The sequence below is a fragment of the Bradyrhizobium sp. Kon69 genome (genome assembly GCF_055807515.1).
Window position 1 is genome coordinate 386,348 of sequence record NZ_JBVVOS010000001.1, and the last position, 57,671, is coordinate 444,018.

The window sequence follows — 57,671 nt, forward strand, 5'->3', positions numbered from 1 at the left end:
AGCGCGCGTCCTCTATTACGTCTGAGGACGTGATGGTTGGTGCGGCCGTGATGCTCTCGGTATTCGTGCGCGAGCCCGAATTCCAGGGCCAGACCAAGGACCGTCTCGCCACCGCCGAAGCGCAGCGCATCGTCGAACAGGCGATGAAGGATCCGTTCGACCATTGGCTGTCGGGCAATCCGAACCAGGCCAACAGGCTGCTCGACTTCGTGGTCGACCGCGCCGAGGAGCGGCTGCGCCGCCGGCAAGAGAAGGAGACCGCGCGCAAGACCGCCGGCAAGAAACTGCGCCTGCCGGGGAAGCTCGCCGATTGCAGCGATGCGGGTTTGGACGGCTCAGAACTCTTCATCGTCGAGGGAGACTCGGCCGGCGGCAGTGCCAAGCAGGCGCGCGACCGCAAGACCCAGGCCGTGCTGCCGCTGCGCGGCAAGATCCTCAACGTCGCGTCCGCCGGCAAGGACAAGCTGACGGCGAACACGCAGCTCGCCGACCTCGTACAGGCGATCGGCTGCGGGATGCTGGCGCAGTATCGCGAGGAGGATCTGCGCTATCAGCGCATCATCATCATGACCGACGCCGATGTCGACGGTGCCCACATCGCTTCGCTGCTGATCACCTTCTTCTATCGCCAGATGCCGCGGCTGATCGACGAAGGCCATCTCTTCCTCGCCGTGCCGCCGCTCTACAAGCTGACCAACGGCACGAAGTCCGTCTACGCCCGTGATGACGCGCACAAGGCAGCGCTGATCAAGAGCGAGTTCAACGCCAACGCCAAGGTCGAGGTCAATCGCTTCAAAGGCCTCGGCGAAATGATGCCGGCGCAGCTCAAGGAAACCACCATGGATCCGGCCAAGCGGACCATGCTGAAAGTGGTTCTCCTCGCCGACGACCGCGACACCACGGCGGATTCGGTGGAGCGGCTGATGGGCACCAAGGCCGAAGCGCGCTTCGCGTTCATCTCGGACAAGGCCGAATTCGCCAATGACGACCTGCTGGACGTCTGATCCGCAGGCGCTGCCCGGTCGCATCCCATCAAGAGCCCCGGCATGAATCCCGGGGCTCTTTTGTGTTTGGGGACGACAACCGCCATTTCCCGACGACCCTGCCCGCCGATCCTGCCAACGGTTCGCCTCGACTTCGGTGATTCCCTGCCTCGTCGCATCGCGACTCGGCCAACGACTCACCCAGCCGGGCTGATGCAGGATTGCCTCCGTTTCGGACAAAGCCGGATTCACTAACGAGAAGTTACCAAAATACAAATCGCAAAATTCGACGTAATGCATTGATAATACGCGCTTATTTTACATTCCGACGACGGCACTCAGATTCCCTGCCGTGCGGCGTTTCCCGGCGACTGTGCCTGCTCTGCAACAGCATTTCGGAGAGAAGCAGGTATAGTCCGGGACATCAGATCACACGGACTTCAGTGCGCTCGCGCCTTCCAGACAGACCAAAGCTTGGGGATTTTAAGATGAAGAAGATTTTGCTCGCACTGACCGCGGTTGCCGCGATGACGGGTTCGGCCTCGGCCGCTGACCTTGGCGCCCGTCCCTACGTGAAGGCGCCGATGGCGGCTCCCGTCGCCAACTGGACCGGCTTCTACATCTTCGGCGGCGCCGGCGGCGGCCTCTCGGCCTCTGACCAGCGCGTGCAGACCACGGTCGGCGCAGTTCCCCTGACGATCGATCAGCGCCAGGGTGGCTCGGGCTGGTTCGGCACCGTCGGTCTTGGCTACGACTGGCAGTTCAGCGGCACCTGGGTCGCTGGCGTGTTCGCTGACGGTCAGTTCGGCAGCATCCGTGCTACCATTCAGGACCCGATCGCTGGCATCACGGGCAACCAGAAGCTGGAAGATTCCTGGGCCGCTGGTGTCCGCCTCGGCTGGCTGGTCGCTCCGAACGTTCTCTCCTACGTCAACGGCGGTTACTCGGGCGCTCACTTCGGCCAGACCAACTTCATGACCCTGGCCGGCGTGCCCGCCGGTATCCATCTCAACAGCTACAACCGCAATGGCTGGTTCATCGGCGGCGGCGTCGAGAACAACCTGAACATCTTCGGCATCCAGTCGCCCGGCTGGTTCATGAAGACCGAATATCGCTCGGCCTTCTACAACGCCAAGACCCAGAACGAACTGTTCGATGCTGGCAACGTCGTCGTCGGCCGCGACATCCGCGCCAACAGCTGGAACCAGACGATTTCCACCTCGCTGGTCTACCGCTTCAACTGGACCGGTCCGGTCGTCGCGAAGTACTGATCCGAACGCAAGTTCAGACGTCAAAGCCCCGGCATCGTCCGGGGCTTTTTCGTTGTACGGTGCTTCAGCGGACCTTGCGTATGGACATGCATCCGCCCTGCGGCCTGCATCAGCGGCCATTGTATCCGAACCACGGCTACGGCTAGTCTCCCGCCAAGTTTTCGGGCCGCGGCAATGGTCATGCCGCGTCACGACAGAAGCGGACCCATGGGGAGGAATGCATGCGCAGATTTCTGCTGATCGCAGGCCTGTTTGCCCTTGCCGTCGGGCTGCTCTGGATCGGACAGGGCACGGGTACCGTCGCGTGGCCGCGATCGAGCTTCATGGTCAACCAGTTGCAATGGGCCGGCTATGGCGCAGCCATGGCCGGCTTTGGGCTGGTGTTGATCTGGCAGAGCAACCAATAGAAGAAACCAGGGTATAGCAGCATGACATCCAGTCGGTTCGATCTCCGCGGCAAGGTCGCGATCGTCACGGGAGGCAATGGCGGCATCGGGCTCGGCATGGCCCGTGGCCTCGCCGATGCCGGCGCCAACATCGCCGTGGTCGGACGCAACGAAACCAAATCCGCCGCGGCCGTCGCCGATCTCAGTCAACGCGGCGTGAAGGCGATCAGTGTTCCCACCGACGTCACCGACAAGGCGGCCATCGCCGCGATGGTCGAGCGTGTCGTCAGGGATCTCGGCCGCATCGACATCCTCATCAACAATGCCGGCATGAGCATCCGCAAGCCGCCGCACGAGCTCGAGCTCGACGAGTGGAATACGGTGATCAACACCAACCTCACCAGCGCCTTCCTGTGCTCGAAGCTGGCCTATCCCGCGCTGAAGGCGTCCGGCAACGGCAAGGTGATCAACATCGGCTCGATGATGTCGATCTTCGGCGCGAGCTTCGCAACGGCCTATGCGGCGAGCAAGGGCGGTATCGTTCAGTACACGCGCGCCTGCGCCAATGCGTGGGCGCCCGACAACATCCAGGTCAATGCCATCCTTCCCGGCTGGATCGACACCGACCTGACCCGCGGTGCGCGGCAGCAGGTATCGGGATTGCACGAGCGGGTGCTGGCACGCACGCCGGCGGGGCGGTGGGGCGACATCGACGACTTCGCCGGCATCACCGTGTTTCTTGCCTCGCCCGCGTCTAACTTCGTCACCGGCACCGCGATCCCCGTCGATGGCGGGTTCTCGGTGATGGCGTAGGCCGTACGCCAGAAACCTGCACACAAAAAAGAAGCCCCGGACAATGCCGGGGCTTTTAAATTTGGGCAGTGATCGTCTTTTATGGCTGCTTGGTCGTTCGTTGCCCCTTAGTAGCGGGCGATGACCGGCGCGTCGAACTTGTAGCTGGCGCGCACGACGGCCCACTGGAGGTCGCGCGGCTTGGCATCGAAGCTGTAATTGCCCGACGTGCCGCCAAGTTGATAGGTCTGGCTGGTGAAGGCTGCGTAGTTGTACTCGAGGCCGACGATCCAGTTGCGGGTGATGCCGTATTCCCAGCCGGCACCGACGGTCCAGCCGTTGGCCCAATGGGTCTGACCGCCAGAACCGGTGAACGGACCGACCGTGTCGGTGACCGAGAGACGGTTGTTCACGCCGGCATAGCCGCCCTTGATGTAGAACAGGTTGTTCTGCACGGCGAAGCCCGCGCGACCGACGACGGTGGCAAGCACATTGGCGCGCCAGGAGAACACGTCGTCACCGGCGCCAAACGCGGTGTTCAAGAACGAGCCCTTGTTGTCGAGGCCCGAGATCGTGCCTTCCATACCGAACACGTAGTTGTTGGCCTGCCAATTGTAGCCGATCTGGGCGCCGCCCAGGATGCCGGAGTTGCGCTGACGGTAGCCCTGCCCCGGGGTCAGATCGCCAAATGGCGCGCCGGTCCCGTTGTTGATGAACTGCTCGTTGGTCCATGCGCCGCCGATGTGGCCGCCGACATAAAAGCCGGTCCAGTTGAACAGCGGCTCCGCATAGGCGGGCGCCTTCGTGTAACGCGCACCGAGATCGGCGGCGGAAGCGGCGCCGGTCGAAACCAGAGCGGTCGTGCAGGCGAAGGCGGCAATCAACTTGTTACGCATGGTACACCCCGTGTCCTTTGATGGATGCACGCTCACACGCAGTTCTTACTCAAATTTGAATCAAGACAGTTAAGACGCCGGATTGGCAAGCAGCGCGCCTTCAATGCATCTCAACTGTTGTACGCAGGCAACGCGCCGAGCGCGATTTAACGCCGCGTTATCCCTACCGAGTCCTTGCGCTACCGTGCCGGCGCAGCCTTCGACTGCACGTGCTCGGGCCGGACGCCAAGCGCGAGCAGGCGCGCCGGAATACCCTGGAGCCACGGCACCGCGGTGATGAGACGCACGATCAGCGGCACTTTCAGCGGCCGGTCGCCGCCCTGCAAGGCGCCGCTGATGATGTTGTTCTGCACGATCATCTGCATTCGCTGCGTCATCTTCACCGGGAATTCGCGGCGACGGCGCACGGCATCGAGCTCCTCCTCCGACGGGCAGCCGTTTTGCAGCTTGTCCGCCAGCAAATTTGCGGTCGCGACCGCATCCTGCACGGCGAGATTGACGCCGACGCCGCCGACCGGCGACATCGCATGGGCGGCGTCGCCGATGAGAAGCAGGCCCGGCCGCGTCCAGCGCTTCAGGCGGTTGATCGCGACGGTGAGCAGCTTGAAATCGTCGAAGCTCTTCACATCGGCAATGCCGCTCTTTAGGACCGGCGCCATGCGAACGACATCGTCGAGCAGCGCCTGCAATCCCCTCGCCTTCACCGCGTCGTATTGCCCCTTGGCGATGACATAGGCGCATTGCCAATAGTCGCCGCGGTCGAAGGTGATCATCATCTTGCCGGGCTCGACGCGCGCGAACACGTTGTCGGTCTCGTTCGCCTTGCGGCCGACGCGGAACCACAGCACGTCCATTGGCGCGCCGATCTCCTCGACCTCGAGGCCGGAACGCTGGCGCACGGTCGAATGCCGGCCGTCACAGGCGATGGTGAGATCGGCTTCGATGTCCACGATGCCATCAGGCGTATTCGCCCGCACGCCGGCGATGGTCTCACCGCGGCGGATCAGATCGACCGCTTCCGTGTTCATCATCACCTTCAGCGAGGCGAAGCGCTGGCCGGCCTCGCGCAGGAAGTTCAGGAAATCCCATTGCGGCATGAAGGCGATGAAGGGGTACTTGGTGCGGAGGCGGCTGAGATCGGCGATGCGAACGGGGGTACCGCCGAACAGGCCGTCCATTTTTTGCAAGCGCTGATGCGGCAACTTCAGGAATCCGTCGATCAGGCCGAGCTCGTCCATCACCTGGAGCGTCGAGGGATGCACGGTGTCGCCGCGGAAGTCGCGGAAGAAATCCGCATGCTTCTCCAGCACCGCGACATCGATGCCGGCGCGCCCAAGGAGATAGCCGAGCATCATGCCGGCCGGTCCGCCGCCAACGATGCAACAGCGGACCTTCACCGAGGAGCCATGGGGATGCGGCGACGTATTGGGTTTCACGGCCGGGTCCTCATTACGGGTCGAGGTTTGCGTGCACTGCAGCAAGCAAGATTCATTTGCCGCAGTTGTGAATGGCCGTTAGCCTTGCTGTCAATTCCGACTCATTCAGGAAATTGCAGTGCAGACAATCCTCATACTGCTCGGCGTCTGGATCCTGATCAACGTGCTTTTCGTCTTGATCATGATCGCACCGCGCAGGCCGCCGCTTGCGCCGGTGCGCATCGAACACAACGGTTATCCTTACGAGGAGTAGGACAAGCTCAAGCGCTTCATCAGGAAGCGGGTGGCAAAAGCGTGCGCGACGCCTTCGCTCGCGTCATCAATTGTTGCTGCGGTTCGCGCTGCGGAAGCTCTTGATCTCCGACACGCTGCCGTCGCGGTAGGTCAGCTCCACCGAGATGAACTGCGTTGCCGGCGCGAGCTTCATGTAGAGCGGCATGCCGGCGCTGATCGCGCTGGGGTCGCGCATGTCGCAGCCCGGCATCTTCAAGACTTGGTTCGGAACGGCGGTGTCGATGCCGATGCGCACCTCGCGGATGGCGCAGCGGTAGGACACGAGGTGCGTGTAGTAGACCAGCAGCCCGTTGAACTCGCGGAATGACAGCCAGCTCGTCGCGGTCATGTCGAGGATCTTGCGCTGGTCGCGGATCAGCGCGGCTTCGGGATCGAACCTGATCGGGAACGGGCCCTGCATGTCACCGGACTGGTCAACATAGCGGACCTCGATGGTGCCGGCCTGCGCGTCCGGCGGCAATTCGATCGACGGGTTCGGCATTCTCTTGCGCGTGCGCGGGTCGAGCGTATCGATGAAGCCGGTTTCGCGGAAGTCGCCATTGCCGGCCATGCGCCAGGAAACGCCGAGGGTCGGATCTGCAAAGGAGAACACCACGCTCCACCCGCCATTGTGGCGCGAGAAGCTCGCGATCGGCGCGTTGGTGGTCTCTTCCTTTGGCACGCGCGGCACCGAGACCGGTGGTAGCGCCGCGAGCTTCTGCGCCGGCGGATCGGCCGGGCGCACGGCGGCATCCTTGGCGATGCCGCTGAGGAAGACGTCGTCGACCATCTGATCAAAATAGACCGGCACTTGCCTGTGCTTGACGGTGTCGGCCATCTCGCTGACGAGACGGCGCGTACGCTGCGCCACCTGCACCAGGTTCTCGCCGGACTGGAGCAGCTCCTTGGCGAAGGTGCGCGTGAACACCGAATTGGGATTGGCGTCGTCGTTGGAGAGGCGGTCGAGCGCGGTCTGGCGCGGGCCCGCGGAGAAGACCGAGAACACGCCTTCGGGCAGCTGCACCATCGGGGCAAGCCCGCCACCACCGGAGACGGCGCGGGTACCTTTGCGTTCGAACGGGTTGTTGCGGCAGGCGTCGAACACCAGGATCGAGGTTCGCGCCTTCTTGTTCTGGAGGCGCTCGACGATGCGATCGGCCAGGATGGAGGCGTCACGCACCAGCTCTTCCTGCCCTTCCGTCGCCGCCGGCACGTCCGTCGGCAGCAGATAGTTCTGGCCGGCGATTTCGAAGCCGTGGCCGGCATAGAAGAAGAACGCGGTGTCGCCGGGCTCGATCGTCCGATCGAACGCGAGCAGCGTCTCCGAAAATTGCTGCCGGCTCTGGTTTTCGGCGACCATCACCGAGAAGCCGAGCTGCTTCAGCGTATCGCCCATGGTGCGGGCGTCGTTGACCGCCTTGAGCAGCTTCGGAACGTTCCTATAGTCGTTGTTGCCGACCACGAGCGCGACGCGCTTCTCGGCACAGGCGGGAAGCGCGAAACCGCTGAGGCCGGCCGCGAGGCCAAGCGCTGCCAGTACTCTGAAAAGCCGACGTGTCATCGAAAATCCCTCAAGAACGGCCCACGCCGGTTCCTTCGAACAGCGGTTCATGGGAACCGCGTCGTTGATGTGATAGTCGGCCCAGCCATAGCGCTGGTTCAACAGCCCTGAGGACTCAGGTCTGTCGTCTAGCCTATGGTAGGTGCCACCGGAATTTGCTTTTTCTCGGTCAATTCTTGTGGGCAATTCCGCTGGAAGCGAGGGGACGCCGTGTATCGCTGGTGCACCGACGAGGTCGAGCCGCACGATCGCTTCGAGTTTTGGCGCGAGGTGCGCGCCAAGGGCCTGTTCGGCGTCACCGCCGAACTCGAGCGCGAACGCCGCGCGGACTTCTTCGGCGAATTCTCGCTGTGTCAGCTTGGCGGAGCCGGCCTCGTCGAGCTGAAGGCTTCGCATTACACGGTCGAGCGCAGCATGACCGACATCGCTGACGCGCCGGGCGACAGCCTCTGCGTCTATCAGCAGCTCGGTAGCGGCGCCTGGTTCGGCGGCATGCGCGGCAGCGACTTCACGATCGCCAATGGCAGCTTCGCCACCAGCCATACCGACCAGCCCTATCGCGCGGCGCCGCTGGGCGCGGGAGGCTTCCACCTGCGGATCCTGAAGATTCCCGTGAGCGGCCTCTCCACGCAGGACAAGCGCATGCGCGAGCTTGCGCCCCGGACGTTCGATGATCCCACCCTAGCGCCCCTGCTCGACGCCTGCTTTGCCGATCTCGGTACGGTTGCCGCGGGTGATGACGGCGCCGCCGATGCCGCCCCCCTCGTCCAGGCTTTAGCCCATCTGGCACTGATCGAGCGCGGCATCCTGCGGCCCGGCAGCCGCCTCGGGCAGGCCGCGCTGCGGATCGCCCGGCTCTCGCTGGCACGACGCCTGATCGCGCGTCACCTGCAAGACCCGGATATGGCGCCAACGATGGTGGCCGACCGTCTCGGCGTGTCGGTCCGTCACCTGCACATGCTGTTCGAAGGCGCAGCCAAGAGTTTTTCGCAAACCGTGACGGAGGAACGCCTGAACCAGAGCCGCCGCCTGATGCGCGAAGCCCCGGACCGGCTGATCGCCGACATCGCGACCGCCTGCGGCTTCGACAGCCTCGCGACCTATTACAGGGTCTTCAACGCCGCCTATGGGATGGCCCCCGGCGACTTCCGCGCCCAGGGTCCGGAAGGGCGTTAGCCGACGTTTGGGCAGCTCCGGCCGACCGCTGGATTGGCCCGAAAACCGCAGCCTCGCCCGCTATTTGAGCGAAAACCTCAGGTTTTTTAGGGTCTTCCCGCGGCTGCTCCATTGACTTTGGCCGATTCCCGCCTATGTTCCGGGTCGACGCGGCTCGGTATCGAAGAGCGATTCCTGAGCTTGGCGCTTTGTTCGCGTGAGTCAGCACCCCCAGCTTCTTTGAGAGCGCGCCGTTTTGGGGTGGAACGCGACAGCCTTATTACCCTCGAATCCGAACGGCGGTTTCGACCAGAGGCTCAATGTCTTTTACCCATCTCGGACTATCCGAAAAAGTCCTCGCCGCAGTGGCGGCCACCGGTTACACCACCCCCACCCCCATTCAGGAACAGGCGATCCCTCACGTCCTCGCTCGCAAGGACGTTCTCGGCATCGCCCAGACCGGCACCGGCAAGACCGCGGCCTTCGTGCTGCCGATGCTCACCATTCTCGAAAAGGGCCGCGCCCGGGCGCGCATGCCGCGCACGCTGATCCTTGAGCCGACCCGCGAACTCGCGGCGCAGGTGAAGGAAAACTTCGACCGTTACGGCGTGGGCCAGAAACTCAACGTCGCCCTCCTGATCGGCGGCGTTTCCTTCGGCGACCAGGATGCCAAGCTGACGCGCGGTGTCGATGTGCTGATCGCCACTCCCGGCCGCCTGCTCGACCACACGGAGCGCGGCGGCCTGCTGCTCACCGGCGTCGAGCTGCTCGTCATCGACGAAGCCGACCGCATGCTGGACATGGGCTTCATTCCCGACATCGAGCGCGTCTGCAAGCTCGTCCCGTTCACGCGGCAAACCCTGTTCTTCACCGCGACCATGCCGCCGGAGATCCGGCGCATCACCGAGACCTTCCTGCACAATCCGCAGAAGATCGAGGTATCGAAGCCCGCCACCACCGCTGTCACCGTTACGCAGTGTCAGGTCCCGGCCGGGCGCGAGGCGCACGAGAAGCGCGAGCTGCTTCGCCGACTGCTCCGCGAGGCCAAGGATCTCCAGAACGCGATCATCTTCTGCAATCGCAAGCGCGATGTCGCCGTCGTTCACAAATCGCTGCAAAAGCACGGCTTCAGCGTCGGCGCGCTGCACGGCGACATGGATCAGTCGGCCCGCACGGCGGCGCTCGAACAGTTCCGCAAGGGCGAGCTGCCGCTGCTGGTCGCGTCCGACGTCGCCGCCCGCGGCCTCGACATCCCCGAGGTCAGCCACGTCTTCAATTTCGACGTTCCCCACCATCCCGACGACTATGTCCACCGCGTCGGCCGCACCGGTCGCGCAGGCCGGTCCGGCATGGCGATCTCGCTCGTCACGCCGCCCGACCAGAAGTCGATGGTGGCGATCGAGAAGCTGATCGGCCAGAGCATTCCGCGCGCCGAAGGCGATTTCGAAGTCCGCACCGATGCTTCCGATGCGAGCGAGCGTCCGCGCGAGCAGCGCGGCCGTGAACGTTCACGCGGCGGACGCGGCAAGCCGCAACGCGGTCGCGATCGTGAGCGCAGCCAGGAGCCGCGCGAAGCGCGTGGCGAGGCACAGCCTTCAGCCGAAGCACGGTCCGCTCCCGAGGCAAGGTTGGCTTCCGAAGCAAGGCCCGCGCGCGAGGCAAGGCCTCCACGCGAAGCCAGATCTTCGCGTGAAGCCAGATCTTCGCGTGAAGCCAGACCTTCGCGTGAAGCCAGGCCTCCGCGCGAAGCCAAGCCATCATCCGAGCCGCGTGACGGTGCGCGCCAGCAGGCCAATCCGTCCCATGTGCCGTCGATCGGCCGTCCCGAGCCGCGCCGCCAACGCGAGGCCGACAGCGAGCCGGGCGACCACTCGCATCTGCCGGCCTTTCTGCTGCGTCCGGTTCGCTCCCCAGCCGGCGCCTGAAGCCCGATGTGCGCCCGGCTTTGGTTGAAATAAAGCTGGCGCGCACTTTTTTGGACGTATTCGTGGACGTATATTTACGGGGCGTTCACGATCGTCCGTTAGCCTACGAACATAATTTAAGTATTGCTGCGGTCGACGGCACGCCGATCGCTGTGGGGTATGTTCCGTGGTCAAGGTGCTCGACGAACACGAACGCACGATGGCGTTCGCCGAGGTAGCGCTCGGTCAGATCCGATCGCTACGACAGACGGCAATTCCCCGCAATTACGAGATCTGGTTCGTCTACGCCACCGGCTACAACGCCCCGCTCAACAAGATCATCAACGAGACACTGGCGCGGAGCGGCAAGCTGACCGACGCCGAGCTCGATCAGATCTACGAGACCTACCTCTCCCACATCAAGACCACCGACCGCATCGACAAGGTCGGCGCGCGCGTCATCGGCGAGATCGACGACGTGATGAAGGTACTCGGTGACGCGCTCGGGATGACCGGCTCCTACGATGCCAGCCTGTCGGCTGCGACCGAAAAGCTCTCATCGGCCGAGAACCGCGAGCAGCTCAAGTCGATCGTCGAGACGTTGCTGCATTCGACCAGCGAGATGCGCGAGACCAACAAGGCCCTGGAAGACCGGCTGACGCTGTCGAAGAGCGAGATCAGCAACCTCCAGCAGAGCCTGGAGGCGATCCGCGCCGAGAGCCTGACCGATCCGCTGACGGGGCTCGGCAACCGCAAATATTTCGATCGCATGATCGACATGGCCGTGCAAGGCGCGCTCGCCTCCGGCGAGCCGCTGTCGCTGCTGCTGCTCGACATCGATCATTTCAAGTCGTTCAACGATTCCTACGGCCATCTCACCGGCGACCAGGTGCTGCGGCTGGTCGGCCTGTCGCTGAAGCAGACCATCAAGGGCCAGGACATCACCGCGCGCTATGGCGGCGAGGAATTCGCGGTCGTGCTGCCCAATACCGCGCTGCGCCAGGCCCTTACTGTGGCCGATCACATCCGCCGCGCGGTGATGGCCAAGGAATTGAAAAAGAAGTCCACCGGCGAAATTCTCGGCCGCGTCACCATCTCCGTCGGCGTCTCCATGCTCAAGCAGGGCGACGACACCGACGCGCTGATCGAACGCGCGGATGCCTGCCTCTACGCCGCCAAACGCAACGGCCGCAACCGCGTGATCTGCGAGGCCGATCCGGAATTCGCGGTCGAGACGCACAACCGGGTGGCGTGACGCCGAAGCTACGCACCGCCACCTGCGCTTGACATTCTGGCCTGACGAACGACATCTCCCTCGCCGTCTTGAGGCGTCCGACTGCGCGCATCCGGAGGACTTGTCGTCTTGCCCAACCCGCATGATTTTCACACGCCGCAACCGTCCTACACCAGGGACGACCTGCTGAGATCGAGCGAGGGCGGCTATTTCGGCCCGGGCAATGCGCAATTGCCGGCGCCGCCGATGCTGATGATGGATCGCATCACGGAGATCAGCCTGGACGGCGGCGAGTTCGGCAAGGGCCACATCGTCGGCGAGCTCGACATCGCGCCGGGCCATTGGTTCTTCGATTGCCACTATCGCGGCGATGCCACGATGCCAGCGTCTCTGGGGCTGGATGCCATGTGGCAGATGGTCGGCTACTGGCTGGGATGGTCGGGCTCGCCGGGCAAGGGCCGCGCGATCGGCGTCGGCGAGGTGGAGTTCACGGGCTCCATCACACCGGACACACGATGCGTGCGCTACGAGGTCGTCATGCGCCAGGTGAGGCGCGGCAGGCTGGTCCTGGGATTTGCCGACGGCCGCGTGCTGGCTGACGGTGTCTGCGTTTACATCGCCAAAGACATGAGGGTTGGCCTGACAAAGGCCGTGGACTTGAGCTTAGCCCACTCGCCTGGCGCGCTTCCCAAGCGAGCTCTTTTTGCTCGCCTTCTTCGACGGTTTCGCAGGCTTGGCGACCTTCTTGGCCGGCTTGTTCGCCGCCTTCTTCGGTGTCTTCTTGGCCTTGGGCCGCTTCTTCACCTTGGCGCGCTGGGCGGCGGCGAGCGCGGCCCTCGCCCATTGCGCGAGTTCCGCGGAATCGTCGAACAGGCGGGCCGGCAGCTCCCAGTAGGAGTTCACCACCACGGTCTTGGCGCGGGTCGAGTATTGGAACGGCTTCGAGCTTTCCGCTTCAAAGTCCGGGATGGTCATCTCGTCGGCGCGAAAGAACAAGCCGGCACGCAGAGACAGCGCGAAATTGACGCCGTCGGCGGAGATACCGTAGCCGGAGAACATTTTCCGGATGGCGACAGGGCCGAAATCGGCGAACAGGTCGATCAGGAATTCGCGGTCCATGGCAGGCTTCCCGGGGCGAGCAGCCCAGCGTTCATACCACCGCCGTCATTGCGAGCGAAGCGAAGCAATCCAGATTGTCGCCGCAGAGACAGTCTGGATTGCTTCGTCGCAAGTGCTCCTCGCAATGACGGAAAAACTACCCGTCGATCTGCGCCGGGCGCAGCTCGACCGACTCGCCGCAGCCGCAGGCGGAGATCTGGTTGGGGTTGTTGAAGACGAACTGGGCCTGCATCTTGTCGGCCTTGTAGTCCATCTCGGTGCCGAGCAGGAACAGCACGGCCTTCGGATCGACCAGGATCTTGACGCCCTTGTCCTCGACGACCTCGTCGGTCGGGCGGACATCATGGGCGTATTCGACGGTGTAGGACTGACCGGCACAGCCGCCGTTCTTGACGCCGACGCGCAGGCCCACGATCTCGGAATCGGCCCGTTGGGTCAGCTCGCTGATGCGCTGGGCAGCGGCGTCCGTCAGCCGCATTACCTGCGGGCGGGGCCGCCGCGGCTTCGGAGTGGATGCTGGTGTCGAGCCCGACGATATCTGTGTCATGTCAGTGATGTGGTCCGTTGCCGAGCGAATTCAATGCCAAGGATCCAACAAGGATCTAAAGCCGAGGTTACGCGTCACCACATGTTGAGCACGAGGCGGGCCTCGTCGCTCATGCGTTCCGGCGTCCAGGCCGGCTCCCAGACCACCTTGACGTCGACCACGCCGACGCCGGGAACGCTGGCGACCGCGTTCTCGACCATGGTGGGCAACTCGCCGGCGGCCGGGCAGTTCGGCGTCGTCAGGGTCATTTGCACGTCGACCGAGCGATCGTCCTTGATCTCGACCTTGTAGATCAGGCCGAGCTCATAGATGTCAGCCGGGATTTCCGGGTCGAACACGGTCTTGAGCCCGGCGATGATCTCGGTGGTGAGACGCTCGGTCTCCTCAGGCGGCAGCGCCGACTGGGTTTCCATCGGATTGGCTTTGATTTCTGCCGTGTCACTCATGCGAACAAATCCCGCGCCTTCAACAGCGCCTGTGCCAGATGATCGACTTCTTCCCGCGTATTATACATGCCGAACGACGCCCGGCAGGTGGCTGTGACGTTGAACCGCTCTAAAAGCGGCATCACGCAATGGGTGCCGGCGCGCACCGCGATGCCCTGGCGGTCGATCACGGTGGCGACGTCATGGGCGTGGGCGCCTTTGAGCTCGAACGAGATCACCGGGCCCTTGCCCCGTGCCGTGCCGATCAGCCGCAGCGAGTTGATCTCGCGCAGCTTGTCCTGGGCGTAGGTGACGAGATCGTGCTCGTGCGCGGCGATGCGCTCCTTGCCGATCGAATTGACGTAGTCGATGGCGGCGCCAAGCCCGACGGCCTCGACGATCGCCGGCGTGCCGGCCTCGAATTTGTGCGGGGGATCGCCATAGGTGACGATGTCGCGCGAGACTTCGCGGATCATCTCGCCGCCGCCGTTGAACGGACGCATCGCGACGAGGTGGTCGTACTTGGCCCAGAGCACGCCGATGCCGGTCGGACCGTAGACCTTGTGGCCGGTGAAGACGTAGAAGTCGCAGCCGAGGTCCTGGACATCGACGGGCAGATGCACGGCGCCCTGGCTGCCGTCGACCAGCACGGGGATGCCGCGGGCGTGGGCGATCTTCACGACGTCCTTGACCGGAACGATGGTGCCGAGCGCATTCGACATCTGCGTGATCGCGACCAGCTTGGTCTTCGATGTCAGGAGCTTCTCGAATTCGTCGATGAGGAAATTGCCCTCATCGTCGATCGGCGCCCATTTGATCACGGCACCATGGCGTTCCCTGAGGAAATGCCAGGGCACGATGTTGGAGTGGTGCTCCATGATCGAGATGACGATCTCGTCGCCCTCTCTGATGTTCGGTTCACCCCAGGACGAGGCGACGAGGTTGATTGCCTCGGTCGCATTGCGGGTGAAGATCACTTCCTCGGTCCGGGCAGCGTTGATGAACTGCGCCACCTTGGTGCGACCGCCCTCATAGGCTTCGGTCGCGGCGTTGGCGAGATAATGCAGGCCGCGGTGCACGTTGGCGTATTCGGAGGTGTAGGCCTGCGTCATGCGATCGAGCACGGCACTCGGCTTCTGCGCGGAAGCCGCGTTATCGAGATAGACCAGCGGCTTGCCATAGATCTGCATGGCCAGCGCCGGAAAATCCTGGCGCACGCGCGCGACGTCGTAAGAGCCGTTCTTGACTGCGGGATGCGTGCTCATTGGCGCCGCTCCAGCCAGCGCTCGGCAATGCCGATCACGTGCTCGCGCAGATCATCGTCGGCGATCTGCTCGATCGCCTCGCCGACGAAAGCCTGGATCAGCAGCGCCTGGGCCTGCTTCTCGGGCAGGCCGCGGGCCTTCAGATAGAACAGCAGACTGTCGTCGAGCGCGCCGGCGGTAGCGCCATGACCGCAGGAGACATCGTCAGCGAAGATCTCGAGCTCGGGCTTGTTGTCGGCCTCGGCTTCGTCCGAGAGCAGCAGCGCACGGATCATCATCTTGCCGTCGGTCTTCTGTGCGTCGGGACGAACGATGATGCGGCCCTGGAACACCGAATGCGCGCGATCGTCGATCACGGCGCGGAAGACTTCGCGGCTCACGCAATTCGGCACCGCGTGATCGACGACCAGCGTGGTGTCGCCATGTTCGGTCTTCTGCAACAGGTTCACGCCGTTGACCGAGAGCTCGCTGCCCTCGCCCGCCAGCGTGATGAAGCCCTGCAGGCGGCTGACCGCAGCGCCGGTGGTCATGTTGAAGAAATTCAGCTTCGTGTTCGCACCAACCCTGACGAACTGCGAGGTGATGTTCACCGCATCCGGCGAATCATCCATCAAGCGGATATGCGCGACGTCTGCGTTGTCGCCGACCGAGAGGATGACGGCATCGCTGACCTGGTAAGCCTTGGCGCCGGCCGCGACGAAGCTCTCGATGATGGTGGCACGAGCGCCCTTCCCGATCGCGATCTGCGAGCGGGTGAACGTCGACGCGGAAGACGTGATCGCGATGTGGATGATCTGGATCGGCGCGGAGAGCTGCGCGCCATCGGCGATATCAAGCACGACACCGTCGGTCGCCATCGCCGCGTTCAGCGCGATCACCGCATCGGTGGCCGCGGTCTTCAACAGACTGGAATCCTTCTCCAGCGTCTCCCGCAAGGTCTTAAAGCCCGCCTCGGAGGCCAGCGCCTTGACGTCGGACAGATCGGCAGCGAACACGCCGTCCACCAGAACCAGCTTGCGGGCGCCTGCGATCGCGTGCGCCTTCACCGCCTCCGCAGCGCGCTTCAACGCAGCCGCATCGGGCGCAGCCGCCAGCGGCAACACCTCGCCGACCAGCGCGCGCAGATCGGTGTATTTCCATTCCTCGATCCGGCGGTGCGGCAGGCCGAGACGCTCATAGGTCTCGAACGCCTCGCGGCGCACAGCGATCACGGAAGGCGAACCCGGCAGACGGCCTTCGGCGCTGGCGAACAGATCGCTCACCGCGCGGCCGTTTCCGGTCTTTGCCACAGCAACGTTCATCGCAAAATTCCTTACGCGTCCTCGTACTGGGCGTAGCCGGACGACTCCAGCTCCAGCGCCAGGTCCTTGGCACCGCTCTTCACGACACGGCCTTTTGACATCACGTGCACGACGTCAGGCACGATGTAGTTCAGCAGCCGCTGATAGTGGGTGATGACAACCATCGCGCGCTTGGGCGAATGCAGCGCGTTGACGCCGTCGGCTGCGATGCGCAGCGCGTCGATGTCGAGGCCGGAATCCATCTCGTCGAGGATGCACAGGCTGGGTTCGAACAGCGCCATCTGCAGCACCTCATTGCGCTTCTTCTCGCCGCCGGAGAAGCCGACATTGACGCCGCGCTTGAGCATGTCCTGCGGGATGTTCAACGATTTCGAGACGTCGCGGACTTTCTTCAAAAAGTCCGGCGTCGAATATTCGCTCTCGCCGCGCGCCTTGCGCTGCGCGTTCAGCGCGGTGCGCAAGAAATTCATGGTGGAGACGCCGGGAATCTCGACCGGATACTGGAACGCCAGGAACACGCCCTTGGCCGCGCGCTCGTTCGGGGCCATCGCGAGCAGGTCTTCGCCCTTGAACAGGATCTCGCCGTCAGTGACCTCGTAACCCGGCTTGCCGGCGATGACGTGGGACAGCGTCGACTTGCCGGAGCCGTTCGGCCCCATGATCGCGTGGATCTCGCCCTCGTTCACGGTCAGCGTCAGCCCGTGGAGGATCTCACGCTCCTCGACACGAACCTTGAGGTCTTTCACTTCAAGCAAAGCCATCTTGGTGTCCAGTTTATTCAAATGATGCATGGGGCGCGCAACGCGCGCCGCGAGGGCCGGCGCTAGCCGACCGATCCTTCCAGCGAGATCGAAATCAGCTTCTGCGCTTCCACCGCGAACTCCATCGGCAGTTGCTGCAGCACGTCCTTGACGAAGCCGTTGACGACGAGGCCGACCGCCTCCTCCTGCGTGAGGCCGCGCTGGATGCAGTAGAACAGCACGTCTTCGGAGATCTTCGACGTGGTGGCCTCGTGCTCGAACGTCGCCGACGAGTTCTTGGCTTCGATGTAGGGCACGGTGTGCGCGCCGCATTTGTCGCCGATCAACAGCGAATCGCAGGCGGTGAAGTTGCGGGCGCCGGTCGCCTTGCGATGCGCCGTGACGAGCCCGCGATAGGTGTTCTGCGACCTGCCGGCCGCAATGCCCTTGGAGATGATGCGGCTCGACGTGTTCTTGCCGAGATGGATCATCTTGGTGCCCGAGTCGACCTGCTGATAGCCGTTCGAGATCGCGATCGAGTAGAATTCACCACGCGAATTGTCGCCGCGCAGGATGCAGCTCGGATACTTCCAGGTGATCGCCGAACCGGTCTCGACCTGGGTCCAGGAGATCTTGGAATTGTTGCCGCGGCAGTCACCACGCTTGGTGACGAAATTGTAGATGCCGCCCTTGCCTTCCGAATTGCCCGGGTACCAGTTCTGCACCGTCGAATATTTGATCTCGGCGTCGTCGTGCGTGACGAGCTCGACCACGGCCGCGTGCAGCTGGTTCTCGTCGCGCTGCGGCGCGGTGCAGCCTTCGAGGTACGAGACGTAGGAGCCCTTGTCCGCGATGATCAGCGTGCGCTCGAACTGGCCGGTGTTGCGCTCGTTGATGCGGAAGTAGGTGGACAGCTCCATCGGGCAGCGCACGCCCGGCGGCACGTAGACGAACGAGCCGTCCGAGAACACCGCCGAGTTCAGCGTCGCATAGAAATTGTCCGACGTCGGCACCACGGATCCCAGATATTTCTGCACCAGTTCGGGATGCTCGCGGATCGCTTCCGAGATCGGCATGAAGATCACGCCGGCCTTCTTCAGCTCTGCCTGGAAGGTGGTCGCAACCGAGACCGAATCGAAGACAGCGTCGACCGCGATCTTGCGCCTGTTGGGATCCTGCTCGCCGGGCTTGGGCTCGACGCCTTCGAGCATGGCGACTTCCCGCAAGGGGATGCCGAGCTTTTCGTAGGTCTTGAGGATCTCCGGATCGATCTCGTCGAGCGAGGTGATCGTCTTCTTCGGCTTCGGCGCCGAATAGTAATAGAGGTCCTGGAAGTCGATCTTGGGATAGTCGACGCGGGCCCAGGTCGGCTCGGTCATGGTCAGCCAACGCCGATAGGCTTCGAGCCGCCACTGGAGCATCCAGGCGGGTTCGTTCTTCTTCTCGGAGATGAACTTGACGGTCTCTTCCGACAGCCCCTTGGGGGCCTTGTCGGACTCGATCAGGGTCTCAAACCCATAACGATACTGATCGACGTCGATGCGCTTCACGCGCTCGACCGTCTCTTGCACGGCTGGCATTCTATCCTCCGCTCGCGGTTTCAAGGACCGCGGTGGATCATCAAACTCGGACGACTATTACGATGTTTCTTGGCGGGACGCACGCGCTTAGAACCGTTCAAGCCGTGTTTCATCGCTTATCCCTTAAGTAGGGTATTACCGAGCTTTCGCCAAGCCTCTAACGCCCTGTTGATGTCATCCGGCTCCGTGGACCAGCCCAGACTGAGACGCACCGCTCCCTGCGCGACGGTGGGATCATACCCCATCGCCGACAGCACGTGGGACGGCTGCACCTTACCCGAGGAACAGGCGGAGCCTGAAGACACGGCGACGCCTTCGAGGTCGAAGCCGATCACGGCGGTCTCGGCTTTCAAGCCAGGAGCCGTGAAAAGAACGGTATTAGGCAACCGCCTGACGTCACCTGAGAAGACCGTTGCGCCGGCCATGGAGCAAATGCCATTTTCCAAGCGATATCTGAGGGTTACTATCCGTTCCGCATCCTCCGGCAAAGCCTGAAGGGCAACCCGCACGGATGCCCCGAAGCCGGCAATGCCGGCGACATTCTCGGTTCCGGCGCGCCGGTTCAGCTCCTGCCCGCCGCCCCGCAGCACCGGCTCAAGTCCGGCCACGCCCTCGGCCACGACCAGTGCGCCGATCCCCTTGGGGCCGCCGATCTTGTGCGCAGAAAAGGTCGCAAGGTCCGCGCCGATCACCCTGATATCGAAGGGGATTTTTCCAAGCGCCTGGATTGCATCGACGTGCAGGAGGCCGCCGGCCCCGTGAACGATTCCCGCGACGTCAGTGACCGGCTGCAGTGCGCCCGTCTCGTTGTTGGCGGCCATGACGGAGACCAACGCCGGCGGCCCCTCGCTGAGCAGCGCCTTCAAATGATCGAGGTCGATCACACCGGAACGCGTGACCCTGATCTGACCGATCTCATCTGCCGGGAACCGACCGCCTGCCAGTACCGAAGCATGCTCGACGGCCGAGACCAGAAGCCGCTCGACAGGCCCCCCAGACGGCCCCCGAAGCCCCGGTGACAGCGCCAGCGCGTTGGCTTCGGTTCCCGTGGAGGTGAAGACGACGTTCCGCGGCAGCGCTCCCACAGCCATCGCAAGCGTGGTCCGTGCCTCCTCAATAAGCCGACGCGCCTCGCGCCCCTCGGCGTGAACCGAGGACGGATTGCCGATCAGCTCGTAGGCTGCGAGCATTGCGCTTCGCGCCTCAGGGCGAAGCGGCGTGGTCGCGTTCCAGTCGAGATAAACACGGCTCGGCATGACGTATTATATTACCATCCGGATCAGGCTGCTTCTTACGCACTGGTACCCGACATGGGCCCCCGGGCAGCGCTTGGCAATCTCGATTCCCAATCGCCTTCGCGCGATGACGGCCATGACACGCTAAGGTCTTGAGCCGATTGCGGGATGTTCAAGATGCTTGCTTTTTGACCCTCGCCTCATGTTAGAACGCGCGCGTCAGTTCGCCGCGCGCCGCTCGCGCATCATCCGAGGGCGCCGCTCCACCCTTCCATTCGCGGCTTGATCGGCCCAGCAGCCGATGAAATCCGCACAATCGGTTGATTGTTGAAGAGCGTCTTCAAGGGATCAATCAAGAGATCATCATGCCTGAAGTTATTTTCACCGGCCCCGCCGGCCGTCTCGAAGGCCGCTACCATCCGGCCAAGCAGAAGAACGCGCCGATCGCGATGGTCCTGCATCCGCATCCGCAGTTCCACGGCACGATGAATCACCAGATCATCTACCAGTGCTACTATGCGTTCGCGCACCGTGGCTTCTCGGTGCTGCGATTCAATTTCCGCGGCGTCGGCCGCAGCCAGGGCTCGTTCGACCACGGCACCGGCGAATTGTCGGACGCGGCCGCGGCGCTCGACTGGGCGCAGACCATCAATCCCGAAGCGCGCGCCTGCTGGGTTGCCGGCTTCTCCTTCGGCGCCTGGATCGGCATGCAGCTGCTGATGCGCCGTCCGGAGGTCGAGGGCTTCATCTCGATCGCGCCGCCCGCCAACCTCTACGACTTCTCGTTCCTCGCGCCCTGCCCGTCCTCCGGCCTGATCGTGCATGGCGAGAAGGATGCGGTAGTGCCGCCCAAGGACGTGAACACGCTGGTCGAGAAGCTGAAGACGCAAAAGGGAATCGTGATCGACCAGCAGGTCATCCCTGGCGCCAATCATTTCTTCGACGCCAAGCTCGAGCCGCTGATGGAAACCATCACCGCCTATCTCGACATGCGCCTCGCCAACGTGCGCTAAAGGGGCACCGCTCAAGCCAGCTTGAGCGCGACGATTCCCATCAAGACGAGCGCGATGCCCGCAAGCTTCATCGCGCTCAAGGTCTCGCCGAACAGCACGACGCCCATGATGAAGGTGCCGGCGGCGCCAATCCCGGTCCACACCGAATAGGCGACGCCGACCTCGAGCACCTTCAAGGCACGCCCGAGCAGGACAACGAAGGCTACGAGCAGCACGAGCGAAACGACGCTCCAGCCGGCGCGCGTATAGCCTTCCGCATATTTCATCGAGATCGCCCAACCGACATCAAGTGCGCCGGCGATCACCAGCATCAGCCAGGCCATGGATTGCGACATCGGCTTGGGCTCAGGCCGCAAGCTTGAGCAGATGCGCGTCGTGGCGCACGAGGAAGGCGCGGAGTAATTCCGGATAATTTGAGTCGACCGCCGAGCGCACACTGGGGCGCTTCGCCAGTTCGGCCCGCCACGCCTGCACCTTTGGCAAATCCCTGAAGATTCCATGCTCGGTCAGTTCATCGAACAGATCGAAATAGCGGAACACTGGCGCGAACACCGCGTCGACCAGGCTGAACGCCTCGCCTGAGAAATAAGGCCCCGCCACGAGCGCTGCTTCGACACGCGCGAATTTCGCCGCAAGCGCCTGACGCTTGCTCTCGAAGGTCGCCGGGTCGGTCGTGGTCTCCAGCCCCCAGAGATCGCCGAGAATCGCTGAGCCGAACTCCATCCAGGCGCGATGCTCGGCACGCTCGAGCGCATCAGTCGGATGCAGTTTTCGGCCGCCTTGCGTCTCCTCGATGTATTCGCAGATCACGTTGCTCTCGAACAATGCGACCTCGCCCTTGTCGGTCGAGACGATCAGCACCGGCACCTTGCCGAGCGGAGACAGTTTGAGAAACCAGTCGGGCTTGTTCGCGAGATCGATGTCGACCCGCTCGAACGAAACGCCCTTCTCCTTGAGCGCGATCACCGCGCGTTGCACGTATGGGCAGAGCTTGTGGCTAATCAGTTTGAGGGAAGCGGTCATGGCAACGATCCCGGCGGTTGGATGCAACTGCATCCAATATAGATGCATTTGCATGCACTCGTCAAGTTCGATGCATTTGCATCGACCGGTATCGCTGTAGGATCACCTCACGGTCGCGCGATCACCCCGCCCGTCATTGGCATTGGCACGCCCGTGGTAGCGGGATACGACAGCGGCAGGCCCTTTAGGCCGCGGGCAGCCAAGAAGCCAAAGGCCTGCGCCTCGATGGCGTCGGAGGCCCAGCCGACCGTCTCGGCGGCCTCGACAGTGGCGGACCCCACGCGCTCCCGCAGCATCTGGAGCATGGTCCGGTTGCGGGCGCCGCCGCCGCAGACGATCCAGCTTCGCGGCCTGCGTGGCAGCAGCGGGATGATGCGGGCGATGGCCGCCGCGGTGAAGGCGGTGAGCGTCGCGGCGCCGTCGGCCGGCGCGATATCGCCCAGCTTGAGGGCAGCAAAGTCGTTGCGGTCGAGCGATTTCGGCGGCGGGTTTGCGAAGAACGGCAACTCCAGCGCCCGTGCGATCCAGGCTTCGTCCGCCTTGCCGAGGGCCGCGAACTTTCCGTCCGCGTCGAACGCCTGGTTCATGGTGCGATACATGAAATCGTCGAGCAGCGCGTTGCCAGGGCCTGTGTCGCAGGCAATCAGCGTGTCGTTGCCGTCGATATAGGTGATGTTGGAGACGCCGCCGATATTGACCACAACGATCGGCCCTTCGCGCTCCAGCGAATGGACGAGCGCGCGGTGATAAACCGGCACGAATGGCGCGCCCTGCCCGCCGGCCTCGACGTCGGCGGCGCGGAAATCATACATCACCGGGATATGGATCGCCTTGGCCAGCGCCGGCGCATCGCCGATCTGCACGGTCAGTCGCTTCTCGGGGCGGTGCAGCACGGTCTGGCCGTGAAAGCCGACGATGTCGATGTCTTCCGGTTTCATCCGGTTCTGGGCGATGAAGGCGGCCACCGCCTCAGCATGCGCCTGGGTCACCGCGCGCTCGGCCTCGGCCAAGATCCCCGGCCGGGCGTCGCGCTGCGGCAGGTGCACCGCCTCGCTCAGCGCCTGCCGCAGCAGGTTGCGCTCCGCCGGGCTATAGGGCCGGTAGCCGGACGGCCCGAATGCCTTCACCTGCTTTCCGTCGGTTTCGATCAGCGCGACATCCACCCCGTCCAGCGAGGTGCCGCTCATCAAACCGAGTGCCGTCAACATCATGGATCAGCGTCCTCAAGAGACCCTTCCGGCATGCCGATCTTGTGCCAGAGGGACACATCTTATAATGCCACAGGCCAAAGTGGCGGGCAGCAATCGAGTTCCCATAGAAGACCCTTAAATTGCTCCCAAAACAGTAAACCAAGAATTGTCAGGCGCGCCGACAAATGACTGCATTCAAATCGGATTTCCTCAACACGCTGCAGGAACGTGGATTCGTCCATCAGTGCTCCGATTTCGAGGGGCTGGACGCACTCGCCGCCAAGGGCGAGGTGACCGGTTATGTCGGCTACGATTGCACCGCCCGCTCGCTGCACATCGGCAATTACCTGACCATGATGATGCTGCACTGGCTGCAGCAGTCCGGCAACAAGCCGATCACCCTGATGGGCGGCGGCACCACCATGGTCGGCGACCCCTCCGGCAAGGACGAGACGCGTGCGATCCGCTCCGTCGCCGAGATCGAGGCCAACAAGGAATCTATCCGTGGTGTGTTCGCAAAAGTGCTGCGCTATGGCGAGGGCAAGAGCGACGCCATCATGCTCGACAATGCCGAGTGGCTGACAAAGCTCAACTACATCGAGATGCTGCGCGACGTCGGCCGGCACTTCTCGGTCAACCGCATGCTGACCATGGACTCGGTGCGGCTCCGCCTCGAGCGCGAGCAGGAGATGAGCTTCATCGAGTTCAACTACATGATCTGCCAGGCCTACGACTATGTCGAGCTCGCCAGGCGGACCGGCTGCAACTTGCAGATGGGCGGCTCCGACCAGTGGGGCAACATCATCATGGGCGTCGATCTCGGCCGTCGCATGGGCACCCATCAACTGTACGCGCTGACGACGCCGCTGCTGACGACCGCGTCGGGCGCCAAGATGGGCAAGACCGCGCAAGGCGCGGTCTGGCTCAACGCCGACCAGTTCTCGCCGTATGATTTCTGGCAGTACTGGCGCAACACCGAAGACGCCGACGTCGGCAAATTCCTCAAGCTGTTCACGACGCTGCCGATGAGCGAGATCAGGAAGCTCGAGGCGCTCGGAGGCTCCGAGATCAACGAGGCCAAGAAGGTGCTCGCCACCGAGGCAACCGCGCTGCTGCACGGCCGCGAGGCCGCGAACGAGGCGGCCGAGACCGCGCGCCGCACCTTCGAGGAAGGCGCGCTGGCCGAGAGCCTGCCGACCGTGGAAATTCCGCGCGGCGAGTTCGACGCCGGCCTCGGCGTGCTCAACGCCTTCGTCAAGGCGGGTCTCGTTGCCTCCAACGGCGAAGCACGGCGCCAGATCAAGGGCGGCGGCCTGCGCGTCAATGACGAGCCCGTCACCGACGAAAAGATGGCGTTGTCGGCGGCCGACTTGACGCCGGAAGGCGTGATCAAACTGTCGTTCGGCAAGAAGAAGCACATCCTGCTCAGGCCTGCATAGGCGTATGAGCTTTTCGCTGCTTGTCAGGGCGCGCTGAAGCGCGCTCCCTGATCGGCAATGGACCAGAACACGCTAGAGGAACAGTCCAAGCAAGCGACCAGGGAACGCGTCACGGCGACGCCGCAGGGCGTCGTGCGCACCGCGCTCGTGGTGCTCGCGCTCTGCTTCACACTCGCCGTGCTCGGCCGCGGCCTCAGCGAAAGCTTCACCGTCTTCCTGAAGCCGATCTCGGAAAACTTTGGCTGGGATCGCGCCCAGGTGGTCTCGATCTATTCGCTGACCTGGCTCGTCAGCGGACTGACCGCGCCGTTGGTCGGGCGCCTGTTCGATCATTCCGGACCGCGCATCGTCTACGCACTCGGCCTGTTGCTGCTCGGCTCGGCTTTCCTGATCGCAAGCCACGCGCAGTCACTCTGGCAGTTCCAGCTCTCGATCGGACTCTGCGTCGGCGTCGGCGTCGCCTTCATCGGCAATGTGCCGAACTCGATCCTGCTGGGCCGCTGGTTCGGCCCAAAGCTGCCGACCGCGATGGCGGTGGTCTACTCGGCGATGGGTGGCGGCGTACTGGCGCTGCTGCCGGCCTCGCAGCTTTTGATCGATCGTCTCGGCTGGCGCGAAACCTACCAGCTGTTCGGCTTCGCCGCTCTCGGCCTGCTGGTGCCGCTCATGCTGCTGCCATGGCGGCGGTTCGCCTCGGGCTCGCCGCATATCGCGAAGAAGACCGATCCGGATTTCGTCGATCACGGCTGGACCCTTCCGAGCGCGATGCGCCATCACGCCTTCTGGGCGCTGTTCTCGACCTTCTTCTTCACTGCGGTCGGCATGTATGCGATCGCAGCCCAGATCGTGGCCTATCTGATCGATGCCGGCTTTCCGCCGCTGCAGGCCGCGACGGCCTGGGGCTTCTCCGGCGTCGTGCTGGTGTTCGGCATGCTCGGCGTGTCCGCGCTCGACGGCCTGATCGGACGTCGGCCGTCAGTGCTGCTCAGCTACGCAATCTCGATCCTCGGCATCTTCCTGCTGTGGCTGTTGCAATACTCCGCCAATCTCCTCCTGCTCACCGGATTCGTGGTCTGCTTCGGCAGCATGATGGGCTCACGTGGACCGCTGATCACGGCGACCGCGATGAAAATCTTCGGGGGCAAGCGCGTCGGCACCATCTACGGCACGATCTCGATCGGCAGCGGGCTCGGCTCGGCTTTCGGCTCCTGGAGCGGCGGCCTGATCCATGACGCGACCCACGGTTACAACGCGCTGCTCGCCTTCGCGCTTGCGAGCGTGGTGCTCGGGATGATCCCGTTCCTGGTCGTGCCCGCCTTGCGGCGGTAGGTCTCCTCAAGGTAACTTGAGCGCATTCGCGTCACCGGGAAATTACGGATGGGCACGACGCGAACAGCCGCAAAAAAATGTGGATCGCGCGCGACTGAACGTCCTGGCTGCGGTGTTTTTGTCCGACATGACAAAAATGTCAGCGCAGATTGCCCTTGGGCGGCTTGCAGGGCAGAACTGAATGCGGTCCTAGTCGCAAGCATTGGATGGAGGGCACAAACCAATGAACTTTCCCTATCTCGTTCGCTTTCAACCGGTTCTCTTGAGCCTGTTTCGCTTCATCACTGGACTCCTGTTGCTCCAGTACGGCATCGCGAAGCTGTTCAAGTTTCCGGTGCTTCCCTACTTCGCAAACATCCCGCCGATCATCTACGCAGCCGGTACGCTTGAGCTCGTGCTTGGCGCGCTGCTGATGATCGGCTTGTTCACCCGCCTCGCGGCGTTCATCCTGTCGGGTGAGATGGCCTTTGCCTACTTCATGGGTCACATGTTCAAGGGCGAGACGCCGGTGTTCCTGCCGCTGCTCAATGGTGGCACCGCGGCGATCCTGTTCTGCTTCGCCTGCCTCTATCTCTCGGCAGCCGGCGGCGGCTCGGTCAGCGCCGATGCGGCGATGAGCAAGGACTAGCGGCACAACCGGCGGCGCGTTCGCGCGGCGCTGAGGCGTCAGCAATTGATTCGCGGATAAAGGGATGGCACCCGTACATTTACGGGTGCCATCTCAGCGCGAGCCCAGCACGTTCCAGACCAGGACGAGGACCGCGACCAGCAGCATCGACATGATGAGGCGGTGAACGAATCGGTTCATGTCGGCTCCCACCGGATTCGGTCGGGACTAAAGACCCACACAATCTTTCTCCCACTTGACTTGCCATGCCCCACGCGGCGCATTTCCGCATGGATGTTTGCGCATGCAGCTTGCGGACGCCTCTTGCGCGGCAGCTCGTCGCACGCGTCCATTCATGATTGGTAAGAATTTCATGCTACCGACGCGAGCAACAATAACCATTCCGTCGAGGCCGTGATGAAGCTGCTGAGCCACCTCAAGATCCGCACCAAGCTCGCCAGCATGGTCTGTCTTTCGGCACTTACGGTCACGGCCATCATCGGGGTGTCGTCCGTGCTCAGCAAGAGCCGCATGCTGGAGGACCGCGTCCAGCAGATGCGGACCGCGGTCGATATGCTCCACAACCTCGCCCAATCACTTGAGGAGGAAGTCGGCGCCGGCAAGCTGACGCAGGCTGAAGCAAAAATCCAGTTCCACCAGCGCGGCCGCCGCATGAGCTTCAATGGCGGCCAAGGCTATCCGGTCGTCTATAACGCCGATACGTCCCTCATCGTCAACGGCGCCAACCAGCAGCTCGAAGGCAAGATCACCGGTGCGAAGGACTCCAATGGCGTCCTGATCGCCGACGCCATTATCAAGGCCGGCGCTGAGACCGCACAGGGCGGCGTGACCTCCTATCTCTATCCCCGCCCCGGCCAGACCGAGCCGGTCCGCAAGACCGTTTTCGCGCGCAAATTCGCGCCCTGGAACGCGACGATCAGCTACGGCCTCTATGTCGACGACATCGATGCTGACGTGCGAGCCTTGACGCTGGAGCTGGGGGCGATCGGCATCGGCCTGATGCTGCTGATGGCGACGCTGTCCTGGCTGATTGCCCGCGACGTGCTCGGCGCGCTCGACCGCCAGAAGAACCGCATGCAGGCCATTTCCGAAGGCGCCATCGACACGGCGGTCGAGGAGACCGGTCGCGGCGACGAGATCGGCCGCATGGCCGAGACCCTCGAAGTGCTCAGGCAGACCGCGCTGACGGCGCGTAAGCTGGAGGCCGAGCAGGTCGCCACCAAGACCCGCAGCGAACAGGAGAAACGCGACGCGCTGATCTCGCTTGCCGATCGCTTCGATGCCTCCGTCGGCCAGCTCGTCGGCCTGATGGCCTCGGGCTCGGGCGAGCTGGAGGTCACCGCCAAGTCGATGTCGTCGACCGCGGAAGGCACCAACCGCCGCGCCGCCGTCGTGGGCTCGGCTGCCACTGAAGCCAGCCAGCGCGTCCAGACGGTCGCGGCCGCCGCCGAGGAGCTCTCCTCCTCCATCACCGAGATCAGCCGTCAGGTCGCGCAGTCCGCCGTGGTCACCGGTCGCGCCGTGGACAGCGCACGCCGCACCGACACCATCGTGCGCGCGCTCTCCGATGGCGCCCAGCAGATCGAGCATGTTGCCGAGCTGATTTCCAGCATCGCGGCGCAGACCAATCTGCTCGCGCTCAACGCCACCATCGAGGCCGCACGCGCCGGCGAAGCCGGTCGCGGCTTTGCCGTCGTCGCCTCCGAGGTGAAGTCGCTGGCGAGCCAGACTGCGGAAGCCACCCGCGAGATCGGCGACAAGATCGCCCAGATCCAGGGCGCGACCAAGGAAGCGGTAGACGCCATCGGCGGCATCACCGCCACCATCGAGGAGGTCAGCCGGATCGCCACCTCGATCGGCGCTGCGATCGAGGAGCAAGGCGCCGCCACCGCCGAGATCGCCCGCAGCGTCTCGCAGACGGCGGAGGCGACCCAGGAAGTCACCACCAATATCGGCGGCGTCAGCACGGCAGCAAACGAGACCGGCAATGCCGCGGGCATGGTGCTCGCCGCGGCCTCAAACCTCTCCAAGCAGGCCGAACAGCTCTCCGGCGAGGTCGGGACCTTCCTGGCGGGCGTGCGCGCGGCGTAGGGCAGTCAGCACCTCGTCATGGCCGGGCTTGTCCCGGCCATCCACGTTCTGCGCGCTTATGGAAACAAAGTTCGTGGATGCCCGGGACAAGCCCGGGCATGACGAAGTCAGCTCGCCGCTATCGCCGCGCGAGGGTGCAGCCGCTCGAGAGCTGGCGCGTCGTTCCGGTCGAGCCATCGCTCGACTGCGACGGGAATTCCTCGAACGGCGAGTTCTGCTTGCCGGTGTTGAATTCGAAGATCTTGCGGAACAGACCGGGCGCCATCGCCGAAATCGGATTGACGCGCATCACGGGCGCGGCCGGCGTGCCGACGACCTCGTAGGTCACGCCGATCAATCCCTCATTGTTGCCGCCGCCGAGGAAGATGCCGAACAACGGGATCTGGCCGAAGATGTTGTTGACGCCGTACATCGGCACGAAGGTGCCGCTCATGCAGACCTGGTTGCCGGGAAAGTCGATCGAGCCCTCGATGGTGGCGCCGATCATCGGCCCCTTGACCACGCCGTCGCGGATCGTGAGCGCGCCGTTCTGCCGCGTGAACTCCGCGCGCAACGCCGTGAAGGCCACGCCGCTCTGCGCGCCGTTGGGAGCGCCCGCCGCGACGCGATCGAGTTGATCCATGCCCTTGACCGAGAAGTCGCGCACGTTGATCAGGCCTTCCCGCGTCGTAGGTTCTGACGTCGGCGGCTCCATGGCCACCACCATCTGGCCGCCGAAGACCTTGTTGGTGGTGTCTGTGAAGCGCAGGAAGTTGCCGGCATCGCTGGTCTGGAGATAGATCACCTCGCGGTTGCCCTGGGCACGGCCGCCGCGCAAATCGGCGGCCACAGGCGTGTCTTTGCCGATCCTGCCGCTCAGCGCGAAGGCTTTGACCGCACCATTGCGCCGCGACATCTTGGCCTCGACGCTGCGCATCGCCTCGCCGTTGAACCCCATGACGGCGCCGAGCTTCACGTCCATGTCGAAATCGACGTTCTTCGTCTTGCTCTTGGCGTCGTCCTTGGAATTGCCTGAGATCGCCGATTTCAGAAAGCCGCGGCCGTCGAATACGTCGCCGCGCATGGTGCCCTTGACCACGCCGTCCTGGCTGCGCTCCACCTTCAGCGACGCCTTGTCGCCATCGGACGGCGCGTAGGTCGGGAAGTTTGCGTTCATGAGATCGCCGTTGGCATCGACCTCGAGCGACCCCTTGATCGAGGCGCCGCCGCCTTCGACGACGATCTCCTCCAGGCGCGTGGATTGCGCTGTCGGCACCACCTTGAAGCTGGCCTTGCCCGCTCTGCCCGGCAACTTGACCCAGCCGGGCAGGATGTTGTCGAGCTTGACCGAGGTCAGGTCGGCCTCGATGCCGAGCTTGGTCGTCTGGTCGGGCCCCCCGGCGATTTTGCCCGACAGCTTGATCGGCACCGATCCGCTGACGGCGGGACCCAGATCGAATCCGAGGCGCGCGCGGCTCGCATCGTCCAGCGTGGTCTGCAATTTGACATCCGCATCGCCCTCGGCCGGCTTGCGATAATCGAGCGAGGCCGCCTGCCCGTTGATCTTGACGTCGCCCTTGACCTGATAGCCCTGGTTGCTCGCGACGATCTTGAGGTTGTTGGCCTCCAGCTTCTGGTTCATCACCAACTTGTCGGCACCAAAACCATTGAGATCGGCCGTAACGCTGTAGGTGGTGTCGGCTTTGGTCAGCTCGCCCTTAACTGGCAGCCCAAGCTGGACGTTCGCCGAGAACGTCCCCTTGCTGGTATTGGGATCGATGACGGTCGACGACAGATCGCTCAGGCGATCATTGGAAAGCATTTCGGCGGCCGCAGGCACCGGGCCTTCGACACGAAACCTGGTCCGCGACGGCGACGGCTTGGGCGCCATATCGGGCACCTCGAAGACGAAGTCGGAAATCGTGATCTTGCGGCCCGCTGGCGTATCGGCGATGCCCTGCCCTATATTCACCGTCGCGGTGCGCCCGGTCACGCGCGCCTTCAAATCGGCATCGTGCACCACCGGCAGGCCATCGACCGGGCGAACCGTGACACCGCTCGCCACGATATTGACCGACAGGCCGTCGTCGGGAATGGGTGGGCCCTTGCGCGGAAGATTCTTGGTCGGTGAATTAACGCCGATCTCGATGCGCTGGAGCGTTCCACGCTCGATCCGCTCGATCACCCATTCGCGCAATTCGGGAACGACAAGCGTCGGCCACATCCGCTTGAGCGCGGAGGCCGACATCGGCGTTCCCGCAAAACCCAATGTCAGCCGCGGCTCGCCCGAATAGTCGATGGCACCGGTGCCGGCGACGCCGATCTCTCCGTTGGAGATATCGGCCTGCGTCAACAGCAGCCTCTTGTGGTCGGTGTCGAAGCGGAAGCCGATCGCAATACGGTTGAAGACCAGCGGCGGCTCGTTGTCGATGCCGCCGAGCAGGATCGAACCGCCGCTGAAACCGAGCTGCCAGTCATTGACGGTGCCGTTGGGCGGCTCGACATGAGCCAGAAGCGTCATACGGTTCGCGCCCGAGAGGACCTTGAACGGAGCGACCAGCACCCGCCGATTGGCGTCCCACTCGACATTGATCTCGGCCGAGTCGATCGCCATCGGATAATCGGGTGTATCGGTGTCGATGATGTTGCCCGCACCGACTGCGATCTTGCCGCGAAAGAAGGTCGGCACGCCGTCGCGGCCGAGCTCGCCCTTGAGCTCGCCGGTCAGCGGGAGGTCGGCGGTGTAGGTGAGATCCTTCACCCGCAGCGCCAGCAGGATGTTGGCGGTCGAAACCTTGTCGGCGCGGATATCGACCGAGCGCACGCCGTTCTCGGTGGGGCCGATCGTGGCACGCAGCGACCACGGACGCGCCCCCTCCTCGCCGAGGCTGAGCGCGACGCCGCCACGGCTCGGTCGGCGGAGGCTGAGCGTGATGTTCTCAAACGTCCATTTGCTGCCGCGCTGCTGGTCGTCGACGATCAGATTGCCGTTCTTCAGGCCGATCTCGTTGAGATTCTGGCCGTCGAGGCCGGTCATGCTCAGACTGTCGAGCCAGTCGAGGCCCTGAAGAATGCCAGTCGGGGCCGTGACCTGGGTCGCGGCTTGCGATGCGTCGGAGGTCGCAGGCTCGGTGGCGAATGGCGGCGGTGGCACACCGTTGCGCGGGAAAGTCGGCGGCAGCCCCGCGTCCTTCTTGGATGCGACGCCGGTTGCGAGCGGCTTTGCGGTGTCGCCAGCCGATACCGTGACGGTGCCGTCAGGCGCGATCCGGATCGCGAGCTCGGCGTCGACGAGGTTGAGGCTTTCGGCGCGCAGATGCCCCATCAGCAGGCCTGCACCCGACAGCTTCACCTCGGCCTTCGGTGCGGTGGCGACAATGACATGATCGTGGTCGCGCACGACGATATCGCGGATGCGCACGGCGATCCGGATCCGCCCGGCCCGCTCGATCTGCGTGCCGCCAACCTCCACGGTGTTGCCGTGACCGATATTGTCCTCGATCGCGGCCGCGAGCCACGGCGTCGCAATGTCGAGATTGATGGGGCCGGCGCCGAGCCGCCACCACAGCGCGCCGAAACAGCCGACGAAGATGACGACCAGGGCACCGACGACCACGGCCACGCGCTTCAGCCAGCGACCGCCGCCCAGCCAGCGGCGCAGCGGCCCAAACCCGTCAGCGAAGCGATGGAAGCCCGAATTGGAACGCGACAACAGCCGGCGTGCCCGATAGCCCGCCGCCGCTTCCTGATCCGGATCCCAATCGGCGTCGTCCCATTGCTGCTGCTCTGGTTGGCTGCCGCGCCGATCCGAATCCCGATTGTAATCCTGGGGCGACGTATTCCTTGCCATTGCCTCTCGATACAGGCGCCCGTCGTTGGATTGAGCGCCGCCGGGGCCGCAACCGTCGACGGGAAGCGAAGCCTCCCGCGCCGGCATTGCCGCCATACCTCGAATATTCCTTCTGTTCGTCATGTCGCCCCGGGAGCGCGTTCAACGAGCAGTGGGGTGGTGCGTGGAATTCCTTGTAACCAGACTCCGGCGTCGTCAGACTCGCCCCGCCGAGGGCACGATTCCGGCATAGCGGAAAAGGGCTGCAATACCGCTTTGGTTGACCCGCCGAAAGCGACGAAAGGAAGGCGTATGTCCAAGAAATCCCGAAAGAAATCGTCCAAAACGCCCTCCGGCAGTCCGACGGCTAAAAAGACACCCGTGAAAGTGCGGGCTGCGACTCAAACCAAGTCCGCGAAAACACAGCGGACACCGGCGAGCAAATCAACTGGGACCATAGCAAAGACAGCATCGCATAAGGCCGCATCGAAACGGTTAAATTCTTCCAAATCGGCATCAGCGCCCAAAGCGACGGTGAAGGCCGGCTTGGCCGAGGGTCAGAAGGCCCCCGCCTTCCGCCTGCCCCGCGACGGTGGCGGTGTCGTCGCGCTGTCGGATTACGCCGGCCAGAAGCTGGTCCTGTTCTTCTATCCCCGCGCCGACACGCCGGGCTGCACCAGGGAGGCCATCGATTTCACCCGGCTGACCGGCGCCTTCGCCGCGGCTGGCACCGCCGTGCTCGGTATCTCCGCCGATCCGGTCAAGGCTCAGGAGAAGTTCCGCGACAAGCACAGTCTCGGCGTGCCCCTCATCTCGGACGAGACGCACAAGATGCTGGAGGCCTACGGCGCCTGGGGCGAAAAGTCCATGTATGGCAAGAGCTTCCTGGGAGTTCTTCGCACCACGATGCTGCTTGGCGCCGACGGCAAGATCGCCCGGATCTGGCACAATGTCCGGGTCGACGGCCACGCCGACGAGGTGCTGGAAGCCGCAAGGAGCCTTTAACCAATCATTTAAATTCAAGCGGTTCCGTTTCCGGAAAATTAACCATGACCGGCCCAGATTGCCGCGGCAATTAGGCCGTACGGAATCATCCGATCGGCGCGGGAGTGCCGATGTCGAAAAGTTCTGCCCAATTCTCGCAGTACCCCCAACATCACCCCCACGACCACGGACGCGCCTTTCATCGCCGTGCTGCCGCGGTGGCAACCGCGCTACCCCTTCAGGATACCGACGACGCCTACACCATCGTGCATCACGGCAAGCAGGTTCGCCTGGGGCCTGTGGTGTTCTGGATCGTGGTCGGCACGATCGTGTTGCTCGGGCTCTGGTCGGCCGCGACCGCGACCTATTTCGCCTTCCGCGACGACGTCCTCACCCGGCTGATCGCCCGGCAGGCCGAGATGCAATACGCCTATGAGGACCGCATCGCCGAGCTGCGCGCCAAAGTCGACCGCACCACCAGCCGGCAGTTGCTCGACCAGGAGCAGTTCGACCAGAAGCTCGACCAGATCATGAAGCGCCAGACGGCGCTGGAGTCCCGTGCCACGGCGCTCGGGTCCATGCCGGACGTGACCGGGTCGATTCCCCGCTCCACCCCTCAGCGTGGCGATGCCAGCCAGACGACGCAGGGCACGCCTAAGCCTTCGCCAATTAGCGACACCGTCATCTTCGTGGCACCGCCGGATCGCGAAGCGCGGCTCGAGTCGCGCGCGCCGACCCTCGCAGCTCCGCCCGTCAATCAATTCGCCAAGAATCAAGGGTTCGACAACGTCGTCGTTCGGCTCACGAGCTCGCTGGACCAGGTCGAGCGTCGCCAGATGGCGGCGCTCAACGCCGTCGAGGAAGGCATGGATTCGCGCATGCGCCGGATGCGCGGCGTCGTCAGCGATCTCGGCCTGAACCTCGCAAATCTCGAAGCCGCCGTACCGCGCACGGCAATGGGCGGGCCTTTCGTACCCGTTAAGCTCACCGCCAGTTCGGGGCCGTTCGAGAAGCAGCTCTATCGCATCAACAGCACCCGCGCCGAGATGGACCGGCTCAATCGCACGCTCGCACTCGTGCCCTATCGCAAGCCCGTCATCGGCGAGGTTGAGTTCACCTCCGGCTTCGGCGTGCGCAGCGATCCGTTCCTCGGCCGGCCCGCGATGCACACCGGGCTCGACTTCCGCGCCGCGAGCGGCGATCCCGTTCGCGTCACTGCCAATGGCAAGGTCGTCTCCGCCGGCTGGTCCGGCGGCTACGGCCGCATGATCGAGGTCGATCACGGCAATGGCCTCGCGACCCGCTACGGCCATCTCTCCGAGATCAATGTCCGGGTCGGCGAGATCGTGAAGATCGGCCAGGTCGTTGGTCTCGTCGGGTCGACCGGCCGATCCACCGGCCCGCATTTGCACTATGAAACCCGCATCGACGGCGAAGCGGTCGATCCGCAGAAGTTCTTGCGCGCCGGCGTGCGACTCAGCGCGGGCTAGGCTCCTTGGGAGCGCGCTCGCCTAGTCCGGGTTTACATGGCGGAACTTCGGAGTTCCCTCCGCGTTAGGTCGCAGGTCCTCAATGGCGCGATCTTCTGATGCAACCGACCGATACGAAAGCTCGTCCGGCCAAGGATAAAGCGGACCAGCCACGCAACAGCGCGGCTCAACTCTTCAGCGATATTGCTAACCGAACATCTCAAGCTGCCGGGCGCGCGCTGACATTCATGATTGCCGCCGGCATCGTCCTGGTTTGGGCGGTCACCGGTCCTGTCTTCCATTACTCCGACACATGGCAGCTGGTGATCAACACCGGCACCACAATTGTGACGTTCCTGATGGTCTTTCTGATTCAGAATTCCCAGAATCGCGATAGCGCGGCCATCCAGGTGAAGCTCGACGAACTGATCCGGGTGAGCGCGGCACACAATTCTTTCGTGGGAATTGAGCATTTGACCGACGACGAGCTCGACGAGATCCGCACCAAATGTGAGCTTCGCGCCGAGGCCGAGAAGGTCGGAGAAGAGACGGTCAAGAGTGCCGGCAAGAAGGCGAAACGCGCCGCCGATCTCGTCACCGAATAAGCGGTGACGCCGAAAATGAGGCTGACTACTGGCCCCGCTCGTGGCCGACCTCACCGGTGATGACGTCGCCGAACAGCTCCCAGGCCTGCCCGTTGAAGCGCATCAGCTGCATCTGCTCGATCGGAAAATAATCGTCGGCCGAGGTGTTGACCATGATGCCGGGCAGCATCAGGTCGGTGTGAAAATCCTTCAGGTTCGTGGCCTGCTTCATCACGTTGTCACGAGTGAGGTTGTCGCCGCACTGCTTCAGCACCTGCGCCATCGCCTCCGCCTGCACGTAGCCGTAGACATTGTTGGAATTGGCCTTGTCGCCGTCAGGGTAATATTTGTCCATGAACTCGCGCCATTTGATCACCGCAGGATCCTTGTCCCAGGCCGGATCGGTCGGGTCCTTCAAATAGACGGTCGAGATGATGTCCTTGGAATAGTCGAGCCCGGCGGGCTTGAGCACCGAGGCGACCGAGGTCGCGGTGTTAGCCAGGAAGAATTTTGGCTTCCAGCCGAGTTCGCCGACTTTCCGGATCGCCTGCGCCGAGCCTTTCGGCGCGGCCCATGAGAAGAAGATGTCGGCGCCGGAATCGTGAAGCGCAACGATCTGCGAGTCGATCGAGGGATCGCTGACCTCATAGGATTTGTCGGCGATGATCATATTGGCCTTGTCGCCAAGCCCGTCCTTCAGGCCCTTGAACTGGTCCTTGCCGGCGTCGTCGTTCTGCCAGAACACCGCGATCTTGCTGTTCGGAAAGTTGTCACGGATATATTTCGCGTAGATCCGCCCCTCGCTCTGGTAGTTCGGCTGAAATCCCATGGTCCATGGGAAATTCTTGGGGTCGCCGAACTTGGTACCGCCGGAGGCAACGAAGAGCTGCGGCACCTTCTTGGAATTCATGTATTTCATGATGGCGGAGTTCGAAGGCGTTCCGAGCGGCTGGAAGATCAGCAACACCTCGTCGCTCTCGACCAGCTTGCGCGCCTGCTCGATCGCCTTTGGCGGCGAATAGGCGTCGTCATAGCTGATGAAATTGATCTTGCGGCCGTTGATGCCGCCCTGGTCGTTGATCATCTTGAAGAACGCGGCCTCGGTCTTGCCGATCACGCCGTAGGACGACGCCGGCCCGCTATAGGGCATGATATTGCCAAGCTTGATTTCGGTGTCGGTGGCGCCGGGATCGTATTTCTTCTGCGCCAGGGCCGGTGTCGTGACGAGCACGCCGGCAACAAGAATGGCGAGGGCAGCAAGGTTATTGCGACGACCCGGCATCGTTCTCTCCCCTGTTTTGTAGCCTTGTTTTGCCGAGAGTGTCGCAAGGCCGCCTGCGACTGGCAAGCGCCGCGATTTTCCGTGAGGTGAAACGGCGGCTCTGCAACTATGTGTCGCGCCGCAGCAGGTTCAGAACGCGCCCATCGATCACCAGCAACGCGCTGCCGATCACAATCGCGCCCGCGATTTCACGCAGGGAGATCGGCTCGCCCAGCACCAGCCATCCCAGAAGAATGGCGGTGACGGGAATGAGCAGCGTCACCAGCATCACGTTGGTCGCGCCCGACCGCTGCAGGATCTGGAAGAAGACGATATAGGCGAGCGCCGTCGACAGGCCGGCAAGGCCAAGCACCGCGAGCCAAATCGTCACGCCCGGCAGCGGCAGGCGCCACGGCTGCTCCACTGCGCCGGCGACGATCGCCATCATCACCGTGGAAGCCATCAGTTGAAATGCTGCCGTCCCCATCGGGGCTGCGTCCTTCAACAACCGCCGCGCCGCCAGCGCGGCGAAGCCATAGCTCAAGGCGCCACCGAGGCAGAGCAGGATGCCCAGCCCCTGCCCCGCCCGGGTCTCGACGCCCCATCCGCGCAGGATGATCACGCCGGCGAGGCCCAGTGCTACGCCGGCGACGCGGCGGAGCCGTAAGGCCTCTTCGCCTGCAGCCGCCATCACGACCACCGTGAAGAGTGGCGTGGTGGCATTCAGGATCGACGCCAGCCCGCTTGGAATGAAAGTCTGGCCGACCACGATGAGCGAGAACGGAATGACGTTGTTGACGAGCCCAATCGCGACGAATGGCTTCCAGCCGGCGATGCCCCGGGGGAAACTGATGCCCTGCATGCGGAGCAGCGGCAGCAGAAGGGCCGCGCCAAGTGCAACGCGCAAAAGCACCAGCGTGAGCGGCGGCAATTCCCGCAGCGCCGCGCCGTTGAAGAAGAACGAGCCGCCCCAGAGCACCGAGAGCACAGCGAGCAGCGACCAGTCTCGCGCGTCGATCCGGTTATCATTCGGGGGCATGGCGTCTCATGACGGTGGGCGAGACAGCCGCCCTAGGACACCGCAGCGAACAGCGCCACCCGATTTCCGACGCGACGGAGATCGGGAAGTGGGATTCAGCTCAACCGGCACGCAGCTTGTTGGCCAAAGCATTTTCCGGAACAGGTTCGAAAGTCCATTCGTCGGCGATGCACTCGAACGTCTCATCGCGAAAATAGAACAGGAAGTGACGCGACGAAGTCGAAGCCCCACCCGCCATCTTCCAGTCGACGGGATCCATCAAATGGAGATCAGGACCTGCGATCTCGTAGAATTCACCCCAACCCGGCGCTAATTTGCTGTAACGGCATTGCCCGCGAAACCATCCCTCGTCGTTGGTTGGCCCGAGGCGATACCGGTCGCAATTTTTGAAACGAAGGATGCCTTCATCTTCCTCCGCGAACGACGTGAATCGAAAAGCGTTGACCAGGAAGCGCAGCAAGATGTCTCGGCCAGATATAGCCACGCGCGGCCACGGAGCATTCGGCTCTGCGTTCCATCCCTCGTTCAGCTTCCGAAATGACGATTGCTCCACAGGTCACACAACGTTGGCCGTCAAACGTCTTCCCGGCTTCGCGCGTCAGCAGCGATGTCGGCGACGACTGCTCCAATCACCAGGACACCGCCAACGAGAGCGTGGACGGCAGGTATCTCGCGAAAGGCAAGCCAGATCCAGAACGGCATCAGCGGCGTCTCCAGCGTCGCGATCAGGGAGGACTGGCTAGACGGCAAGAAGCGCGAGCCGAGCACGAACAGCGTCAGGCCGAGTGCGACCTGGAGGCAGCCGAACATCGCAAGTGTCAGAAGATCACTTCCACCCACATGCGCGAGATCACGGGCAAATGGCAGACTGGCGAGGCTTCCCAGGAAATTCGAGAGTGCGGCCGCCGCCACCATCGATGTCTGCCGGTAGCGCCGGATCGCCACGGTCATGGCGGAGACGGCGAGTACCATCAGGCAGCTCAAGGCGACGCCGCCCAGATCGGCTCCGGCCTGCACACCGCCGACCGTGACGGCCACGCCGGCAAAGGCAATCACGCTCGCGATCAGCGTCCGCCATGTGGCGGCTTCGCCAAGCCACAGCCACGCCAGCGCCGCGGCGACGAAGGGCTGCGTTGCGATCAGCACCGCGACATTCATGACGTTGGTCATCTGAAGAGCGGGAATGAAGCAGACCATAGCGACCGTCGACGATGACGCGACGAGCAAGCCGCCCTTCCCCGGCACGACCAATTGCCATAGCGCAGCGCGGCCCTGCATCATGACCAGGAAGACCGTGGTCAGGCTGCCGCCGAACAGGCCGCGCCAGAACAGGATGGTCCAGGGATCGAAAGGCAGAAGCCGCGTGAAGAACGGCGCCGTGCTCCAGGCAATCGCGGCTGATATGACGAGGGCAATGCCGAGACCGCGTTCCGAACGAGGCTGCCCCATGTCGATGTGATCCGCTAGGACGGCTTCTTCGGCCGCGACACTAGCTCGATCATCTTGCCTTCGTCGTCGTCAGGCATCGCGGCCTTGGCCTGCGCGTAGGCCTCCACCGCGGCGCGCGCGACCAGCGGCTTGTCGGCCAGCAGGCTCTCGGCGAGCTTCACCGCGTAGGCGGCATCCTTGTGCCGCAGCGCCGCCGTGAACGTCGCTCCGGAAAAATCGCGGGCGACCATGCGCTTGGAGTGACGCTGCACCTGCGGACTTGCGGCCACGCCAGCCTGAATCGAGTCCAGCACAAGGTTCATGTCGAGCCCGGCCTGCTCGGCAATGGCGAGCCCCTCGGCGAGGCCGGCGATCTGGATCGCGCCCATCAGATTGTTGATCAGCTTGTAGACCGTGCCGGCGCCGACCGCGCCGAAATGGCGGATGGTCGAGCCGATCGGTTCGAGATAGGGCCGCGCGCGTTCGAGATCGGCGGCAGCGGCGCCAACCAAAAGCGTCAGCTTTCCGCTGGCGGCCGCATCCGGCAATCCCGTCACGGGGCAATCGATATAGATCAGCCCGCGCGCATTCATTTCGCGGCCCATCTCGCGCGCATGGTCATAGGAGACGGTGGAGCATTCGATCGCGATGGTGCCGGCCTTCGCCGTCTTGGCTGCGCCCTCGGGCCCGAGCCAGACGGCGCGCGAGGCCTCGTCATCGGCGACCATGGTCACGACGGCGTCGGCGTCGATCGCCGCGTCTTCAGGCGAAGTCGCCCACAGCGCGCCGCGCGCGAGCAGGTCTTCAGTTTTTGTTTTGCTGCGATTCCACAGCGTCACCGTGAAGCCTGCATCGAGATAGCGACCGGCCATGCCATGGCCCATCCGCCCAAGCCCGATGAAGGCGATCCGGGGCATCAGTCCACGTCCTCGATGTCGGCACCGGGAGTGCCAAATGCGCGCTGCGCCAGGGTCGCGGCCATGAAGTCGTCGAGATCGCCACCGAGCACGCCCGATGTGTCGGAGGTCTGCACACCCGTGCGCAGGTCCTTCACCATCTGGTAGGGCTGGAGCACGTAGGAGCGGATCTGGTGACCCCAGCCGATGTCGGTCTTGGCGGCCTGGTCGGCGGCAGCCTTTTCTTCCCGCCGCTTCAGCTCGATCTGGTAAAGCCGGGCGCGCAGCATGTCCCAGGCCTGCGCCTTGTTCTTGTGCTGCGAGCGGCCGGCCTGGCAGACCACGGCGACACCGGTCGGGATATGCGTCAGCCGCACCGCGGACTCGGTCTTGTTGACGTGCTGGCCGCCGGCGCCACCGGAGCGCATGGTGTCGACGCGGACGTCGGATTCCTTGATGTCGATCTTGATGGTGTCGTCGATCACCGGAAACACAGCGACGGACGAGAACGAGGTGTGCCGCCGCGCGTTGGAATCGAATGGCGAGATCCGCACCAGGCGGTGCACGCCCGCCTCGGTCTTGAGCCAGCCATAGGCATTGTGGCCGGAGACCTGGATGGTCGCGGACTTGATGCCGGCCTCTTCGCCCTCGGACTCTTCCAGCATCTCCACCTTGAAGCCGCGGGTTTCGGCCCAGCGCGAGTACATGCGGAGCAGCATCTGCGCCCAGTCCTGGCTCTCGGTGCCGCCGGCGCCGGCATGCACTTCGAGATAGGAATCGAAACTATCGGCCTCGCCCGACAGCAGCGCCTCGAGCTCGCGCCGGGCGACTTCCTTCTTGAGGGTCTTCAGCGCAGCTTCGGCTTCCTTGACGACGCCCTCATCGCCCTCGGCTTCGCCGAGCTCGATCATGCCGATGTCGTCTTCGAGCTCCTGCTCGACCTTGCCGATGCCGGAGAGCGAATCCTCAAGCGAGGTGCGCTCCTGCATCAATTTCTGGGCTTTCTGGGGATCGTTCCAGAGGTTGGGATCTTCTGCGAGCTTGTTCAGCTCAGCGAGGCGCGCCGTCGATTTCTCGACGTCAAAGATGCCTCCTCAGCAGCCCGACAGACTGCTTGATCTCTTCTACCAACCGTTCGATTTCGGCGCGCATGGGATTCTCTGGTCTCGCGGGATTGTTCCGCGTCTAATGACATCGGGATGTAGCGGCGGCGGCTGCAAAGCGCAACCGCCGCGGCGTCGAACGTCTGTCTTGTCCTAAGCCTTAGTACAGCCCGCCGGTGCCAGGCCGCATGAAGAAACCGGAATCCGGCTGCTGCTGCTGTGACGCCGGCATGCGGCCGTCGGCATCGGCAACGCCGATGACCGAATAATTATCCGGCGGCGCCGTGCCCGGCTTGAAGGCTTCGAGGATGGTTCCGCCGGTCTCGCCCGGACCGGCGCGCATGCCGGACTTGGCGACGACCCGCACCAGCTTGATGCCGGCCGGCACCTTGAACGGGACCGCGGGCTTGTCGGCGAGCGCGAGCTGGAGGAAGTCGCGTGCGATGGGAGCTGCGAGATGGCCGCCGGTCGCGGCGTTACCCTTGCCGAGCGGACGCGGCTTGTCGTAGCCCATATAGATGGCGACGGCGACGTCGGGCGAGAAGCCGACGAACCAGGCGTCCTTGGCCTCGTTGGTGGTGCCGGTCTTGCCGGCGATCGGCTTGCCGACCTGCTTGACCACGGTGGCGGTACCGGCCTGGACCACGCCTTCCATCAGCTCGGTGATCTGATAGGCGGTCATGGAATCCAGCACCTGCTCGCGGCGGTCGATCAGCTGCGGCTCGTTCTGGTTCTTCCAACCACCCGGCGCGTCGCAGCCGCGGCATTCGCGCTGGTCGTGCTTGAAGATGGTGTGGCCGTAGCGATCCTGGATGCGGTCGATCAGGGTCGGCTTCACCCGGCGGCCGCCATTGGCGAGCATCGAATAGGCGGTGACCATGCGCATCGCCGTGGTCTCGCCGGCGCCGAGCGCGTAGGAGAGATAGTTCGGCAGTTCGTCATAAACGCCGAAGCGGCGGGCATATTCGCCGATCAGGGGCATGCCGATGTCCTGGGCGAGGCGCACCGTCACCGTGTTGAGCGACTGCCGCAGCGCATTGCGCAGCGTCACCGGCCCCTGGAATTTGCCCGAGGAGAAGTTTTCAGGCCGCCACACGCCGGCGCCCTGGCCCTGGTCGATTTCGATGGGCGCGTCGAGCACGACAGTCGAGGGCGTATAGCCGTTGTCGAGCGCGGCCGAATAGACGATCGGCTTGAACGACGAGCCGGGCTGCCGATAGGCCTGCGTGGCGCGGTTGAACTGGCTCTGGTCGAACGAGAAGCCGCCGACCATCGCCAGCACGCGACCGGTCCAGGGGTCCATCACCACCATCGCGCCGGACACTTCGGGGATCTGTCGCAGCCGGTACTGGCCTTCGACAGGCTGGGCGTCCTTGTATAGCGGATCGGCGTAGATCACGTCGCCGGGCTGGAGCACCTGCGATACCGCGCTCGCCGCCCTGCCCTTCGCAGCCCCCGAGGCCGCTCTCGCCCATTTGATGCCGTCGAGCGTGATGAGGCCGGTCTCGCGCTGCTTGCTGACGGCGCCGCCGAGCTCGCGGCTCGGCTGGAAGCCGATGCGCGCCGACTGGTCGCTGGTCTCCAGCACCACCGCCATGCGCCACGGCGAGATATCGGACAGAGACTTGATCTCGGCGAGCTTCACGCCCCAGTCGCCCGAAATGTCGAGTTTGCTGATGGCGCCGCGATAGCCCTGCTGTTCGTCATAGTTGACGAGACCGGCGACCATGGTCTTGCGCGCCATGACCTGGATCTTCGGATCGAGCGTGGTGCGGACCGAGAGGCCGCCCTCGTACAGCTTCTTCTCGCCATAGCGCTCGAAGATGTCGCGGCGCACTTCCTCCGCGAAATATTCGCCGGCGAAGGTGTGGGCGCCGTTGGAACGGCTGGTCACGGCCAGCGGCTCCTTGCGCGCCTTGTCGGCGTCGGCCTGCTTGACCCAGCCGTTCTCAACCAGACGATCGATCACGTAGTTGCGGCGCTCGATGGCGCGGTCGCGGTTGCGAACGGGATGCAGGGTCGCGGGCATCTTCGGCAGCGCCGCGAGATAGGACGCTTCCGCCACCGTCAGCTCGTTCACCGACTTGTCGAAATAAACCAGGGACGCCGCCGCGATTCCGTAGGCACCTAAGCCCAGATAGATTTCATTCAGATACAGCTCGAGGATCTTGTCCTTCGAGTAGGTCTTCTCGATCCGCATCGCCAGCAAGGCTTCCTTGATCTTGCGCGCGAAGGAGACCTCGTTGGTCAGAAGGAAGTTCTTGGCGACCTGCTGGGTGATCGTGGAAGCGCCCTGCGGACGGCGGTTGGAGCCGTAGTTCTGGATGTAGACCACGCCGGCGCGCGCCATGCCGGTGTAGTCGATGCCGCCATGCTCGTAGAAATTCTTGTCCTCGGCCGCGAGGAAAGCGTTGATCACCAGCTTCGGCACTGCCTGGATCGGCAGGTAAAGCCGCCGCTCCTTGGCGTATTCGCCGAGCAGCGAGCCGTCGGTCGCGTGCACGCGGGTCATCACCGGCGGCTCGTAATCCTGAAGCTGAGAGTAGTCCGGCAAGTCCTTGGAGAAATGCCAGATCAGGCCTGCGACGGCACCGACCCCGACAAGGAACAACACCGTTCCCGCGGCGAACAGGAAGCCCATGAACCGCACCAGCAAGCGCATTATCTGTTTATCCGTTCAAACTCTGGATCAGCCCAAAGATCAGCCCAAAGAACAGCCCAAGACCAGCTTAAGATCAGCCCTCAGCACCCGAAACAGGCACCAAACCATCGCGAATTCACCGGCCTTACTCAATACTATCAGTGCCGGACCCAAGACGCTTGCCGAGCGGGATTCTCGCCGATTCCGGAACCCCCTGCGGCGTTTTTATAAAGCGCCCGCTGTGGCCAAACTAGGGCTTTTGCGGCGGGACGGAAAATCACTCTCAATTCGACGATCCCCGGGGTCGTCAATTGGACGATCCGGCCGTAGCCATCCGCTTGGCCAAAAACCCGTCGATCGCCTGCGCCATCGAGCCCACGGCACGTGACCGCCATCCCTCGGAGACCAGATGCTCGAGGTCGCCCTTGTTGGAGACATAGCCGATCTCGACCAGGACCGACGGCACGTCGGGCGCCTTCAGCACCCGGAAGCCGGCCGACTTCAGGGGATGCTTGTGCATCCGCACGGTCGACTTCATTTCGCCCATCAACAGGCGGGCAAAACGACTTGAAAAGGTGCGGGTTTCCCGCTGGGTGAGATCGATCAGGATGTCGGCGACATCGGTCGGCTCCTCCGCGAGGTTGAAGCCGGCGATGGCGTCCGCCCGGTTTTCCGCATCCGCCAGCCGCTGCGCCTCGGCGTCTGATGCCTTGTCGGACAAGGTGTAGATGGTCGCGCCCTGCGCATCGCCCTCGGCGCGCGGCAGCGCGTCGGCATGGATAGAGACGAACAACGCCGCCTTGAGGTTGCGAGCGACTTTGACCCGATCGTTGAGCGGGATGAAAGTGTCGTCGTCCCGCGTCATCACCACGCGATATTTGCCGGTCTTTTCCAGCCGTTCGCGCAGCGCCAGGCCAAAGGCCAGCACCAGATTCTTCTCGCTCTCGCCGCTCGACTGCGTGCCGTTGTCGATGCCGCCATGGCCGGGATCGATCACGACCACCGCGCGGCCATCGGCCTTCTGCCCGGCTTCAGGGTGTGCAGATGCCGGAACCGTCGCGGGCGGCGGATCGGCAATTGCCGGCCGCAACTCAGGACGGTTTTCCGGAGCCAGTGACGGCACGAAGGCGGTGCGCTCGACCTCCTCCAGTTCGAGCACCAGCCGCGCCGGCTGACCGTTGGCAGCCTCCACCACGTAGGAATTGGCGATCTTGGCCGGGCCGGTCAGGTCGAACACGATTCGGGAGCCGCCGGGCATCACCAGCCCATAGCGGAAGGCCTTGACCAGGCCGCGCCCGCCGGACCCGGTGCCGGCGGGAAGTTGAAAATTGACCTGGGGCACGTCGACCACCACCCGGTACGGGTCAGCCAGGGTGACGGCGCGGAAGGTCACGGTCTGATCGATATCGAGGACAAAGCGGGTTTGCTTGCCGTCACCGGCCAGCCGGGCGGCCGAGGCCGTCGGGAAATTCGCTGATGCAACAGGGAGTTGAGGCTGACTTTCGGCGGCCTTCAGGCGGGAGGAATCAGCGCACGGCAATGCCGCCGCGCAGAGCAGCACGCATCCCAGCAAGATCCTTTGATTTGCGCGGCTCGCCACCGATTCCGTGCCTCCGAGCAGCCTCTTTAACGCAATAGAACCACAGGGTTAAACGATCCTTAATGACAGACACGCGAAACTCGCTGACTGTGACCGCCGTGCGACGCTCCTTGCACGGATGGCCCAATCCACGTATGTACGGAATGCTGACGGCCGATATTTCCGGTTGTGTCGCATTCAGCCTCCCGGTGCAGCGCCGGAACTCTCAAGGTTTGGGAATTCCAGCGTTTTTCCGTTCCCCTCTAAGTCCAGCGCGGTGCGCGGCAGCAAGGTGGAGCGGGGCAAGCCCCGGCGGCGGACGGTTCCCGGTTACCACCACGTTTCGGGGACGGTTCTGACAGCGGCGCAACCCGTTACCCGGTCCCTTAATCCCAAGGGAGCGGTTCGTAATACCCAAGGCGAGCGCGCTCGCGCCATGCCTGGCCAACAGCAACTGATTGAGGGGCGGCCCCGCCGCCCAATGTTTCATACGGGCCGACGCTTGATGCGCCAGACTGTGCCGACCAATTCTGAAGGACCATTCGCGACGCTGCGGAGTGAAAATTCCGCGCGCCGCTTTGGTCCTCCGGCTTTCGGTTCGGCAAGGCGCGAGAGACGGCGTTTCGGCCTTCCCCTCACCCCCGAATCAGGTGGACCGTCGCGTCACCCGGCAGCGCTGATGGCGCCCACGGTGAATCGCGCCCGCCGCCGCCAAGAGTTAAGACATGCCCAACAAGATGTTGATCGATGCCACCCACCCGGAAGAGACCCGGGTCGTCGTGGTCCGCGGCAATCGCGTCGAAGAGTTTGATTTCGAGACCGCGCAACGCAAGCAACTGCGCGGGAATATCTACCTCGCCAAGGTCACAAGGGTCGAACCCTCGCTCCAGGCCGCTTTCGTCGAATATGGCGGCAACCGCCACGGCTTCCTCGCCTTCAGCGAAATCCATCCCGACTACTACCAGATCCCGGTTGCCGACCGGCAGGCGCTGATCGAAGCCGAGGAGCAGGCCCACCGCGAGGCCGAGGAAGAGAGCGAGAACCGCTCCCAGGGCCGCCGCCGCTCCCGCCACCGCAATTCCCGCCGCCGTAGTCATGGCGAGCGCGTCCGCAGCGAAATCGTCGAAGGCAGCGATCCCGCGGCCCGGCAGGTCCAGGGCGAGGCCTTGCCCGAGGGCGCGTCGCACGAGGGCGAGCACCTGCACGCCGCAGAGCATCACGACGGCCACGATCATCACGATCACGGCCACGAAGGGCATGACCACGACGACCATCATCATGCCCATGGTGACGATCATCACGCCCACGACTATGGCGACCACGGCGAGCACGACCACCACGACCATGATCATGCCGACGAGACACCGGCGCCTGTCGCAGCGATCGGCGCCGAGCCCGCGGTCGCCACCGAGGCCGTTGCCGAGCCGCACGAAGTTGCCTCCGACGCACACGCCGACGATCTTGCCGAGGCCGTGACATCGGCCGCTGAGCCTGCCGACGCCGTGTACGCCGCCGGCGAGAATGCGCAGGCTCCGCATCACGACTCCGAAGCGACGGCCGAGGATGACGACGAAGACGAGGACGACGAGGAAGCCGAAGAGGACGTCGTTGAATCCGTCGGCGGCGACGATGTGCTGGAGGAAGTGCCGGAGCGCACCTTCCGTCCCCGCCGCCAGTACAAGATCCAGGAAGTCATCAAGCGCCGCCAGGTGATGCTGGTGCAGGTCGTCAAGGAAGAGCGCGGCAACAAGGGCGCGGCGCTGACGACCTACCTCTCGCTCGCCGGCCGCTATGCCGTCTTGATGCCGAACACCGCACGCGGCGGCGGCATCAGCCGCAAGATCACGAGCGCGCAGGACCGTTCGCGTCTGAAGGAAGTGGTGCAGGATCTCGACGTGCCCGAGGGCATGGGGATCATTCTGCGCACCGCGGGTGCCGCCCGCACCAAGCCCGAGATCAAGCGCGATTTCGAGTACCTGATCCGGATGTGGGAGACGGTGCGCGACATGACGCTGAAGTCGCAGGCCCCGACCCTCGTCTACGAGGAAGGCTCGCTGATCAAGCGCTCGCTGCGCGACCTCTATAACAAGGAGATCGACGAGATCTCAGTTGCCGGTGAATCCGGTTACCGTGAAGCGCGCGATTTCATGAAGATGCTGATGCCCGCCAATGTGAGCGCGGTGAAGCAGTATCGCGACGGCCAACCCTTGTTCTCGCGCATGGGCGTCGAAAGCCAGCTGGATGCGATGTTCTCGCCGACCGTGCAGCTGCGCTCCGGCGGCTACATCGTGATCAACCAGACCGAAGCGCTGGTCTCGATCGACGTCAACTCCGGACGTTCGACGCGCGAGCATCATATCGAGGACACCGCGCTCAAGACCAATCTCGAGGCTTCCGAGGAGGTCGCGCGTCAGCTTCGGCTGCGCGATCTCGCCGGCCTGATCGTCATCGACTTCATCGACATGGACGAGAAGCGCAACAATCGCGCGGTTGAACGCAAGCTGTCCGATTGCCTCCGGCAGGACCGCGCGCGGATCCAGGTCGGACGCATCTCGCATTTCGGTCTGCTCGAGATGTCGCGCCAGCGCATCCGCGCCAGCGTGCTGGAGTCCTCGACTGATCCCTGCACGCATTGCGGCGGCACCGGCCATGTGCGCTCGGTGTCCTCGGTTGCGCTCCAGTTGCTGCGCGGCCTCGAAGAGATCCTGATGAAGGGCGCGACCCACAATCTGGTGGTCCGGACCCGCACCGATGTCGCGCTCTATGTGCTGAACCACAAGCGCGGCCATCTGCGCGACCTCGAGAACGGCTTCAAGGTCACGTTGGCGGTCATCGCCGACCCGAGCGTCAACGGGCCGCAGGCCTATGTCATCGACCGCGGCGAGCAGGTGCATACGCTGGAAGCCGCCAAGGCTCTGCTGGCGGCCCAGGCGGCCGCAAGCCCGCCGCCCCTGGTCGAAGAAGCCTATGACGACGAAGAGTTCGATCCCGAGACCGAATCCGAGGTCGAGACCGAGGAGACCGAGGGTCTCGTCGAGGAGCAGGCCGCAGGCGACGCCGCGACCGAACAGGACAGCCAGCGCCGCAAGCGTCGCCGTCGTCGCCGCGGTCGCGGTGGCCCGCGCGACGAGGAGACGCGCGAGGATGGCGCTCCCGCTCTTGCCGAGACGGCCATGCCAGCCGGCGAAGGCGAAGAGGATGCCGAGGCCGAGCCGGACGGCGAGGAAGGCGAGGAACAGGCAGCCCGTGGCGAGCAGCAGGGCAGCGCCGATCGCCGTCGCCGGCGTGGTCGCCGTGGCGGACGCCGCCGTCGTGGTCCTGGCGAGGAAGGTCTCGCCGGCTCCATCGGCGACGAGCTCGCGGCCAATGCGCCGTCGGAAGCGACCGACGCAGTCGCCGATTTCGACAGTTTTGGCGGCGAGGCTGCGCCTTCGATCGCGCAGGCCGAGCACACCTCGCAGCCACAGGTCACCCAGCCAGAGCCGCGCGCCGAGGCAAAGATCGACGCAACGGCCCAGCCTGAGCCGGCTCCTGCTGCCGCGGACGAAGAGCACGCCGACGACAAGGCTGCACGACGCCGTTCGACGGTTCGGGAGAAGGTGAGCTTCCTGTCGAGCAGCCAGAGTGAACCGGCACCGGTTGCTCAGGCGGCCGAGCCGGTTGCCCCGCCCGCACCGGCTCCGGAGCCGGCGCCCGCAGCGGCAAGCGAAACGTCGGCCGCACCGCGTCGTGCCGGCTGGTGGTCGCGCCGCTTCGGCGGCGGCGAATAGACGAACCCCAATCAAAAACGCCCGGCTTCGGCCGGGCGTTTTTCGTTCCATGCTCTCTTTTTGCTGTTCAGAGCGACGGCGGATCGCCTTCGATCGGCGGCACGTCGCGCGATGCGATCCGGCGAAGCTGATCGTAAAGGTCAGGCGCTTCGCTGGTGCAAAGGCAGACGCCTTTCGCAGCGGGCGCTTCGCCAGCGTTGAGGTAGGCGTGGCCCATGGTGCTGTCGAGATAGATGCCGTCGCCCTCGCCCAGGATCTCCGGCGCGTAGAACTCGGTGTGGACGGCAACGCGTCCGCTCGTCACCACGAAATATTCCTCACCTGCGTGGCGCAGCAGCGGACCGAACTCCTCCAGCGAGCGCGCCCGGACTTCGGCCAGGATCGGCACCATGCGTTTGCCGATCAGATCGGTGCATTGATAGGTGTAGGTGTAGAATCCGGTCGTGATCACCTGCCCCTGCCCGGCGCGGCTGATGCTCCGTCGCGCCGTGACCGGCCGGCTCTGCTCGGGACGCGGGGGCACCGGATTGAACAGCTCGGCGATCTCCATCTTCAAGCCGGAGGTGAGCTGGAGAAGCTTGTCATAGGTCAGCGACATCAGGCCGTTCTCGACCTTGGACAGGGTCGACAGCGCCATGCCGGTCCGCTCCGCCACCTGCTTGAGCGTCAGCCCCCGCGCCTGACGGGCAGCCTTGAGGCATTGGCCGAGCTGGGAATTGGCGCCCTCCGGCGTGGTCAGGATCTCGCTCATGCAGCAAGGCTACCACGGCAACAGAGAAATTGTTTGACCGATCCACTTAATCTTTTCGACTGAGGGCGGCGCCAGGTTCCGCATCTGGTCGCGGCTTGGGCAGGTAAACCAGCATTTGTGCATGAAACGGCCGGTTCTGACGAATATTGGTGCGCAGCCTTCACTTTCCGATATGCTAAATCGTTTTCAAATCTTGAAAGGGATTGGCATTGTCCGACCTTTGCGATTCCAGCGCCGTTGAGCTGCGCCGCCGCCTGTCCGCCCGGGACATCTCGCCCGTCGAGCTGCTGGAGTCGTGCCTGTCGCGGATCGCCACCGTCAATCCCGCCGTCAACGCCGTCGTGACGCTGGACGTATCAGGCGCTCGCGCCGCTGCCAGTGAAGCCGAGGCCGCCATCCTGCGCGGCGAGGATCATGGCGCCCTCCACGGCCTCCCTGTTCTCATCAAGGACACCCAGGACACTGCTCGCCTGCGCACCACCTATGGCAGCCCGTTGCACACGGACAACGTCCCGCTCGCCGACCAGGCCTCGGTCGCGCGGCTGCGCGCAGCTGGCGCCATCATCTTCGGCAAGACCAACACGCCGGAATGGGCGGCCGGCGGCAACACCCGCAACCCCGTGTTCGGCGCGACCGGCAATCCGTTCGATCCGATGCGCTCGGCGGCCGGCTCCTCCGGCGGCTCGGCGGTGGCGCTCGCCTGCGGCATGGCTCCGCTCGCCTCGGGGTCGGACACCGGCGGCTCATTGCGCAATCCGGCGGGCTTCGCCGGCATTGTCGGCATGCGTCCGTCCTATGGACTCGTCGCCAGCGAGAAGCGCGTGTTCGGCTGGTCCAATTTGTCGACCGACGGGCCGATGGCGCGCAATGTCGCCGACACCGCGCTGATGCTGTCGGTGATGGCGAGCGACGATGCCCGCGATCCGCTCGCTTATACGCTGCCCGGCGAGTCCGTGCGCGCGCGTGCCGAACGCTGGGCCGCGCCGCGCCCCGCAGAGCTCGGCAGGCTGCGCCTCGCCTTCACCGAAGGTTTCGGCTTCGCCCCGACCGAGCAGGCGATCCGGCGCGTGTTCCGGCAGCGCGTGAGCAAGCTTGCACCTCTCTTTGCCGAGTGCCGCGAGGCGACGCCGGATTGCTCCGGTGCCGACGACGCCTTCGCCGTGCTGCGTGCAGGCATGTTCCTGGCGACACATGGCAAGAACTACAAGGAGCGGCCCGAGATGCTCGGGCCGAATGTCCGCGCCAATGTCGAGGAAGGCCTCGGCTACACGCTCGAAGATCACGCGCGCGCCGCAACGACGCAGACGCGGATCTATCGCGCCTGGCAAAGTTTCTTCGAAAGCTGCGACGTGCTGATCAGCCCGACCATCACGCTCAGTCCGCGGCCGTGGTCGGAGCCGTATCCCGCGGAGATCGACGGGGTACCAACGAAATCCTACTTCCATTGGCTCGCGCTCGCTTATGCGGTCACGCTTCCCGGCCATCCCGCCATCAGCATTCCTCTTGGCCTCGATGAAGCCGGGCTTCCTTTCGGCCTGCAGATCGTCGGTCAGCGTGGCGGTGACGCCGCCGTGCTCGCGGTGGCCGCGAGCCTCGAAGCAGCGTTCGTCGGCGACGCGCAATTGTGCCGGCCCGCGCCCGATCTGGCCCGGCTTGCCGCGGCGCCGCCGCTGTCGGCTGCACCCGGCTTCCTGACTTGGGAATGATCAGAACTTGGGAATGATCAGAACTTGGGAATGACCTGAACGCGGCAACGACCGAAGCCAGCCCTGGCAGAGCAACGGAGACGAGGATGACGGAATTGCCGAGGAAGACCAGCGTCGTCGCATTCGTCCTGCTCTACATCGCCTACTGCATCTCCTATGTCGACCGCGCCGCGATCTCGCTGGCGCTGGCCCAGATCGGCAAGGACTTCAATCTCCAGGCCGCAGATCTCGGCATCGTCATCAGCGCGTTCTTCCTCGGTTATGCCGCGATGCAGGTGCCGGGCGGATGGCTCTCCGACCGCTTCGGATCGAAATATGTGGTGATCATCACCATCGTGATGTGGTCGCTGTTCACGGCGTTCACGAGTCTTGCCTGGTCACTCACCTCGCTGATCGCGATCCGCTTCATGTTCGGCATCGCCGAGGGCGGCTTCCCGCCGGCGAGCATCCGTGCCGTCGCCGAGGTGTTCAAGAAGGACAGCCGGCCGAAGATGTCGGCGCTGCTGCTGTCATCCAACTATGCCGGCAGCATGATCGCGCCGCTGATCATGGCGCCGTTGATCCTCTGGCTTGGCTGGCGCCATGCCTTCAACGCGATCGGCATCGCGGGCATCGTGTTCGCGGTGGCCTATTTCGTCTTCGTCCCGTATCTGGGCCGCCCGGGCGCGAACGATCCGACCCCGGCGGGGACGAAGGCCGAGAACCGTGCGCCGATGCGCGAGCTCATGAAGAATCCGCTGCTGTGGCAGCTGATGGTGGTGTGGTTCGGCCTCAGCTGCGTCAACAAGGGCCTGGATTCCTGGATGCCGCTCTATCTGCTCCAGCAGCGCGGGCTCGACCTCAAGACCGTCGGCATCGTGGCGCCGATCCCGTTCGTGATGGCGACGATCGCGACTGCGATCGGCGGCTGGGTGATGACGACGTTCTTCGCCGAGCGCGAAAAATATCTGCTGATCGGCGCCTCCGCATTGACCGGCATCTTCCTCTACGCCATGTACAAGGCGGAGACGATCGCGATGCTGATCACCTACCAGTCGGTGGTCTATTTCTTCAAATCCTTCGTGCTGGCCTCGGTGATTGCGCTTCCGACCAAGCTGCTCCGCGACGACCAGATCGGATCCGGCATCGGCATGGTCAATCTCGGCGGCCAGAGCGCGGGCTTCGTCGCACCCGTTGCGATCGGCTTCATCGTGACCGGAACCGGATCGTTCGATGCCGCCTTCGGCTTCCTCGTGGCGATGACGGCGTTATCCGTCGTGGTCGCCGCGACCATCAACACGGCAGAGCCGAAGCTCACGCCGCAGACGGCCTGACAGGAGAATTTCTTCCGATGCAAAGCGCGATCGTCCTCGGCGGCGGCATGATCGGCGTCAGCGCGGCGCTGCACCTCCAGCAGCGCGGCTGGTCCGTCACGCTGATCGACCGCAGGGAGCCGGGCCGCGAGACCAGCTACGGCAATGCCGGGATGATCCAGGCGGAAGCAGTGCGCCCCTATCCGATGCCACGCGACCTCGCCACGCTCCTGAAGATCGCGACCGGCCGCACCAACGACGTGCGTTACAGCCTGTCGTCGCTTCATCTCCATATCGAGCCCCTGCTCCGCTATTGGTGGCATTCGGCGCCGAAGCGGCATCGCGAGGCGATCGACGCCTGGGCGCGGCTGATCGCCTACGCGACGGCGGAGCACGACATCCTCATTCGCGAAGCCCACGCCGACAATCTGATCCGCCGCGCGGGATACCGGCACCTGCATCGCGACGCAGCTTCGTTCGATCTCGCCGTCAAGGCGGCGGAAGAGGACCAGCGCGAGTTCGGCGTGAGGTTTCGTGCGCTCTCGGGCGCCGAGCTCGCCAAGGCCGAACCTGTCCTGCGCGACGACCTGCCCGGCGCGATCCATTGGCTCGACACCTGGACCGTGTCCGATCCCGGCGCGCTGGTCACGGCCTATGCCGATCTGTTCGAGCGCCTCGGCGGCACCATCGTGCTTGGCGATGCCCAGAGCTTGCGGCAGACCGCGACCGGCTGGTCGGTCGAGACCGACGTTGGACACATCGACGCCGCCCACGCGGTGGTGACGCTCGGGCCGTGGTCGCCCGATCTGCTGCTCAAATTCGGCTATCGCATCCCGCTGGTGCGCAAGCGCGGCTACCACATGCATTACAGCGGTGGCGCCTCGCTCGATCTGCCGCTGGTCGACAAAGCCGGCGGCTACGCCATGGGTCCGATGGCCAAAGGCATCCGCATCACAACCGGCGCGGAGCTGACCGGCCTGGACGCGCTCGCAACGCCCGTGCAGCTCGCCAGCGCCGAAGCCTCCGCGCGCGAGCTGATCGATCTCGGCAAGCGGGTCGAGCCCGACCCGTGGTTCGGCACCCGGCCCTGCACGCCCGACATGCTGCCGGTGCTCGGCCCTGCCCCACGCCATCCCGGCCTCTGGATGAACTTCGGCCACGGCCACCAGGGCTTTACGCTGGGGCCCGCGACCGGGCGCCTGCTCGCCGAGATGATGAGCGGCGAAACGCCGGCGATCGATCCGACGCCGTACCGGCCGGAGCGGTTCTAATTCCCAGTGTTGACGGCAAGCACCGCGCGCGCGTCGCCAGATGCAGGTTGAACGCGCGAGTTCGCAAATTCCGTCAGCCGGCGCGCTCGGCGAGAAGTGTCCTGATGCGTTCGGCATCATCAGGCGTCGCCGGATTGTAGACGACCATGCCGAGATCGGGCCTGCCATCGACGGCAAAGGCCGAATATTCGAATGCGATCGGACCGAGCACGGGGTGGCGTAGATGCTTGACGCCTTCGCCATGGGCGCGGACGTCGTTGTCGCGCCATAGCGATGCGAATTCGGGGCTGAGGCCGCAGAGCTCGTCGACGAAGTCGGCGACATGCGAGACGGCCCCGGCCCGCGCTGCATCCGCCCTGAAGGCGGCGACCACGAAGCGGGCCACACTGTCCCAGTCATGTTGCGCGGCGCGCACCCGCGGCTCGCAGAAGATCAACCGCAAGATGTTGCGCCGCTCCGGCGGGAGGTTGGCGTAATCGGTCAGCACGATGGTCGCCGCGCGATTCCAGGCAACGACGTCCCAAATTGCAGTTCTGATGATCGCCGGGCTGGTCTCGAGCGCGTCGAGCACGCGCTGCAGCCGCGGCGAGACGCCTTCGCTCGCCTGGTAGCGCACCTTGGGCGGGCGGCCGAGGCCAATCAGGAACAGGTGCTCGCGCTCGACATCGGTCAGCATCAGCGCTCGCGCGATGCGGTCGAGCACATCGGGCGATGGCGCGCCGCCGCGGCCCTGCTCCAGCCAGGTGTACCAGGTCGGGCTGATATTGGCGCGCTGCGCCACCTCCTCGCGACGGAGTCCCGGCGTACGCCTGCGGCTCCCCGCGAAGCCGAACGCGGCGGCGTCGAGCCGGGTGCGGCGGTCCTTGAGGTAGGTCCCCAAGAGGTTCTCGGCTGTCGCGCTCTCGCTCATCCTGTTAGCTATCATACCCGGATAATGTCACTACTTTACCCGGATAATCCTAGCGCAGATGGTCGTCTCCACCAACTCTGGAGATACTCATGCGTGTTTTCGTCACTGGCGCCACCGGCTTCGTCGGCTCCGCCGTCGTGCGCGACCTGATCGCTGCCGGCTACCGGGTCACGGGCCTCGCCCGCTCCGACGCGGGAGCCGCGGCGCTCGCCGCGATGGGCGCCGATGTCCACCGCGGGTCGCTGGAGGATCACGCGTCCCTGCGCAGCGGCGCGGCCGCCTCCGACGGCGTCCTGCACCTCGGCTTCAACCACGACTTCTCGAAGTTTCTGGACAATTGCGAGCTCGACCGCCGCGCCATCCTCGCGCTCGGCGAGGAACTGAAGGGCTCTGGTCGCCCCCTCATCGTCACCTCCGGCGTCGCGCTGCTTGCGCCCGGCCGCCTCGCCACCGAGGACGATGAATCATCGCACCGCTTTCCGCGCGTGTCGGAAGCGACCGCGCTGTCGCTGGCCGGCGTCCGCGCCGCCGTGGTGCGTCTTCCGCCCTCCACGCATGGCGAGGGCGACCACGGCTTCGTCCCGATCCTGATCAACCTCGCGCGCCAGAAAGGCGTATCGGCCTTTGTAGGCGATGGCAGCAACCGCTGGCCCGCCGCGCACCGCATCGATGCCGCGCGCGTCTACCGGCTGGCGCTGGAGCAAGGCGCAGCTGCGAAGCACTATCACGCGATCGCCGAGGAAGGCGTGCCGTTCAAGGCGATTGCGGAAGTGATCGGCCGGCGGCTCGGCGTGCCCGTGGTGTCCCAATCGCCCGAAGAAGCGGCCGCGCATTTCGGCTGGTTCGCACAGTTCGCGGCCGCCGACGTTCCGACCTCGAGCGCGAAGACGCGTGCTGCTCTCGGCTGGTCGCCCAAAGAAAAAGGGCTGATCGAGGATCTCGACCAGCCCTATTACTTCAAGATCTGACGGCGCTCGGCACCGCCAAATGCAGATCAGTCCGTCGTGACCGCCGTTTCCATGTCGGTCGGATCGATCTGCCTGGCGAGGTTGGCGTTGAGCTTGTCGCGATCGAGTTCGCCCTCCCACCAGGCGACGATCACGCAGGCAACGCCGTTGCCGCACAGATTGGTCAGCGCGCGACACTCGCTCATGAACTTGTCGATGCCGAGCACGATCGCCATGCCCGGCACGAGGCGCGGATCGACCACGGCGAGCGTCGCCGCCAGCGTGATGAAGCCCGCGCCCGTGATGCCGGAGGCACCCTTCGAGGTCAGCATCGCCACCACCAGGATCGTGAGCTGCTGGCCGAAGGTGAGATCGAAGCCCAGCGCCTGCGCGATGAACAGCGTCGCCAGCGTCATGTAGATATTGGTGCCGTCGAGATTGAACGAATAGCCCGTGGGCACCACGAGGCCGACCACCGACTTCGAGCAGCCGAGGCGCTCGAGCTTTTCCATCAAGGACGGCAACGCGCTTTCCGAGGACGAGGTGCCGAGCACGATCAGCAGCTCGTCCTTGATGTAGGCGAGGAACTTGAAGATGGAGAAGCCGGCGACGCGCGCGATGATTCCGAGCACGACGAACACGAACAGCGCCGCGGTCACGTAGAACGTCGCGATCAGGCCGACCAGGTTGAGGATCGCCCCGGTGCCGAACTTGCCGATGGTGTAGGCCATCGCGCCGAAGGCGCCGATGGGGGCTGCGCGCATCACGATGGAGATGACGCCGAACACCGCGTGCGCGGCGTCGTCGATGAAGCTGCGGATGGTGTGGCCGCGTTCGCCGAGCCCCATGATGGCGAAGCCGAACAGCACCGAGAACAGCAGCACCTGCAGGATCTCGCCTTGGGCGAAGGCACCGACGACGGTGTCCGGAATGATGTGCAGCACGAAGTCGACCGACTTCTGGCCTTCGGCCTGCTTGGCGTAGTTGGCGACGGCCTGCGCGTTGGCGGCGGCGCCGCCGAAGCCCGCACCCGGCTTCACCAGATTGCCGATGATAAGTCCGATCACCAGCGCGAAGGTCGAGACGATCTCGAAATAGACCAGCGCCTTGACGCCGATGCGGCCGACCTTCTTGGCGTCCTGGATGTGGGCGATGCCCGAGACAACGGTGCAGAAGATGATCGGCGCGATCACCATCTTGATCAGCTTGATGAAGCCGTCGCCGAGTGCCTTGATCCACTCATTGGTGGCGACTGACGGCCAGAGCCAGCCGACGATGGCGCCGAGCACGATCGCGATCAGCACCTGGATATAAAGGACTTTGTACCACGGCTTTGCGGCGGGCGGCGCGACCGGCGCCCCCACCATCGTTGTCGTCGTCATTGTTTCACTCCCCCTCAAAACGCCAGGCCAGCCA

The 57,671-nt window shown here is 64.2% G+C and carries 47 protein-coding genes and 1 pseudogene (1 of these 48 cut by a window edge); 22 read left to right on the forward strand and 26 right to left on the reverse strand.

Features of this window, described 5'->3' with window-relative positions; translation table 11 throughout:
* The 4 genes from parE to AC0L3U_RS01970 form a co-directional block, all read left to right on the forward strand.
* Window positions 1-1,004 carry the 3' portion of a DNA topoisomerase IV subunit B gene (gene parE, locus AC0L3U_RS01955; protein ID WP_027569873.1) on the forward strand. The gene continues 1,039 nt to the left of window position 1, outside the view, so only the last 1,004 of its 2,043 coding nucleotides appear in the window; its start codon lies beyond the left edge, outside the window; it ends in the stop codon at window positions 1,002-1,004.
* 467 nt (window positions 1,005-1,471) lie between these two features.
* Window positions 1,472-2,254 carry an outer membrane protein gene (locus AC0L3U_RS01960; RefSeq protein ID WP_473346178.1) on the forward strand — a complete coding sequence of 261 codons (783 nt, stop codon included), beginning with the start codon at window positions 1,472-1,474 and terminating at the stop codon, window positions 2,252-2,254.
* A gap of 221 nt (window positions 2,255-2,475) precedes the next feature.
* On the forward strand, window positions 2,476-2,661 hold the full coding sequence (locus tag AC0L3U_RS01965) for a hypothetical protein (RefSeq protein ID WP_007609848.1): 186 nt from the start codon (window positions 2,476-2,478) through the stop codon (window positions 2,659-2,661).
* Between the two features lie 21 nt (window positions 2,662-2,682).
* Window positions 2,683-3,453, forward strand: coding sequence for an SDR family NAD(P)-dependent oxidoreductase (locus AC0L3U_RS01970; protein ID WP_473360468.1), 771 nt, complete (start codon window positions 2,683-2,685; stop codon window positions 3,451-3,453).
* Between the two features lie 107 nt (window positions 3,454-3,560).
* Here the strand turns inward: AC0L3U_RS01970 and AC0L3U_RS01975 are convergent, their stop codons facing one another.
* Window positions 3,561-4,328: an outer membrane protein gene (locus AC0L3U_RS01975; protein ID WP_473360469.1), complete on the reverse strand. Its 768-nt coding sequence runs from the start codon at window positions 4,326-4,328 to the stop codon at window positions 3,561-3,563.
* Between the two features lie 179 nt (window positions 4,329-4,507).
* Window positions 4,508-5,764 carry an FAD-dependent oxidoreductase gene (locus AC0L3U_RS01980; protein WP_473360470.1) on the reverse strand — a complete coding sequence of 419 codons (1,257 nt, stop codon included), beginning with the start codon at window positions 5,762-5,764 and terminating at the stop codon, window positions 4,508-4,510.
* Window positions 5,765-5,882: 118 nt separating this feature from the next.
* On the opposite strand from AC0L3U_RS01980, the gene AC0L3U_RS01985 reads away from it, so the two are divergent.
* Complete coding sequence (locus AC0L3U_RS01985) at window positions 5,883-6,017, forward strand: hypothetical protein (protein WP_456764490.1); 135 nt, start codon at window positions 5,883-5,885, stop codon at window positions 6,015-6,017.
* 66 nt (window positions 6,018-6,083) lie between these two features.
* On the opposite strand, the gene AC0L3U_RS01990 is transcribed toward AC0L3U_RS01985, so the two are convergent.
* Window positions 6,084-7,598, reverse strand: coding sequence for a caspase family protein (locus tag AC0L3U_RS01990; RefSeq protein ID WP_473360471.1), 1,515 nt, complete (start codon window positions 7,596-7,598; stop codon window positions 6,084-6,086).
* 210 nt (window positions 7,599-7,808) lie between these two features.
* Between AC0L3U_RS01990 and AC0L3U_RS01995 the strand changes: the two genes are divergently transcribed.
* The 4 genes and pseudogenes from AC0L3U_RS01995 to fabA all read left to right on the forward strand — a co-directional run.
* Complete coding sequence (locus AC0L3U_RS01995; RefSeq protein ID WP_473360472.1) at window positions 7,809-8,774, forward strand: AraC family transcriptional regulator; 966 nt, start codon at window positions 7,809-7,811, stop codon at window positions 8,772-8,774.
* Between the two features lie 299 nt (window positions 8,775-9,073).
* Window positions 9,074-10,678: a DEAD/DEAH box helicase gene (locus AC0L3U_RS02000; protein ID WP_473360473.1), complete on the forward strand. Its 1,605-nt coding sequence runs from the start codon at window positions 9,074-9,076 to the stop codon at window positions 10,676-10,678.
* A 166-nt stretch (window positions 10,679-10,844) separates the two neighbouring features.
* Window positions 10,845-11,912 (forward strand): GGDEF domain-containing protein, encoded by a 1,068-nt coding sequence (locus AC0L3U_RS02005; RefSeq protein WP_473360474.1) that lies wholly within the window; start codon window positions 10,845-10,847, stop codon window positions 11,910-11,912.
* Window positions 11,913-12,020: 108 nt separating this feature from the next.
* Window positions 12,021-12,548: pseudogene (gene fabA, locus AC0L3U_RS02010) on the forward strand (bifunctional 3-hydroxydecanoyl-ACP dehydratase/trans-2-decenoyl-ACP isomerase); the annotation flags it as partial.
* 6 nt (window positions 12,549-12,554) lie between these two features.
* Here fabA and AC0L3U_RS02015 read toward each other — a convergent pair.
* The 8 genes from AC0L3U_RS02015 to AC0L3U_RS02050 form a co-directional block, all read right to left on the reverse strand.
* Window positions 12,555-13,010, reverse strand: a complete 456-nt coding sequence (locus AC0L3U_RS02015) for a TfoX/Sxy family protein (RefSeq protein WP_473360475.1) — start codon at window positions 13,008-13,010, stop codon at window positions 12,555-12,557.
* 136 nt (window positions 13,011-13,146) lie between these two features.
* Window positions 13,147-13,557 (reverse strand): HesB/IscA family protein, encoded by a 411-nt coding sequence (locus AC0L3U_RS02020; RefSeq protein ID WP_007609828.1) that lies wholly within the window; start codon window positions 13,555-13,557, stop codon window positions 13,147-13,149.
* A 74-nt stretch (window positions 13,558-13,631) separates the two neighbouring features.
* Window positions 13,632-14,003: an SUF system Fe-S cluster assembly protein gene (locus tag AC0L3U_RS02025; RefSeq protein WP_007591551.1), complete on the reverse strand. Its 372-nt coding sequence runs from the start codon at window positions 14,001-14,003 to the stop codon at window positions 13,632-13,634.
* Complete coding sequence (locus tag AC0L3U_RS02030) at window positions 14,000-15,247, reverse strand: cysteine desulfurase (RefSeq protein ID WP_473360476.1); 1,248 nt, start codon at window positions 15,245-15,247, stop codon at window positions 14,000-14,002. The genes AC0L3U_RS02025 and AC0L3U_RS02030 overlap by 4 nt, the downstream gene beginning before the upstream one ends.
* Window positions 15,244-16,548 (reverse strand): Fe-S cluster assembly protein SufD, encoded by a 1,305-nt coding sequence (sufD, locus tag AC0L3U_RS02035; protein ID WP_473360477.1) that lies wholly within the window; start codon window positions 16,546-16,548, stop codon window positions 15,244-15,246. The genes AC0L3U_RS02030 and sufD overlap by 4 nt, the downstream gene beginning before the upstream one ends.
* Window positions 16,549-16,559: 11 nt before the next feature.
* On the reverse strand, window positions 16,560-17,309 hold the full coding sequence (gene sufC, locus AC0L3U_RS02040; RefSeq protein ID WP_027569859.1) for a Fe-S cluster assembly ATPase SufC: 750 nt from the start codon (window positions 17,307-17,309) through the stop codon (window positions 16,560-16,562).
* A 62-nt stretch (window positions 17,310-17,371) separates the two neighbouring features.
* Window positions 17,372-18,868 carry a Fe-S cluster assembly protein SufB gene (sufB, locus tag AC0L3U_RS02045; RefSeq protein ID WP_473286901.1) on the reverse strand — a complete coding sequence of 499 codons (1,497 nt, stop codon included), beginning with the start codon at window positions 18,866-18,868 and terminating at the stop codon, window positions 17,372-17,374.
* 116 nt (window positions 18,869-18,984) lie between these two features.
* The gene (locus AC0L3U_RS02050; protein ID WP_473360478.1) at window positions 18,985-20,124 is read right to left on the reverse strand and encodes a cysteine desulfurase family protein; all 1,140 of its coding nucleotides are present in this window, start codon (window positions 20,122-20,124) and stop codon (window positions 18,985-18,987) included.
* A gap of 344 nt (window positions 20,125-20,468) precedes the next feature.
* Between AC0L3U_RS02050 and AC0L3U_RS02055 the strand changes: the two genes are divergently transcribed.
* Window positions 20,469-21,116, forward strand: a complete 648-nt coding sequence (locus AC0L3U_RS02055) for an alpha/beta hydrolase (protein ID WP_007591562.1) — start codon at window positions 20,469-20,471, stop codon at window positions 21,114-21,116.
* 11 nt (window positions 21,117-21,127) lie between these two features.
* On the opposite strand, the gene AC0L3U_RS02060 is transcribed toward AC0L3U_RS02055, so the two are convergent.
* The 3 genes from AC0L3U_RS02060 to AC0L3U_RS02070 form a co-directional block, all read right to left on the reverse strand.
* Window positions 21,128-21,451 (reverse strand): DMT family transporter, encoded by a 324-nt coding sequence (locus AC0L3U_RS02060; protein WP_456764501.1) that lies wholly within the window; start codon window positions 21,449-21,451, stop codon window positions 21,128-21,130.
* Between the two features lie 10 nt (window positions 21,452-21,461).
* Window positions 21,462-22,139 carry a glutathione S-transferase family protein gene (locus AC0L3U_RS02065; RefSeq protein WP_473286908.1) on the reverse strand — a complete coding sequence of 226 codons (678 nt, stop codon included), beginning with the start codon at window positions 22,137-22,139 and terminating at the stop codon, window positions 21,462-21,464.
* Window positions 22,140-22,246: 107 nt separating this feature from the next.
* Window positions 22,247-23,350 carry an anhydro-N-acetylmuramic acid kinase gene (locus AC0L3U_RS02070; RefSeq protein ID WP_473286911.1) on the reverse strand — a complete coding sequence of 368 codons (1,104 nt, stop codon included), beginning with the start codon at window positions 23,348-23,350 and terminating at the stop codon, window positions 22,247-22,249.
* 164 nt (window positions 23,351-23,514) lie between these two features.
* On the opposite strand from AC0L3U_RS02070, the gene tyrS reads away from it, so the two are divergent.
* The 4 genes from tyrS (at window position 23,515) to AC0L3U_RS02090 (ending at window position 28,816) form a co-directional block, all read left to right on the forward strand.
* Window positions 23,515-24,768 (forward strand): tyrosine--tRNA ligase, encoded by a 1,254-nt coding sequence (gene tyrS / locus AC0L3U_RS02075; protein ID WP_456764504.1) that lies wholly within the window; start codon window positions 23,515-23,517, stop codon window positions 24,766-24,768.
* A gap of 57 nt (window positions 24,769-24,825) precedes the next feature.
* The gene (locus AC0L3U_RS02080; RefSeq protein WP_473286916.1) at window positions 24,826-26,097 is read left to right on the forward strand and encodes an MFS transporter; all 1,272 of its coding nucleotides are present in this window, start codon (window positions 24,826-24,828) and stop codon (window positions 26,095-26,097) included.
* A gap of 223 nt (window positions 26,098-26,320) precedes the next feature.
* Entirely contained in the window at window positions 26,321-26,725 is a 405-nt protein-coding gene (locus AC0L3U_RS02085; RefSeq protein ID WP_473360479.1) for a DoxX family protein, read from the forward strand.
* A 396-nt stretch (window positions 26,726-27,121) separates the two neighbouring features.
* A complete protein-coding gene (locus tag AC0L3U_RS02090; protein WP_473360480.1) occupies window positions 27,122-28,816 on the forward strand; it encodes a methyl-accepting chemotaxis protein in 1,695 nt (564 codons plus the stop codon).
* A 118-nt stretch (window positions 28,817-28,934) separates the two neighbouring features.
* On the opposite strand, the gene AC0L3U_RS02095 is transcribed toward AC0L3U_RS02090, so the two are convergent.
* Window positions 28,935-32,732, reverse strand: a complete 3,798-nt coding sequence (locus tag AC0L3U_RS02095) for a YhdP family protein (RefSeq protein ID WP_473360512.1) — start codon at window positions 32,730-32,732, stop codon at window positions 28,935-28,937.
* A 204-nt stretch (window positions 32,733-32,936) separates the two neighbouring features.
* Here AC0L3U_RS02095 and AC0L3U_RS02100 point away from each other — a divergent pair, with 204 nt between their 5' ends.
* From AC0L3U_RS02100 to AC0L3U_RS02110, 3 genes are all read left to right on the forward strand, one after another.
* Entirely contained in the window at window positions 32,937-33,629 is a 693-nt protein-coding gene (locus AC0L3U_RS02100) for a peroxiredoxin (protein WP_473360513.1), read from the forward strand.
* A gap of 110 nt (window positions 33,630-33,739) precedes the next feature.
* Window positions 33,740-35,098 carry a M23 family metallopeptidase gene (locus AC0L3U_RS02105; protein WP_473360481.1) on the forward strand — a complete coding sequence of 453 codons (1,359 nt, stop codon included), beginning with the start codon at window positions 33,740-33,742 and terminating at the stop codon, window positions 35,096-35,098.
* 98 nt (window positions 35,099-35,196) lie between these two features.
* A complete protein-coding gene (locus AC0L3U_RS02110) occupies window positions 35,197-35,682 on the forward strand; it encodes a low affinity iron permease family protein (RefSeq protein WP_473360482.1) in 486 nt (161 codons plus the stop codon).
* 25 nt (window positions 35,683-35,707) lie between these two features.
* On the opposite strand, the gene AC0L3U_RS02115 is transcribed toward AC0L3U_RS02110, so the two are convergent.
* The 8 genes from AC0L3U_RS02115 to AC0L3U_RS02150 all read right to left on the reverse strand — a co-directional run bounded on the left by AC0L3U_RS02115 (window position 35,708) and on the right by AC0L3U_RS02150 (window position 45,629).
* Window positions 35,708-36,943 (reverse strand): ABC transporter substrate-binding protein, encoded by a 1,236-nt coding sequence (locus AC0L3U_RS02115; RefSeq protein ID WP_473360483.1) that lies wholly within the window; start codon window positions 36,941-36,943, stop codon window positions 35,708-35,710.
* A 106-nt stretch (window positions 36,944-37,049) separates the two neighbouring features.
* On the reverse strand, window positions 37,050-37,961 hold the full coding sequence (locus tag AC0L3U_RS02120; RefSeq protein WP_473360484.1) for a DMT family transporter: 912 nt from the start codon (window positions 37,959-37,961) through the stop codon (window positions 37,050-37,052).
* Between the two features lie 100 nt (window positions 37,962-38,061).
* Window positions 38,062-38,421: a hypothetical protein gene (locus AC0L3U_RS02125; RefSeq protein ID WP_473360485.1), complete on the reverse strand. Its 360-nt coding sequence runs from the start codon at window positions 38,419-38,421 to the stop codon at window positions 38,062-38,064.
* Window positions 38,422-38,534: 113 nt separating this feature from the next.
* Window positions 38,535-39,410, reverse strand: a complete 876-nt coding sequence (locus tag AC0L3U_RS02130) for a DMT family transporter (protein WP_473286936.1) — start codon at window positions 39,408-39,410, stop codon at window positions 38,535-38,537.
* 14 nt (window positions 39,411-39,424) lie between these two features.
* Window positions 39,425-40,306, reverse strand: a complete 882-nt coding sequence (locus tag AC0L3U_RS02135; RefSeq protein ID WP_473360486.1) for an NAD(P)-dependent oxidoreductase — start codon at window positions 40,304-40,306, stop codon at window positions 39,425-39,427.
* Window positions 40,306-41,437 (reverse strand): peptide chain release factor 2 gene (gene prfB, locus AC0L3U_RS02140; protein ID WP_473360487.1). Its coding sequence is split into 2 segments (ribosomal slippage): window positions 40,306-41,367 and window positions 41,369-41,437, totalling 1,131 coding nucleotides; the frame shifts between segments, so codons are not numbered across the junction. The genes AC0L3U_RS02135 and prfB overlap by 1 nt, the downstream gene beginning before the upstream one ends.
* 111 nt (window positions 41,438-41,548) lie before the next feature.
* Window positions 41,549-44,050, reverse strand: coding sequence for a penicillin-binding protein 1A (locus AC0L3U_RS02145; RefSeq protein ID WP_275171916.1), 2,502 nt, complete (start codon window positions 44,048-44,050; stop codon window positions 41,549-41,551).
* A gap of 286 nt (window positions 44,051-44,336) precedes the next feature.
* Window positions 44,337-45,629: an N-acetylmuramoyl-L-alanine amidase gene (locus tag AC0L3U_RS02150; protein ID WP_473360488.1), complete on the reverse strand. Its 1,293-nt coding sequence runs from the start codon at window positions 45,627-45,629 to the stop codon at window positions 44,337-44,339.
* Window positions 45,630-46,333: 704 nt separating this feature from the next.
* Between AC0L3U_RS02150 and AC0L3U_RS02155 the strand changes: the two genes are divergently transcribed.
* Window positions 46,334-49,378: an Rne/Rng family ribonuclease gene (locus AC0L3U_RS02155; RefSeq protein WP_473360489.1), complete on the forward strand. Its 3,045-nt coding sequence runs from the start codon at window positions 46,334-46,336 to the stop codon at window positions 49,376-49,378.
* Between the two features lie 67 nt (window positions 49,379-49,445).
* Here the strand turns inward: AC0L3U_RS02155 and AC0L3U_RS02160 are convergent, their stop codons facing one another.
* Window positions 49,446-50,129 (reverse strand): helix-turn-helix domain-containing protein, encoded by a 684-nt coding sequence (locus AC0L3U_RS02160; protein WP_473360490.1) that lies wholly within the window; start codon window positions 50,127-50,129, stop codon window positions 49,446-49,448.
* 209 nt (window positions 50,130-50,338) lie between these two features.
* Here AC0L3U_RS02160 and AC0L3U_RS02165 point away from each other — a divergent pair, with 209 nt between their 5' ends.
* The 3 genes from AC0L3U_RS02165 (at window position 50,339) to AC0L3U_RS02175 (ending at window position 54,398) form a co-directional block, all read left to right on the forward strand.
* Window positions 50,339-51,835: an amidase gene (locus AC0L3U_RS02165; RefSeq protein ID WP_473360491.1), complete on the forward strand. Its 1,497-nt coding sequence runs from the start codon at window positions 50,339-50,341 to the stop codon at window positions 51,833-51,835.
* Window positions 51,836-51,921: 86 nt separating this feature from the next.
* Window positions 51,922-53,148, forward strand: a complete 1,227-nt coding sequence (locus AC0L3U_RS02170; protein WP_473360492.1) for an MFS transporter — start codon at window positions 51,922-51,924, stop codon at window positions 53,146-53,148.
* Window positions 53,149-53,165: 17 nt separating this feature from the next.
* Window positions 53,166-54,398, forward strand: a complete 1,233-nt coding sequence (locus AC0L3U_RS02175) for an NAD(P)/FAD-dependent oxidoreductase (protein WP_473360493.1) — start codon at window positions 53,166-53,168, stop codon at window positions 54,396-54,398.
* A gap of 73 nt (window positions 54,399-54,471) precedes the next feature.
* On the opposite strand, the gene AC0L3U_RS02180 is transcribed toward AC0L3U_RS02175, so the two are convergent.
* On the reverse strand, window positions 54,472-55,308 hold the full coding sequence (locus AC0L3U_RS02180) for a helix-turn-helix transcriptional regulator (RefSeq protein ID WP_473360494.1): 837 nt from the start codon (window positions 55,306-55,308) through the stop codon (window positions 54,472-54,474).
* Window positions 55,309-55,397: 89 nt separating this feature from the next.
* Between AC0L3U_RS02180 and AC0L3U_RS02185 the strand changes: the two genes are divergently transcribed.
* Complete coding sequence (locus AC0L3U_RS02185) at window positions 55,398-56,276, forward strand: SDR family oxidoreductase (protein WP_473360495.1); 879 nt, start codon at window positions 55,398-55,400, stop codon at window positions 56,274-56,276.
* A gap of 26 nt (window positions 56,277-56,302) precedes the next feature.
* Here the strand turns inward: AC0L3U_RS02185 and AC0L3U_RS02190 are convergent, their stop codons facing one another.
* Complete coding sequence (locus AC0L3U_RS02190; RefSeq protein WP_473360496.1) at window positions 56,303-57,637, reverse strand: dicarboxylate/amino acid:cation symporter; 1,335 nt, start codon at window positions 57,635-57,637, stop codon at window positions 56,303-56,305.
* Between the last annotated feature and the right edge of the window lie 34 nt (window positions 57,638-57,671).

Bases quoted from the DNA above. Each gene is read 5' to 3' on its own strand.
- AC0L3U_RS01960 (WP_473346178.1), top strand. From the start codon at position 1,472: ATGAAGAAGATTTTGCTCGCACTGACCGCGGTTGCCGCGATGACGGGT.
- AC0L3U_RS01965 (WP_007609848.1), top strand. From the start codon at position 2,476: ATGCGCAGATTTCTGCTGATCGCAGGCCTGTTTGCCCTTGCCGTCGGG.
- AC0L3U_RS01970 (WP_473360468.1), top strand. From the start codon at position 2,683: ATGACATCCAGTCGGTTCGATCTCCGCGGCAAGGTCGCGATCGTCACG.
- AC0L3U_RS01975 (WP_473360469.1), bottom strand. From the start codon at position 4,328: ATGCGTAACAAGTTGATTGCCGCCTTCGCCTGCACGACCGCTCTGGTT.
- AC0L3U_RS01990 (WP_473360471.1), bottom strand. From the start codon at position 7,598: ATGACACGTCGGCTTTTCAGAGTACTGGCAGCGCTTGGCCTCGCGGCC.
- AC0L3U_RS02000 (WP_473360473.1), top strand. From the start codon at position 9,074: ATGTCTTTTACCCATCTCGGACTATCCGAAAAAGTCCTCGCCGCAGTG.
- AC0L3U_RS02015 (WP_473360475.1), bottom strand. From the start codon at position 13,010: ATGGACCGCGAATTCCTGATCGACCTGTTCGCCGATTTCGGCCCTGTC.
- AC0L3U_RS02020 (WP_007609828.1), bottom strand. From the start codon at position 13,557: ATGACACAGATATCGTCGGGCTCGACACCAGCATCCACTCCGAAGCCG.
- AC0L3U_RS02025 (WP_007591551.1), bottom strand. From the start codon at position 14,003: ATGAGTGACACGGCAGAAATCAAAGCCAATCCGATGGAAACCCAGTCG.
- AC0L3U_RS02030 (WP_473360476.1), bottom strand. From the start codon at position 15,247: ATGAGCACGCATCCCGCAGTCAAGAACGGCTCTTACGACGTCGCGCGC.
- sufD (WP_473360477.1), bottom strand. From the start codon at position 16,548: ATGAACGTTGCTGTGGCAAAGACCGGAAACGGCCGCGCGGTGAGCGAT.
- sufC (WP_027569859.1), bottom strand. From the start codon at position 17,309: ATGGCTTTGCTTGAAGTGAAAGACCTCAAGGTTCGTGTCGAGGAGCGT.
- sufB (WP_473286901.1), bottom strand. From the start codon at position 18,868: ATGCCAGCCGTGCAAGAGACGGTCGAGCGCGTGAAGCGCATCGACGTC.
- AC0L3U_RS02050 (WP_473360478.1), bottom strand. From the start codon at position 20,124: ATGCCGAGCCGTGTTTATCTCGACTGGAACGCGACCACGCCGCTTCGC.
- AC0L3U_RS02055 (WP_007591562.1), top strand. From the start codon at position 20,469: ATGCCTGAAGTTATTTTCACCGGCCCCGCCGGCCGTCTCGAAGGCCGC.
- AC0L3U_RS02060 (WP_456764501.1), bottom strand. From the start codon at position 21,451: ATGTCGCAATCCATGGCCTGGCTGATGCTGGTGATCGCCGGCGCACTT.
- AC0L3U_RS02065 (WP_473286908.1), bottom strand. From the start codon at position 22,139: ATGACCGCTTCCCTCAAACTGATTAGCCACAAGCTCTGCCCATACGTG.
- AC0L3U_RS02070 (WP_473286911.1), bottom strand. From the start codon at position 23,350: ATGATGTTGACGGCACTCGGTTTGATGAGCGGCACCTCGCTGGACGGG.
- tyrS (WP_456764504.1), top strand. From the start codon at position 23,515: ATGACTGCATTCAAATCGGATTTCCTCAACACGCTGCAGGAACGTGGA.
- AC0L3U_RS02080 (WP_473286916.1), top strand. From the start codon at position 24,826: ATGGACCAGAACACGCTAGAGGAACAGTCCAAGCAAGCGACCAGGGAA.
- AC0L3U_RS02085 (WP_473360479.1), top strand. From the start codon at position 26,321: ATGAACTTTCCCTATCTCGTTCGCTTTCAACCGGTTCTCTTGAGCCTG.
- AC0L3U_RS02090 (WP_473360480.1), top strand. From the start codon at position 27,122: ATGAAGCTGCTGAGCCACCTCAAGATCCGCACCAAGCTCGCCAGCATG.
- AC0L3U_RS02095 (WP_473360512.1), bottom strand. From the start codon at position 32,732: ATGCCGGCGCGGGAGGCTTCGCTTCCCGTCGACGGTTGCGGCCCCGGC.
- AC0L3U_RS02100 (WP_473360513.1), top strand. From the start codon at position 32,937: ATGTCCAAGAAATCCCGAAAGAAATCGTCCAAAACGCCCTCCGGCAGT.
- AC0L3U_RS02105 (WP_473360481.1), top strand. From the start codon at position 33,740: ATGTCGAAAAGTTCTGCCCAATTCTCGCAGTACCCCCAACATCACCCC.
- AC0L3U_RS02110 (WP_473360482.1), top strand. From the start codon at position 35,197: ATGCAACCGACCGATACGAAAGCTCGTCCGGCCAAGGATAAAGCGGAC.
- AC0L3U_RS02115 (WP_473360483.1), bottom strand. From the start codon at position 36,943: ATGCCGGGTCGTCGCAATAACCTTGCTGCCCTCGCCATTCTTGTTGCC.
- AC0L3U_RS02120 (WP_473360484.1), bottom strand. From the start codon at position 37,961: ATGCCCCCGAATGATAACCGGATCGACGCGCGAGACTGGTCGCTGCTC.
- AC0L3U_RS02130 (WP_473286936.1), bottom strand. From the start codon at position 39,410: ATGGGGCAGCCTCGTTCGGAACGCGGTCTCGGCATTGCCCTCGTCATA.
- AC0L3U_RS02135 (WP_473360486.1), bottom strand. From the start codon at position 40,306: ATGCCCCGGATCGCCTTCATCGGGCTTGGGCGGATGGGCCATGGCATG.
- AC0L3U_RS02145 (WP_275171916.1), bottom strand. From the start codon at position 44,050: ATGCGCTTGCTGGTGCGGTTCATGGGCTTCCTGTTCGCCGCGGGAACG.
- AC0L3U_RS02155 (WP_473360489.1), top strand. From the start codon at position 46,334: ATGCCCAACAAGATGTTGATCGATGCCACCCACCCGGAAGAGACCCGG.
- AC0L3U_RS02160 (WP_473360490.1), bottom strand. From the start codon at position 50,129: ATGAGCGAGATCCTGACCACGCCGGAGGGCGCCAATTCCCAGCTCGGC.
- AC0L3U_RS02170 (WP_473360492.1), top strand. From the start codon at position 51,922: ATGACGGAATTGCCGAGGAAGACCAGCGTCGTCGCATTCGTCCTGCTC.
- AC0L3U_RS02175 (WP_473360493.1), top strand. From the start codon at position 53,166: ATGCAAAGCGCGATCGTCCTCGGCGGCGGCATGATCGGCGTCAGCGCG.
- AC0L3U_RS02180 (WP_473360494.1), bottom strand. From the start codon at position 55,308: ATGAGCGAGAGCGCGACAGCCGAGAACCTCTTGGGGACCTACCTCAAG.
- AC0L3U_RS02185 (WP_473360495.1), top strand. From the start codon at position 55,398: ATGCGTGTTTTCGTCACTGGCGCCACCGGCTTCGTCGGCTCCGCCGTC.
- AC0L3U_RS02190 (WP_473360496.1), bottom strand. From the start codon at position 57,637: ATGACGACGACAACGATGGTGGGGGCGCCGGTCGCGCCGCCCGCCGCA.